49 protein-coding genes (1 of these 49 only partly in view) are annotated in these 57671 nt (G+C 39.6%); 18 read left to right on the top strand and 31 right to left on the bottom strand.

The genetic code is table 11. The features are described 5' to 3' along the window. Window positions 1-46 precede the first annotated feature (46 nt). The 8 genes from NW213_RS06155 to NW213_RS06120 all read right to left on the bottom strand — a co-directional run bounded on the left by NW213_RS06155 (window position 47) and on the right by NW213_RS06120 (window position 8918). The gene (locus NW213_RS06155; protein ID WP_258322180.1) at window positions 47-1096 is read right to left on the bottom strand and encodes a galactofuranosyltransferase; all 1050 of its coding nucleotides are present in this window, start codon (window positions 1094-1096) and stop codon (window positions 47-49) included. A gap of 18 nt (window positions 1097-1114) precedes the next feature. Beyond that, complete coding sequence (locus NW213_RS06150) at window positions 1115-1909, bottom strand: glycosyltransferase (RefSeq protein ID WP_154043761.1); 795 nt, start codon at window positions 1907-1909, stop codon at window positions 1115-1117. A gap of 100 nt (window positions 1910-2009) precedes the next feature. Next, a complete protein-coding gene (locus NW213_RS06145) occupies window positions 2010-3602 on the bottom strand; it encodes a glycosyltransferase family 39 protein (protein WP_258322179.1) in 1593 nt (530 codons plus the stop codon). 2 nt (window positions 3603-3604) lie between these two features. After that, window positions 3605-4243: a lipid-A-disaccharide synthase N-terminal domain-containing protein gene (locus NW213_RS06140; protein ID WP_204391900.1), complete on the bottom strand. Its 639-nt coding sequence runs from the start codon at window positions 4241-4243 to the stop codon at window positions 3605-3607. Between the two features lie 14 nt (window positions 4244-4257). Continuing rightward, window positions 4258-4989, bottom strand: coding sequence for a glycosyltransferase (locus NW213_RS06135; RefSeq protein WP_154043854.1), 732 nt, complete (start codon window positions 4987-4989; stop codon window positions 4258-4260). A gap of 95 nt (window positions 4990-5084) precedes the next feature. Beyond that, window positions 5085-6125: an NAD-dependent epimerase gene (locus tag NW213_RS06130; RefSeq protein WP_258322178.1), complete on the bottom strand. Its 1041-nt coding sequence runs from the start codon at window positions 6123-6125 to the stop codon at window positions 5085-5087. Window positions 6126-6271: 146 nt separating this feature from the next. Continuing rightward, on the bottom strand, window positions 6272-8074 hold the full coding sequence (typA, locus tag NW213_RS06125; protein WP_258322177.1) for a translational GTPase TypA: 1803 nt from the start codon (window positions 8072-8074) through the stop codon (window positions 6272-6274). A gap of 97 nt (window positions 8075-8171) precedes the next feature. Continuing rightward, window positions 8172-8918 carry a hypothetical protein gene (locus tag NW213_RS06120; protein WP_154043766.1) on the bottom strand — a complete coding sequence of 249 codons (747 nt, stop codon included), beginning with the start codon at window positions 8916-8918 and terminating at the stop codon, window positions 8172-8174. Window positions 8919-9083: 165 nt separating this feature from the next. Here NW213_RS06120 and rpsO point away from each other — a divergent pair, with 165 nt between their 5' ends. Further along, the gene (gene rpsO / locus NW213_RS06115) at window positions 9084-9353 is read left to right on the top strand and encodes a 30S ribosomal protein S15 (RefSeq protein WP_154043767.1); all 270 of its coding nucleotides are present in this window, start codon (window positions 9084-9086) and stop codon (window positions 9351-9353) included. Between the two features lie 266 nt (window positions 9354-9619). Here rpsO and NW213_RS06110 read toward each other — a convergent pair whose 3' ends face one another. Next, window positions 9620-10099, bottom strand: a complete 480-nt coding sequence (locus tag NW213_RS06110; RefSeq protein WP_258322176.1) for an S-ribosylhomocysteine lyase — start codon at window positions 10097-10099, stop codon at window positions 9620-9622. A 32-nt stretch (window positions 10100-10131) separates the two neighbouring features. Then, window positions 10132-10830 (bottom strand): 5'-methylthioadenosine/adenosylhomocysteine nucleosidase, encoded by a 699-nt coding sequence (locus NW213_RS06105; protein WP_154043769.1) that lies wholly within the window; start codon window positions 10828-10830, stop codon window positions 10132-10134. 362 nt (window positions 10831-11192) lie between these two features. Here NW213_RS06105 and NW213_RS06100 point away from each other — a divergent pair, with 362 nt between their 5' ends. The 3 genes from NW213_RS06100 to NW213_RS06090 are packed head-to-tail and all read left to right on the top strand — an operon-like array spanning window position 11193 to window position 12927. After that, window positions 11193-11573 carry a helix-turn-helix domain-containing protein gene (locus tag NW213_RS06100; protein ID WP_258322175.1) on the top strand — a complete coding sequence of 127 codons (381 nt, stop codon included), beginning with the start codon at window positions 11193-11195 and terminating at the stop codon, window positions 11571-11573. 27 nt (window positions 11574-11600) lie between these two features. Then, window positions 11601-12179 (top strand): NADP-dependent oxidoreductase, encoded by a 579-nt coding sequence (locus NW213_RS06095; RefSeq protein ID WP_258322174.1) that lies wholly within the window; start codon window positions 11601-11603, stop codon window positions 12177-12179. Then, complete coding sequence (locus NW213_RS06090; protein WP_258322173.1) at window positions 12166-12927, top strand: EFR1 family ferrodoxin; 762 nt, start codon at window positions 12166-12168, stop codon at window positions 12925-12927. The genes NW213_RS06095 and NW213_RS06090 overlap by 14 nt, the downstream gene beginning before the upstream one ends. 138 nt (window positions 12928-13065) lie before the next feature. Here the strand turns inward: NW213_RS06090 and NW213_RS06085 are convergent, their stop codons facing one another. Further along, complete coding sequence (locus tag NW213_RS06085) at window positions 13066-13476, bottom strand: cupin domain-containing protein (RefSeq protein WP_258322172.1); 411 nt, start codon at window positions 13474-13476, stop codon at window positions 13066-13068. Window positions 13477-13619: 143 nt separating this feature from the next. Between NW213_RS06085 and NW213_RS06080 the strand changes: the two genes are divergently transcribed. Continuing rightward, window positions 13620-14006, top strand: coding sequence for a helix-turn-helix domain-containing protein (locus NW213_RS06080; RefSeq protein WP_154043774.1), 387 nt, complete (start codon window positions 13620-13622; stop codon window positions 14004-14006). Between the two features lie 514 nt (window positions 14007-14520). Continuing rightward, the gene (locus NW213_RS06075) at window positions 14521-17010 is read left to right on the top strand and encodes a YfhO family protein (protein ID WP_258322171.1); all 2490 of its coding nucleotides are present in this window, start codon (window positions 14521-14523) and stop codon (window positions 17008-17010) included. A gap of 120 nt (window positions 17011-17130) precedes the next feature. Here NW213_RS06075 and uraH read toward each other — a convergent pair whose 3' ends face one another. The 10 genes from uraH to metG all read right to left on the bottom strand — a co-directional run bounded on the left by uraH (window position 17131) and on the right by metG (window position 28449). After that, window positions 17131-17547 carry a hydroxyisourate hydrolase gene (uraH, locus tag NW213_RS06070; protein WP_154043776.1) on the bottom strand — a complete coding sequence of 139 codons (417 nt, stop codon included), beginning with the start codon at window positions 17545-17547 and terminating at the stop codon, window positions 17131-17133. Between the two features lie 143 nt (window positions 17548-17690). Further along, entirely contained in the window at window positions 17691-18467 is a 777-nt protein-coding gene (locus NW213_RS06065) for a glycosyltransferase family 2 protein (RefSeq protein WP_258322170.1), read from the bottom strand. After that, the gene (locus NW213_RS06060; protein WP_258322169.1) at window positions 18460-19722 is read right to left on the bottom strand and encodes a glycosyltransferase family 4 protein; all 1263 of its coding nucleotides are present in this window, start codon (window positions 19720-19722) and stop codon (window positions 18460-18462) included. The genes NW213_RS06065 and NW213_RS06060 overlap by 8 nt, the downstream gene beginning before the upstream one ends. A gap of 108 nt (window positions 19723-19830) precedes the next feature. After that, window positions 19831-20739 carry a glycosyltransferase gene (locus NW213_RS06055; RefSeq protein WP_258322168.1) on the bottom strand — a complete coding sequence of 303 codons (909 nt, stop codon included), beginning with the start codon at window positions 20737-20739 and terminating at the stop codon, window positions 19831-19833. A gap of 15 nt (window positions 20740-20754) precedes the next feature. Next, window positions 20755-21855 (bottom strand): hypothetical protein, encoded by a 1101-nt coding sequence (locus NW213_RS06050; RefSeq protein WP_258322167.1) that lies wholly within the window; start codon window positions 21853-21855, stop codon window positions 20755-20757. 10 nt (window positions 21856-21865) lie between these two features. Next, on the bottom strand, window positions 21866-22966 hold the full coding sequence (locus NW213_RS06045; RefSeq protein ID WP_204391836.1) for a glycoside hydrolase family 99-like domain-containing protein: 1101 nt from the start codon (window positions 22964-22966) through the stop codon (window positions 21866-21868). Window positions 22967-22976: 10 nt separating this feature from the next. Next, complete coding sequence (locus NW213_RS06040) at window positions 22977-23942, bottom strand: glycosyltransferase family 8 protein (protein WP_258322166.1); 966 nt, start codon at window positions 23940-23942, stop codon at window positions 22977-22979. A 3-nt stretch (window positions 23943-23945) separates the two neighbouring features. Beyond that, complete coding sequence (locus tag NW213_RS06035) at window positions 23946-24890, bottom strand: glycosyltransferase (protein WP_258322165.1); 945 nt, start codon at window positions 24888-24890, stop codon at window positions 23946-23948. Continuing rightward, a complete protein-coding gene (locus NW213_RS06030; protein WP_154043784.1) occupies window positions 24887-26332 on the bottom strand; it encodes a lipopolysaccharide biosynthesis protein in 1446 nt (481 codons plus the stop codon). The genes NW213_RS06035 and NW213_RS06030 overlap by 4 nt, the downstream gene beginning before the upstream one ends. Before the next feature lie 74 nt (window positions 26333-26406). Continuing rightward, entirely contained in the window at window positions 26407-28449 is a 2043-nt protein-coding gene (gene metG / locus NW213_RS06025; protein WP_235340266.1) for a methionine--tRNA ligase, read from the bottom strand. A gap of 212 nt (window positions 28450-28661) precedes the next feature. Here metG and NW213_RS06020 point away from each other — a divergent pair, with 212 nt between their 5' ends. After that, complete coding sequence (locus NW213_RS06020; protein WP_154043786.1) at window positions 28662-29660, top strand: cation diffusion facilitator family transporter; 999 nt, start codon at window positions 28662-28664, stop codon at window positions 29658-29660. Window positions 29661-29679: 19 nt separating this feature from the next. On the opposite strand, the gene NW213_RS06015 is transcribed toward NW213_RS06020, so the two are convergent. From NW213_RS06015 to xerD, 4 genes are all read right to left on the bottom strand, one after another. Further along, window positions 29680-31218: a YifB family Mg chelatase-like AAA ATPase gene (locus tag NW213_RS06015; RefSeq protein ID WP_258322164.1), complete on the bottom strand. Its 1539-nt coding sequence runs from the start codon at window positions 31216-31218 to the stop codon at window positions 29680-29682. 6 nt (window positions 31219-31224) lie between these two features. Next, window positions 31225-32232, bottom strand: coding sequence for a thioredoxin-like domain-containing protein (locus tag NW213_RS06010; protein ID WP_258322163.1), 1008 nt, complete (start codon window positions 32230-32232; stop codon window positions 31225-31227). A gap of 132 nt (window positions 32233-32364) precedes the next feature. Further along, entirely contained in the window at window positions 32365-34038 is a 1674-nt protein-coding gene (locus NW213_RS06005) for a tetratricopeptide repeat protein (RefSeq protein ID WP_154043789.1), read from the bottom strand. A gap of 160 nt (window positions 34039-34198) precedes the next feature. Then, window positions 34199-35116, bottom strand: coding sequence for a site-specific tyrosine recombinase XerD (gene xerD, locus NW213_RS06000; protein WP_258322162.1), 918 nt, complete (start codon window positions 35114-35116; stop codon window positions 34199-34201). Window positions 35117-35179: 63 nt separating this feature from the next. Here xerD and aroQ point away from each other — a divergent pair, with 63 nt between their 5' ends. From aroQ to NW213_RS05975, 5 genes are read left to right on the top strand one after another with little or no spacing between them, the layout of a single operon-like run. Beyond that, the gene (aroQ, locus tag NW213_RS05995; RefSeq protein ID WP_154043791.1) at window positions 35180-35602 is read left to right on the top strand and encodes a type II 3-dehydroquinate dehydratase; all 423 of its coding nucleotides are present in this window, start codon (window positions 35180-35182) and stop codon (window positions 35600-35602) included. Between the two features lie 29 nt (window positions 35603-35631). Then, complete coding sequence (pyk, locus tag NW213_RS05990) at window positions 35632-37092, top strand: pyruvate kinase (RefSeq protein WP_154043792.1); 1461 nt, start codon at window positions 35632-35634, stop codon at window positions 37090-37092. Window positions 37093-37100: 8 nt separating this feature from the next. Beyond that, the gene (locus NW213_RS05985; RefSeq protein WP_154043793.1) at window positions 37101-37742 is read left to right on the top strand and encodes an O-methyltransferase; all 642 of its coding nucleotides are present in this window, start codon (window positions 37101-37103) and stop codon (window positions 37740-37742) included. A 10-nt stretch (window positions 37743-37752) separates the two neighbouring features. After that, the gene (gene rbfA / locus NW213_RS05980; protein WP_154043794.1) at window positions 37753-38085 is read left to right on the top strand and encodes a 30S ribosome-binding factor RbfA; all 333 of its coding nucleotides are present in this window, start codon (window positions 37753-37755) and stop codon (window positions 38083-38085) included. A 37-nt stretch (window positions 38086-38122) separates the two neighbouring features. Then, the gene (locus NW213_RS05975) at window positions 38123-39346 is read left to right on the top strand and encodes an FtsX-like permease family protein (protein ID WP_258322161.1); all 1224 of its coding nucleotides are present in this window, start codon (window positions 38123-38125) and stop codon (window positions 39344-39346) included. An 11-nt stretch (window positions 39347-39357) separates the two neighbouring features. Here NW213_RS05975 and murI read toward each other — a convergent pair whose 3' ends face one another. From murI to NW213_RS05945, 6 genes are all read right to left on the bottom strand, one after another. After that, on the bottom strand, window positions 39358-40200 hold the full coding sequence (gene murI / locus NW213_RS05970) for a glutamate racemase (RefSeq protein WP_235340012.1): 843 nt from the start codon (window positions 40198-40200) through the stop codon (window positions 39358-39360). A 90-nt stretch (window positions 40201-40290) separates the two neighbouring features. Then, entirely contained in the window at window positions 40291-40860 is a 570-nt protein-coding gene (locus NW213_RS05965) for an OmpH family outer membrane protein (RefSeq protein WP_154043797.1), read from the bottom strand. A gap of 76 nt (window positions 40861-40936) precedes the next feature. Continuing rightward, window positions 40937-41452, bottom strand: a complete 516-nt coding sequence (locus tag NW213_RS05960; protein WP_204391806.1) for an OmpH family outer membrane protein — start codon at window positions 41450-41452, stop codon at window positions 40937-40939. Between the two features lie 107 nt (window positions 41453-41559). Beyond that, window positions 41560-44175: an outer membrane protein assembly factor BamA gene (gene bamA / locus NW213_RS05955; protein ID WP_375338118.1), complete on the bottom strand. Its 2616-nt coding sequence runs from the start codon at window positions 44173-44175 to the stop codon at window positions 41560-41562. A gap of 45 nt (window positions 44176-44220) precedes the next feature. Next, window positions 44221-44976, bottom strand: coding sequence for an isoprenyl transferase (locus NW213_RS05950; RefSeq protein ID WP_258322160.1), 756 nt, complete (start codon window positions 44974-44976; stop codon window positions 44221-44223). Then, window positions 44973-46376, bottom strand: a complete 1404-nt coding sequence (locus tag NW213_RS05945; RefSeq protein WP_258322159.1) for a DUF6242 domain-containing protein — start codon at window positions 46374-46376, stop codon at window positions 44973-44975. The genes NW213_RS05950 and NW213_RS05945 overlap by 4 nt, the downstream gene beginning before the upstream one ends. Window positions 46377-46867: 491 nt before the next feature. Here NW213_RS05945 and NW213_RS05940 point away from each other — a divergent pair, with 491 nt between their 5' ends. The 6 genes from NW213_RS05940 to NW213_RS05915 form a co-directional block, all read left to right on the top strand. After that, entirely contained in the window at window positions 46868-48874 is a 2007-nt protein-coding gene (locus tag NW213_RS05940) for a glycoside hydrolase family 97 protein (RefSeq protein WP_258322158.1), read from the top strand. A gap of 97 nt (window positions 48875-48971) precedes the next feature. Beyond that, complete coding sequence (locus NW213_RS05935; RefSeq protein ID WP_258322157.1) at window positions 48972-51209, top strand: GH92 family glycosyl hydrolase; 2238 nt, start codon at window positions 48972-48974, stop codon at window positions 51207-51209. 25 nt (window positions 51210-51234) lie between these two features. Next, entirely contained in the window at window positions 51235-53523 is a 2289-nt protein-coding gene (locus NW213_RS05930) for a GH92 family glycosyl hydrolase (RefSeq protein WP_258322156.1), read from the top strand. A gap of 5 nt (window positions 53524-53528) precedes the next feature. Further along, window positions 53529-54875 (top strand): MFS transporter, encoded by a 1347-nt coding sequence (locus NW213_RS05925; RefSeq protein ID WP_258322155.1) that lies wholly within the window; start codon window positions 53529-53531, stop codon window positions 54873-54875. A 31-nt stretch (window positions 54876-54906) separates the two neighbouring features. After that, window positions 54907-55878, top strand: a complete 972-nt coding sequence (locus NW213_RS05920; RefSeq protein WP_258322154.1) for a glycoside hydrolase family 130 protein — start codon at window positions 54907-54909, stop codon at window positions 55876-55878. 38 nt (window positions 55879-55916) lie between these two features. Further along, window positions 55917-57671, top strand: partial view of a GH92 family glycosyl hydrolase gene (locus tag NW213_RS05915; protein ID WP_258322153.1) — the 5' portion only. It continues 477 nt past the right edge of the window; 1755 of the gene's 2232 nt are visible here — the first part of the coding sequence; it begins with the start codon at window positions 55917-55919; the stop codon falls past the right edge of the window.

The following is a 57671-nucleotide window of genomic DNA, read 5'->3' as shown; positions in this document are numbered from 1 at the left end:
GTATTGAGAGCTTGCATATTTATTATCTATTGCTTTTTGGTGGGGGCTAAAGTTCTTTTAGTCGTGAGCTAGCTTCAGAAATAGCTGTTTTGCAATACCAGCCTTCTGATAATCTATAACTTATTCTTAGTACGTTATCACACATTTTCACATATTCATCCTTTGTTATATTTTTATATATGTTATTGATGTCTTTTAATGAATCTACACATATTCCAATTCCATTTTCTTCGACAAATTGTGCCATTGCAGCTTTTCGCCATATTATAATCGGTAAGCCACAGCGTATATATAATGAAACTTTATGTGGCGTATTTATTTTGAGGTATTCCCCCCAATTACCATCGCAGCTGTTAATATCTCCTCCGTCCCAAACGAGTCCAAAATCACCTTCTGCGCAGCTGATTAATTTGTCTGGTAGCATAAATCCTTTTATGTCAAACTTCTCAGGACATGTCGCTATGGATTTATCAAATCCTTTTCCGTAAACATTCATAGTATAGTTTTCTATATAGCTTCCTATTTCATATAAGAATTTGTTTTTTATAGGTGCAAGTTGTCCGGCGTATGTAATACTGTGTGAAGGCCATCTTTTTTGTTTGTCTGTGCATTGAGAATCTGATAGGAAATCGAATACATTAAGTGTAACTAAAATACCTTTTCCGTTGTATCCTTTGAAACCATTATCGCATAGCCATTTGTTCATTGTCGGATTATGGCATATTATGGCATCAGACATGTTCATTAATTCTATTTCTTTTCTTACAGAATTCCTTTTTTTACGGAAACATTCTAGATCATGTATTATTGTAATTACTTCTGCTTTTCTTAAATGAACTAGAAAACATAGTAAACGATAGTATTTTACTGGATATTGTAAGATCAGTATGTCTCCTTTTTTAATGTACATTGGCATTTGTACAACCGTAATTAATGTTTGTATGAAATGTATTAGACGGTTTTTACTTATAGCTTTATGTTTACCAGTTGGAATATAACCTAATAAATCCATTGTCCTTTCTATATCAATTCTGGCTTTACTGCCTGCGTCATTAATACGTTTGAATTTGTAGTTTTTTGGTAAATAGTATATCATGATATCAAATAATTAATATTATTTTGTCTCAAAACCAATTCTCTTTCCTACGTTAGGAAATTCTTTAAGAATAGCAGCCAAGGCTGCGGCATTTCTATCAATGCCAGATTTAAAATTTGTAGTTTTCAATGATAAATTTCGTGGCTTATTTAGACTTTTGGGCTTGTTATAACCAAATGGTACAGGTATGACTGGCACATTGTTAGCAACTGCTGCAGCCCAAAACCATATATCGTCTGTTGTAGGTGCTATTTTGGTAAATAAATTAACATCAAGCATTTCGGCCTTTAATGAATGTGGGGGATATAATACTCCACCTACTCCGGTTTGTATATTCCTGAAATCGGAGTGTATTTTCTTGAATAAGAAATTATACCATCTGTACTTCTTCCATTTACGATATGGTTTTCCCGGATACATAAGTTTTGCTCTATGAGCGAATATAGCTTTAGGATATTGCATGTGAAATTGCAATAAGTCACGTAGCATATTTTTGTTATATGCCACATCGTCATCCACAGTTACTATAATAGCGTCAGGAAAATCTGCTAATGCAGGAATTAATTTTCTATATGAACGTATGTCTTTGTCATAATTTCGAATCTCAAACTTAGGATTAACCTGCGATAGGTTCAATAACTGTTGAGGTATACCTTTCTCTCCAAATTGAGAGAAAGTTAGATAGAGTATAACTTTATCAGGAAGTACAGAACCATTTAGGATTGATTCAACAGCCTTTTGTGCGTATGGTATTGCTGCGGGAAATGAAGTCATTGAAACTATGACTTGCTGTTTTGATGTATTATGATTCATATTTCAGAACTTATCGTTTGTTTTTCATTTTAAGTATATAGCAAAGATAGGCATGTTTTTAATAATATGTAATAATACAATTATCTTTTATGACACATACTTACTGTATTCTCACCAAAACATATTTGCCATCCAGTATCTCAACCTGTTCTTTGCCGTCGATATATGATTTTATATTTTCCTCTTCCTTATATCTTCCGTCTAGAATAAGAAGGTTGTTATTGACGTTCTTCAGTGAGTCTGCTTCATGACGTGAATAAACGGTCAGTCTGTCCGGGAAATATACATCCATGTTTTGGGCTCTCCATACTCCGAGCGTTGTAACTCCCGAAACATTCCATTCCTTTTCTTTTTCCTGAGCCTTACGGCATAATTCACCATATCCTATTTGCGGATTGAACTTAGGCATGGCAAAACCTGCTAAAAAGGCTGTTATCAGGAATCCTGAGCAGAATGTAACTATGGTCATTCTGATGTTTCTGTCTTTCCATGCCATGACTATTGATATCGCTCCTGTAACTGTAAGCAGTATTGAGCATATCATAAGCAGTGGAGATGTAATTTCAGGTATAAACCTTGTTGCTACTATATAGGCCGGCAGTGCCAACAGAATTACAAAACCGGGGAAACTGGCTGCAAAAGCTTGCCATTTGTTCCATTGTAGCTTTTCCATACACATCAGACTCAGATAAGTCATAAATGGGAAAATAGGAACCAGATATATTGCCAGTTTGCTTCCGAAGCATGAAAGCATTACGAAGGTTGACAATATTTCTATGACAAACAGTTTTTGCAAATCGCTTTTGAACATCCTGTTTTTCATGCCCCATATTATGTTTCCGACATAAAGGAATGTCCATGGCGCTACTCCATAACTCAAATATATGATATAGAAATAGAATGGATGTTTGTGTACTGATACTTTTACGGAACGGCTTACAGTCTGTCCAACAGTAAGATTATAGAGATATTCGCTTCCTGCTTCCACCCATACCATCACGAACCATAAAGCGATACCTCCGATTACTATGCTCCATACCTTCCAGTTCCAATAGCGGAAAAATGTTTTTCCTTCCTTTTTTGTGATAAGGAAAACCAGAGAAGTCATCAGTGGTATCAATACGCCCATGAATGCTTTTGAATAGAATCCCAAAAGAATGTATATGCCGAAAAGTATCTGATGACGTTCGAATTTTCCTTCTCCGGTGTACATACGGTAGAACTCTCTTAGGGCAAGTATGATAAACCATACCATAAGCATGTCCATACGCAGTACCATAGCTGTACCTACAAAATATCCTGTAGTTATAAGCAGGAGAGGTGCTATATTCCTATATCCTTTACCAAGTTCCTTTTCACACCATTTATCCATGGTGTACATACATCCCAAGGCAGGAATTATTGAGAACATCATAAGCAGCCATATATGATATTCGCCTGTTATCATCTTACTTATCATAAGCAGCCAGAAATAAAATGGCGGTTTGTCACTGTATGGCTCACCGTTGTTTGTCAGCATGAACCAGTGTCCGTTTCTTATTGCTTCGTCTGCAATGCTTATGTATCTCAATTCGTTAGCCGGAGTAAAATCGCGTAAAGCACTTATAGGTATCAGACAGATGAAAATAAACAACATCCATTTCAGAAGACTGATGCTGTCTATCTTCTCCGTAATGTTTTTGACATTGTACATCTTTATTTGTTTTCTAAGTTTACAGATTTGTTTTTTCTTACTCCCAAGATTATATTCCTTATATATGCTATAAATCCCACAGACTGTCCTAAAATGAGTACAGGGTCAAGGCGGAAAATACCATAGCTTACTATAATACTGCTGCCAATGAGACTTATAATCCAGAATCCTATCGGCAGTTTCGACTCATGTTTGTGGTATGAGTATATCAGCTGATATATAAATCTCAGGGTGAATATAACCTGTCCTGCCGAGCCGAATACGAGTAGCCATATTGGAATATCCTCGTTTCTGAAGAATTGGCTTATAAACTGTTCAGGTGATTCCAGAAGGAAAGCACAGGCCACTACAGGTGTTATGAAGAGTATTATTCTCAATATGATATTTATGTTTCTCCATATCCCTTTGGCATTCAGATTCCAGATATAAATATAATAGGAAATGATTTGTCCAAGTATTATCGAGAAATCATCCCTGCACCATCCGTATATAAACAAAAGGTATGATCCGGCAATACTAAGTACCCAGAAGATAGATGGGGATACAATTTCTTTTGCTTTTTCTGACAATATCCATTGTACAAGAATTCTTGCCGAAAAAAATATCTGTGCCAAAAAGCCTATTATATATACAATTGTCATTAGGAGCGGTTTAGTTAGATATTGTTTTCTTTAATATGGTAGTTTATGTATCTGTGTTTCATCCATCTGTAGGCGAAGCAGTCCTTAAATGGTGATATAAGTCTGTTCCATAGGTTAAATTTTGATTTTCCTGCAACTCTTGGGAAGTGTCTTACTGGAATTTCCTTAAAGCATCCTCCATCCTGAAGCAATATAAGTGCAGGAAGGAATCTGTGCATTCCTGTGAAGAAAGGAATACGCTTTGCGTAGTCTGTATGGAGAATCTTTAGCGGACAGCCTGTGTCTGTGGCACCGTCGTGTGTCATCATGCGTCGGAAGCTGTTGGCTATTTTGGATTGCAGACGTTTGAAACCAGAATCCTTTCTGTTTGCACGGATACCCATTACCAGTTTGAAGTCATTGATATATTCAAGCAGCAGGTTGAAATCGTCCGGAGCAGTCTGCAAGTCGGCATCAATATATCCTACATATTTTGATTGTGCTGTGTCAAAGCCTGCTTTTATAGCTGCGCTAAGTCCTGCATTTTTTAGAAAACTGATATAGAAGAAGTCATTGTGTCTGCTGCAGATATCCTGTATCCCTGCCAGACTGTTATCTTTTGAACCATCGTTTACGAATAGGATACATGCCGGACACTTGGCAATGGCTGTAAATGCCGAGAGCTTTTCTTCCAGCATTTTCATGTTCTCTTCTTCGTTATATACAGGCACTATGACAGTCAGGTCATAATCAGCTGTTTTGTTGATAGCAAGTAACTCTTGCGCAAATTCTTTCATAATGTTGTTTGATTAGTGGTGATTTTGCAAAGTTATCCAAAACTTTCAGAAAACAATTATCTTTACTATTCTTTTAAAGGGTTGCTCTCTGATTTATACCATTCAATGAACTTTGTGATGCCTTCGTGAAGACTGATTTGCGGCTTGTATCCGGTTTCATTTTCCAGTTTTGTGGTGTCGGCATATGTCTGGAAGACATCTCCCTGCTGCATCGGGAGATATTCCTTGATAGCCTCTTTACCCAAAGCCTGCTCCATCTCTTTTATGAAATCCATGAGTTTGACCGGTTCCGAACAGCCTATGTTGTATATCTTGTATGCTACACCGTTTTCGCATTCTTCTGCTTTCGGGATGCTGTTTATCACTCGTATCGTACCCTCTACTATATCGTCAATGTATGTAAAGTCTCTGCTTAGATTTCCGTTGTTGAATATTTTGATAGGTTCGTTTCTGGATATGGCTTTTGCAAAAAGCATAGGGGCCATGTCAGGGCGTCCCCACGGGCCATAAACAGTGAAGTATCTTAATCCTGTAACAGCAAAACCATATAGTTTGCTGTAGGCGTGTGCCATAAGTTCGTTAGATTTCTTGCTGGCTGCATAAAGACTAACCGGGCTGTCCACCTTGTCGTCTTCAGAATAAGGAGTTTTTGAGTTCAGTCCGTAAACCGAGCTTGATGATGCGAATATAAGATGTTTTACTCCATAGTTTCTGCATGCCTCAAGTATATTAAGGAAACCTACTATATTGCTGTTAAGATAAGAATACGGATTGGTTATCGAATATCTTACACCGGCCTGTGCTGCAAGATTCATAACCTTGTCGAATTTCTCCTTTTCAAACAGTTTGTCTATTGAATCCTTGTCGTCTATTGACATCTTTATGAACGAGCAATTATTGAAAACAGTGCTTTGCACTCTTTCATTATAGATGTAAGAGTTGTCAGGAACAGCTATTCCGCATTCTTTTAACCTTGCAAATTTAAGACGAACGTCGTAGTAATCATTTATTTCGTCAATGCCTACTACTGTATCACCTCTTTTTGCCAGTTGGTACATTAATTTTGATCCAATGAAACCTGCAGCACCTGTAATCAAGATTTTCATAATTGCTTTGTTTTTTTTGATGTGAATCCTTAACTGATAGGATGATGATTGTTTTTCAGATATAAAATTCAAGGATTGTCAATAATAACAATTCCATTGGACTTATGATATGTCCAATGGAATTTGTTTATAGTCTTTATTGTTTATCAGTTCTTGTTTGCACGCTTGCGTTCTGTTTCGTCAAGTATTATCTTACGCATACGCATACTCTTAGGAGTTACTTCTACGTATTCGTCTTCCTTGATATATTCCAACGCTTCTTCAAGTGAGAATATCACAGGAGGGATGATACGTGCCTTGTCGTCCGAACCGGAAGCACGCATGTTTGTAAGCTTCTTCGATTTTGTTACGTTGATTACCAGGTCATTCTCATGTACGTGTTCACCTACTACCTGTCCTGCATAGACTTCATCCTGCGGATAGATAAAGAACTTACCTCTATCCTGAAGCTTATCTATTGCATATGCAAATGCTGTACCAGATTCCATGGCTATCATTGAACCGTTTGTACGGCGGTCTATCTCACCCTTATATGGCTGGTATTCCTTGAAACGGTGTGCCATGATAGCTTCTCCCTGAGATGCAGTAAGCACGTTTGTACGTAAACCGATGATACCGCGTGAAGGCATATTGAACTCAATGTTTACACGGTCGCCCTGAGTCTCCATTGATGTAAGTTCACCTTTACGGCGAGTCACCATATCAATCATCTTGCTTGAGAATTCTTCAGGCACGCTGATTGTAAGTTCTTCGATAGGTTCACATTTCACTCCGTCTATTTCTTTGAAGATAACCTGTGGCTGACCTACCTGAAGCTCATAACCTTCGCGGCGCATTGTTTCGATAAGTACAGACAAGTGGAGCACACCACGTCCTGAAACAATCCACTTACCATCTTCGTTTTCAGTCTTTCTCACGCGGAGGGCAAGGTTCTTGTCAAGTTCCTTCATCAGACGGTCGTGTATGTGACGTGATGTCACAAACTTACCTTCCTTGCCAAAGAAAGGCGAGTCGTTTATTGTGAAAAGCATACTCATTGTAGGCTCGTCGATAGCGATTGGTGGAAGTGGTTCCGGATTTTCGAAATCGCAAATAGTATCACCGATTTCAAAACCTTCTATACCCACTATTGCGCAGATATCACCAGAAGAAACCGATTCTACTTTTTTACGTCCTAGACCTTCGAATGTATGTACTTCTTTTATTTTTGATTTGACCAATGTTCCGTCACGTTTGGCCAATGTTATATTCATTCCTTCTTTGATTGTACCTCTGTGTACACGTCCTACAGCTATACGTCCTGTGTAAGAAGAATAGTCCAATGATGTGATAAGCATCTGTGGGGTACCTTCAAGAATCTGTGGAGCAGGAATATATTTTACGATTGCATCAAGCAGCGGAGTGATACTGTCTGTAGGAGTTTTCCAGTCTTCACCCATCCAGTTGTTTTTTGCCGAACCGTACAGTACTGGGAAATCGAGCTGGTCTTCAGTTGCGTTAAGGCTGAACATCAGATCGAAGACCATTTCATATACTTCTTCAGGACGGCAGTTTGGCTTATCTACCTTGTTTACTACTACTATTGGTTTCAGTCCTATCTGGAGAGCTTTCTGCAGTACGAAACGTGTCTGTGGCATAGGACCTTCGAAAGCGTCCACCAAAAGAATACAACCGTCTGCCATGTTCAGCACACGTTCCACTTCACCACCGAAATCGGCGTGTCCCGGAGTGTCTATGATGTTGATTTTAGTACCCTTGTAATTGATTGATACGTTCTTTGAAAGGATTGTTATACCTCTTTCACGTTCCAAATCGTTGTTATCCAATACCAGCTCACCGTTTGTCTGGTCTCCGCGGAACAGGTGTCCCGCCAGCATCATCTTGTCCACTAACGTTGTTTTACCGTGGTCAACGTGGGCAATGATGGCAATGTTTCTAATGTCTTGCATACTATATACCTATATATTATTGGCTGCAAATTTACTATTTTTCATTGAAAGACAGGTATAATGCTCTATGGTTTTTATATTTTTTAGATATGAGTACTTATGTATTGTTGGTTGCGTCAATACCAATTGAAAATAAACTTCTTATAATGTTATCGGTATCTTTGCGGCTTAATCCGTTGCATTGATGTTTATGGTAGAAATAATCTGAATCAATGATTTCTATGTATTTTATGCTACGTTTGCCGGTATAGAATATATAAATGTTTACTTTCAGGATTGATTTTATTGGGTAGGTATATGTTTTGAATTTGTTTGCGATGACCAAGTCTCCGCCATTGATTGATATTTGGCAGTTTATTGCATACGCCGTATGTACTATTGCATATCCTAAGATAATAAATACTACCCCTGATATGGCTGTAAAAATTGGTTCGTTGTTTTTTGTATTCAATATAAAGAGACCGCCAATAAAAGAATATATGCCTAATATAGATAACACTTCAACTTCAGAGAAGCGTCTTTTATATTTTTTGTCAGATAATTCTTTCAGACAGTTTTCGGTGGTGTACGGCTTGTTGTAGTTGGAAAATTCGATTCCTTTTGAGACAAGATACCTTAATAAAGCGGAAGCCCTCTTGCTGCAATTGTAATAAATACGGATATAGGCAAATGTGCCTGATTTCATTTTAATGCGGAACAGAGATCTGCCCCAAAATTTGTCGTGTGCTTCCGGATATTCATCGTATTTTATGAACTGGAAACTCTCTATATCGTCGATACTGATATTTTTCTTTAACAGAATTTTTTCGGCTGTCATTTTCTCTTTTCCCGTAAGCGGTTTCATACAATATTTTCTATATAATGTGTAAATATACATATAGTTTCCATAATTTATTGTGTAGAAATGGGAAATGGTGAAAAAATATAACAAAATATTTGTAATGTATAAGATTATCAGTATCTTTGCACCCGCAAATCAAATTTATACATTTTAAAAACAGTCAAAATTATGTATTTAGACGCAGCTAAAAAACAAGAAATCTTTGAAAAGTACGGAAAGTCTAACACTGATACTGGATCAGCTGAATCGCAGATAGCATTGTTTTCATACCGTATTTCTCGCCTGACTGAGCACATGAAGCTCAACAGAAAAGATTATAGTACTGAAAGAGCTCTTACAACTTTGGTAGGTAAGCGTCGTGCTTTACTTAACTACCTGAAGGATCGCGACATCGAAAGATATCGTGCTATCGTTAAAGAGCTTGGCTTGCGTAAGTAATTATTACTTGCTGCACGGAAATTTAGAAATGAGTTATCTCCCGAATTAAAATGGGTGATAACTCATTTTTTTTAAACGCCCTGTCGTTTTGATTAAAACGCTTTGTTATTTTAATTAAAACGACGAGGCGTTTTTCTTATTAATATTATCTTTGCTAATAGCATGTTCTCTGTTATTGGGATAATATATGGAAATCTGTAGTATCATTTTAAATTAAAGCCGTTCAGCGAACATTCACTAAACGTTTACTGAACGGCTTTTTCTCATTATGCAGGATAATTCAGATTCTCCTCAGTTGCCTGTTCCAGAACTTCTTCCAGATATTTCTTAGCTTCCCATTTCGCCATAGGAAGATTCATCATCAGATAGTTACCGCAGTCTTTAGCTGTAGCTCCCGGAACATCACCCTCATAATCGGCAATGAAACGGAAAGTTTCTATCATCAGCGGAAGTATATCTGCCGATTTCAAGTCACCTTTTACTACAAGATAGTTGCCTGTGAGGCAGCCCATAGGTCCCCAATATATAATCTTGTCTGCCCATACAGGATGGTTGCGAAGGAATGTTGCAGCCAGATGCTCAATTGTGTGGATAGCCGAAGGACTTAATGCAGGTTCACGGTTAGGCTCTTTCATGCGTACATCGAATGTAGTTACAATTTCTGTTCCTACATGGTCTTTTCTTGATACATATATTCCGCGTAGCAGACGGATATGGTCTATTGTAAAGCTTGGTATCTTTTCCATGAGTGAAGAATTAAAAAATTAATAATTAAAAATTATCCAATTCTGTTAGGCAATGCCTTAAGGAATGTTTCTGTTACCTTGAACGAACGGTTAGCCATTTCTCCCCAGAAGTTCAGATACTGGTCGAAGTGGTTTTCTGCTCCCGGAGTGTCGCTTATTATTCTGAAGCTGATGAACGGAACTTTATACAGATAGCAAATCTGAGCTATTGAAGCAGATTCCATATCTACAGCCAGACCTTCGTGGAAGTTTGATTTTATTTCGTCCAGTTCCTTGCGGTCGGTGATGAATTTGTCGCCCGTACAGATGAGGCCTCCGTGGATAGCTGTTTCAGTATCAAGAGACATTGCTGTATTGTAGAGGGTTTCGTTACCTTCGAAGAAAGTAGGCAGTCCCTGAATCTGTCCGTAGGCATTACCTTCACCGCACCATACATCGTGATATACAATATTGCGGCTTACAACTACGTCCATTATCTTTAGACAAGTGTCTATACCTCCTGCCACACCGGTACTGATGATACAGTCAGGCTGGAAGTTGTTTATCATTTCCACTGTTCCGGCAGCTGCGTTTACTTTTCCTATACCGCACTGCATCAGTACTATTTCGTTGCTGTTGATTTTTCCTTCTATATAGCTGAAAGGACCTTTACTTGATTCTTTTATCTCTGTGAGTTGGTTTGCCAGTTGCTTCTGTTCGGAAGACATGGCTGTGATAATTCCTATTTTCATTCGGTAAATTTGTTCTGATTTTGATTTTAGTCAGCAAAAGTACGAATAAAAAGTGATAAACAGAAAAATGTATCAAAGTTATTGGCAGATAGGCATTTTAGGAGGATGGCTTGAAAAAATAAAAGACTGAAAAAGCAATGAAAAAGCCATTTAGTGTTTTGATAAGAATTAAATAGATATATTAGGTTTTACGAATGAAGTCAGTCTATATTTCTCAGTCATCAAGCAATAAACTAAATCACATAAAAATATTTATCAATCATTCATTATATTGGTATAAAAAATATACTTGGTAATTAAAGTATATTATTTGTCTTTGTACACTGAAATTTATTAAATATAGACAGTATTATTTATAATTCATGAAAAGATCAACAATACAAGATGCTATGTTTCCGGCTTGTCCGGTAAGGAACATACTGGCAAGATTATGTGATAAATGGACATTGCTTGTTATTTATATCCTGGACAGATCAGGCAAGGATAGCATGCGTTTTACAGAATTGAAACAAAAAATGCCGGATATATCACAAAGAATGCTATCAATGACACTCCGTACACTGGAAGAAGACGGATATGTTACAAGAACAATATTCTCGGAGATACCGCCAAGAGTGGAATACGCTCTGACGGAAAGAGCAAAATCACTGAAGCCTATCCTTGATTCACTACTCCAATGGTCTGTTGATAATATGGATGATATTATGAATGACCGCAAAAAAACAGCTTCTGTTAATGATTGATAGTTTTATTTTAATAATAACATAAAAATGAAAGCAGCACAAATCAAGAAATACACAAAGGGAATCAAAGTTTCCGTAAATGAAGTTTTTATTCCAGAACCAAATGAAAATGAAGTTATTATAAAGGTTATGGCTGCCGCTGTAAATCCTTTGGATATTCTTCAACTGACAGGTAGTGTCAGACTGATACAGGATTACAGAATGCCTCTGACATTGGGTAATGAGTGTTCCGGTATGGTGGAAAAGACTGGTAATAACGTAAAAGACTTTCGTGCAGGTGACCGTGTATATACACGATTTCCAATAAACAGGATAGGTGCCTTTGCTGAATATGCTGCAGTTGACCATGAAGATCTGGCTAAAATGCCGTCAGGTTATGACTTTGTTACTGCTGCCGCTATACCATTAGCCGGACTGACAGCCTATCAGGGACTTGTTGAAGAACTTGAAGTCCAGGCAGGAAAGACACTACTGATAACAGGTGCGTCCGGCAGTTTCGGACAAGTTGCCGTATCCATAGCACCAGAATACTTATTATATTACCTCTTGGTATGCAGAGTAAAAATAGAAAATAAAAAAGGAGATAGAATATATGAAGATATATGAAATAATTTTCAGTCCGACTGGCGGAACAAAGAAAGTTGCTGATTTTCTGGCAAACGAATTGGGTCTAGACATAACAGGCATTGACCTGTCAGATAGTAATGAAGATTTACATAAATTCTCATTGAAAAATGAGGATATAGCCATAATCGCCGTTCCATCCTATAGTGGTAGAGTACCTTCTACAGCCGCAGAGCGTATTTCAAGGATTCAAGCTAATGGTGCAAAAGCAATCATAGTTTGCGTATATGGTAACCGGGCCTATGAAGACACATTAGTAGAACTTCAGGATATTGTGCAGCAAGCCGGATTTACAGTCATATCGGCAATAGTAGCTATTGCCGAACATTCCATCGCTCATCGATATGCCACGAACAGGCCGGACAAGGATGATTACGAACATTTAAGAGTGTTTGCAGAACAGATTGGAAATAAGCTGAAGAGAAATGATTTTTCAACTCCTGCAATACCGGGTAACAGGCCTTACCGCAAAGCAGCCAATGCAGGTATAGTGCCTAAAACTACAAAGGCATGTATCCAATGCGGTATCTGTGCTTTCAGATGCCCTGTAGGTGCCATCGACAAGAACAATCCGGCAAAAGTAAACAAGAAAATCTGTATCTTGTGCATGCGATGCGTCACAGTATGTCCACATCATGCAAGAAAGGTGAACGGATTGCTTCTTGCTATCGTAAACATGATGCTCAAGAAGTCATGCAGTACACGAAAGGAATGTGAACTGTATATCTGACACATTCCTTTAGGTATCTCTTTGAGAATAATGGATAGAATACTTAGGATAACAGAAAATCTCTGGCAATGATGCAATATATAATATACCGTCATTGTCAGAGATTTCAGTTTATCTGATAATCATGAATAAAGCTTTTTACAACAGGCTTTCGCGCTCGGTTATTTCAGCATCCGTCATTGTATAGTCTTCCAGACTTTCGTCCTTTGCCTGAATGCAAATATAAATCATAGGCTCGGCAGAAGTACATTTCAAGTTTCGGTCACATCCCGGTGATACCCGAATGATTGACCCTTCACCGATTTCAAAAACTTCATCGTTCACCTGAAACTTTCCAGCTCCTGATAGAATAATGTAGTTTTCTTCATTCGTCTTATGGCTATGAAAAAACGGAACAGATGCTCCAGTCGGTAATGAACCGAAAGAGACCTCGCATGAAGTAGCCTCTGTAGCTTCTTTTACAAACTGCTTACCTTCAAAGCTTTTGATGCAACCTATTGTTGCGTGAGCGTATTTTTCGCCCTTGTTCATTGTTTTAATGTTGCCCATATTTTTTGTTTTTTATAAAGTTGATTAACTTTGCATTCTAAACTTACTATCGTTCAGATAGTGCAAAATTAGTGTTTTTCGTATTGATATACAAGAGGTTACACGAATGTAACTCACTTACTTTAAGGTAATTATTATTGAAAATGAACAGTTTGCAACTACAAGAAAATCTGAAAAAATATACTCGCATAGAAGATTGTCCTATCAGGAATGTTCTGTCGCGGTTTTCCAGTAAATGGGCCATGCTCATATTATGTGTGCTTTCTGAAAATGAAGCAACACGCTTCAATACGATAGGTAAAGCAATTCCGGATATTTCTCCTAAAGTACTTACCGAGACATTAAAGAATCTCGAAACTGACGGATTGGTAAGAAGAAAACTATATGCAGAAATACCACCAAGAGTAGAATATTCTCTGACTGAGCTCGGTCAAAGCCTGATTCCAATACTAAACAATCTTATATCGTGGGCAATGGATAATTCGGCTTACATATCAAAGCGTAAGAAAAAAAAGTCTGATATACATTAGTATATTGTATATATGCGATGCTAATTCAAGTTTTAGAACTATAAACATTATACCTTTTCCAAAAAATAGCCAGGCAATTCCTTCATTTTCCTGTATTGTTATCTTCATCCGAACCGACTGTGTGGGTATTAGCAAGAGTACTGTCGGACTCCTCCCATGATTGGACAGCTTTCATTATCCTTAACAGATGTATCTATTTCGTCTCAAGCAGTACCTGTAACCCATGCAATAACTGATAAGCCAATATAAGACTGTATATAATTCATGTTATCTACTTCACTACTGACATGATAAGTTCCCAAGAAACTTGAAGGTGCGCGCAATGCGCAGAAGAATACAACAGCTTATAACTAATAAATCCGTAACCTAAATTGGTAGCTATGACTCATTTTCAATTATTTAGACATTTATCGTAATTTCCACGGGCAAATTTACAACATTTCAAGCAGTATTATGTTATCTTTGCCGACTGAATACTAATAGTTTATTTAATTTTTCAATTCTTTGATATAGTATGAATTTATTCAAGAAACTTATTCCGGACATTGTGGCTGTGGTATTGTTTGCGGTAATATCGTTCGCATACTTCTTTCCGGCAGTCACCGAAGGACGAATATTGGCCCAGCATGATGCCGTAGCAGGTATCGGCTCTGGTCAGGAACAAAAGGAGTATCTGGAAAAAACAGGTGAGCGTACCCGTTGGACAAACTCTATTTTCGGAGGTATGCCTACCTATCAGATGTCTCCAAGTTATGACTCTACCGAAGCTTTGGGATTCATCCAGAAGGTTTATCATCTGTTCCTGCCTACATACGTGTGGTATGTGTTTGTGATGCTCCTAGGTTTTTATATCCTGCTTCGTGCATTCAACTTCAAGGTATGGCTTTCTGCTCTTGGCGCAATAATATGGGCTTTCTCATCCTATTTCTTTATTATCATTGCGGCTGGACATATATGGAAATTTGTTACTCTGGCTTACATTCCGCCTACAATAGCCGGTATGGTACTGGTTTATCGTGGAAAATATCTTGCCGGAGGTTTGCTTACGGCATTGTTTGTTGCACTGCAGATTGTTGCAAATCATCCGCAGATGAGTTATTACTTCCTGTTCGTGATGCTGTTTATGGCTGTAGCCTACGGTGTGATGGCTTATAAGGAAAATAAGCTGAAAGATTTCTTCAAGGCAACCGGAGTGCTTGTCGTTGCAGGTGTGATAGGTGTCTGTATTAATCTTTCCAATCTTTATCACACATATCAGTACAGCAAGGAGAGTATGCGAGGCAAGAGTGAACTTGTGAAGAAGAACTCTGCCAATCAGACAGGAAGCGGACTTGAACGCGATTATATCACACAATGGAGCTATGGTATAGGAGAAACATTCTCGCTGCTTGTTCCTAATGTGAAGGGTGGAGCGTCTGTACCTTTGGCTGCAAATGAGGATGCGATGAAGAAGGCTAATCCGATGTATCGTGGGCTGTACTCGCAGTTGGGACAGTACTGGGGCGAACAGCCGGGTACCTCAGGTCCGGTTTATGTGGGTGCATTTGTGATGTTCCTTTTCATCCTTGGATGTTTCATAGTGAAAGGCCCAATGAAATGGGCTCTTGTAGTGGGAACAGTCTTCTCTATTGTGTTGTCGTGGGGAAAGAATTTCATGGGAGTGACAGACTTCTTTATCGATTATGTTCCTATGTACAATAAGTTCCGTGCCGTTTCGTCTATTCTTGTAATTGCGGAATTTACTATTCCTCTGCTTGCCATCATGGCATTGAAAGAGATAATGGAACGTCCTTCCGTAATTAAGGAGAATGCGAAAGGATTTTATACCAGTCTGGCACTGACAGGAGGTTTGTCGCTTCTGTTTGCTTTGGCTCCTCAGGTGTTCTTCCCTTCGTATATTTCCACAATGGAGATGTCAGCTCTTCAGAATGCTATCCCTCAGGACCAGCTTGTTCCTATATTGACAAATCTTGAAGAGGTTCGTGTTTCAATATTTACTTCCGATGCATGGCGCAGCCTTGTAATTATTCTGATAGGTGTGGCTTTGGTATATGCTTATTCGATTGGAAAACTGAAACCGAAGGTTACGGTAGCTCTTATAGCTCTGTTGTGTCTTGTGGATATGTGGAGTGTGAACAAACGCTATCTGTACGACGAACAGTTCGTGGCAAAAGGTACTGAGATGAAACCATATCTGGAACCTTCGGAAACAGACAAGGAAATCCTGAAGGACAAATCGTTAGATTACAGAGTATTGAACCTGGCTGTAAATACATTTAATGAGAACAATACAGCTTACTGGCATAAGAGTATCGGAGGATATCACGCAGCTAAACTTCGCCGTTATCAGGAGATAATTGAGGAACATATCCATGGTGAAATGAACGCTATATTCTCTAAACTATCAGAGGCAGGTGGTGATATGGTTAAAGTTGACAGGAATGCTTTCCCTGTTCTGAACATGCTTAACACAAGATATTTCATCCTTCCGCTTCAGGATGGAAAGACTGCTCCGGTGTTTAATCCTTATGCTTGTGGAAACGCTTGGTTTGTAGGCGATGTGAAATATGTTGACAATGCAAATGAGGAGATAGATGCATTGCATGATATTAATCCGCTGCATACGGCAGTTGTTGACAGGAAATTTGCAGAACAGGTTAAGATGACTGCCGCTCCAGACTCCCTCAGCTCAATAGTTCTGAAAGAGTATCAGCCTAACGCATTGAAATATGAGGTTGATTCCAAGAATGGTGGGGTAGTGGTATTTTCGGAAATATATTATCCGGGTTGGATTTCGACTATTGACGGTGAAGAGGTGGAACACGGACGTGCCGACTATATCCTCCGTGCGATGAATGTTCCTGCAGGAAAACATGTGATAGAGTTCAAGTTCGATCCAAAATCGCTTCATACTACTGAAACCATTGCTTATATAGCATTGGCTTTACTCGCCCTTGGGGTAGTGGCGGTGTTGATTTCGGAATATAAAAAGCGCAAAGAATAATCATATTTAGCGGAACACGAACGTGTAACGGTAAATAAACACAGGCGTTTCAAGGATTGTTTTGGTAATAATCCTTGAAACGCCTTCTTTTGTATCATTTATGTGTGTGGACTGTATTTATCAGTTCCCTCTATAGGTTGAATATCCGTAAGGTGAGAGGGTTATAGGTACGTGGTAATGGCTGTCGTCCTTTATTTCGAACACTACCTCAATAAACGGATAGAAGGAGCTCTTGTCCTGCGACTTGAAATAAGGTTCAGTGTGGAATGTCAGTTTGTATATACCTTTGTTTTCCGATTTGCCGTCTTGTGGGAGGAAGTCTTTCACCCTACCGTTCGTATCGGTAATTTTCTCGTCTATTACAGTCCATTGGCCGGCATTGTTCATCTTTGAGAGACTTATCTTTACATCTTTTGCAGGGTAGCCTGTATTGATATCGAGGATATGGCTTGACAGCTGATATTGTTTCTCCTGTGAGAAAACTTGTATGGTTGAAAATAATACGAAAAGTGTGAATAGTGTTAAGATCTTTCTCATAAGTTTTTGGTTTTAAATGGTTAATGAATAGCTTATGAGACAAAAGTATATAAAATTGTAATTATTACAAATTTATATACTCAATCTTATTTGTTTTTCCGATTTATTAAGATGTATTTTCAACTTTCGGCTGAAATGCCAGTCTATTTCTTCAACACGGCTCTGATTACGAACCACATATGATGAGCTATGGTAGATATATATCCGTAATGATGGCACATGATATGGAAACGCTCCATGAGTGAAGCCTTATGGTTTTGTGTGGTCATGCCTTCGCTTAGATAGTCTATAACTGTAAGTCCTGAATTATGTATGCTCTTGCTTTTCTTCATTATGCGTATGCACCAGTCAAAATCGGCGGAGAAACGGTATTTCAGATTATATGGTTCGTTTACAGCCAGTTCGCGGCGTGCGAAGAAAGCCTGATGGCATACAAGCATACCTTTCTTGAAACTTTTCCACGTGAGTACTTCCGGAGCCGATAGACGTCGCATCCTGATGAAATGTCCGTTCTCGTCAACTATCTGTGTCTCGCCATAAATAACATCCGGCAGTGTATCTCCTTTTATACTGTGTACCATATAGAACAAAGTATCATCCTCATGCAATTCGTCACCGGCATTGAGGAAACACAGATAGTCGCCGGTAGCAAGTCTGATTCCCTTGTTCATCGCGTCATACAGTCCTTTGTCAGGTTCGCTTACCAGGTGTGCTATGTGCTGTCTGTATTTTTCTATTATACCTAGTGTTCCGTCTTTCGAGCCGCCGTCAACAATGATGTACTCCACATTCTTGTACGACTGTGTGATGACACTCTGTATAGTGTCCTCCAATACCTTTTCGGCATTATACGTCACTGTGATAATGCTGAACTTAGGATGCTGGTGCTGTATGTGGTAATTTGGAGCGGTGTTATGCATTTTTGCCTGTCAGCTTGTTATAGATTTGCAGATACTGGTGTGCGACAACAGATTCGGAATAAGTGTTTACTGCCTTACGGTGGGCTTCCTCGCTTAGGGTCTGATAGTTACCGTCGGTAAGCACCCATTTTATGCCGTTGGCGAGGTCGGATGCCGACTTATATTCTGCTACATATCCGTTGTGCAGATGGTCTATCATCTGCGGGATACCTCCTGTTTCGAATCCTACACAAGGGATACCGCACGACATGGCTTCCACTATGGTATTGGGCAGATTGTCCTGCAGTGACGGCGTAACGTATATATCAACTGCATTGTATATATCTACCAGATCTTTTTCACTTTTCACATAATTCATTGTATATATAGGGAACGGGAACAGTGAAGAATGTTGTTCCGGATGCGAGCCCAATATCACAACTCCGAGTTCTTTGCTTAGTTCCGGATTGCTTTGTGTCAGTATCTTGCATGCCTCTATCAGATAGTCTATACCTTTGCGCTTGTCAGTAATCTTGACCGATCCGAAAAGCAGAAGTTTTTTGTCCTGAGGTAAGTTAAGTTTCTCTCTTGACTGACGTTTGTTGCGTGGCATGAACAGGTTGGTGTTAATGGCATTAGGAATGCTTGTGATGTTCTGTCTTCCTATAAGTGCACTGCTCTTTGCCATTTCCTCCAGCCAGTGACTGCATGCTACGAAGGTTATTTTAGAATTAGAGAAAATCCTTTGTTTCTTTTTGAATGTTTTATATGAAAGGTCTTTCTTGTGGGGTCTCAGAAGAAGCTCACAGTTGTGGCAAGTCTCTTCATACTTCTTGCATGAGCCTGCATAGTGGCATATTCCGGTGAATGGCCACATGTCGTGCATTGTCCATACCACAGGCTTTCCTGATTTAAGAATTTTTTCGATGTCGTTAAGCGAAAGCATTCCCTGGTTGACCCAGTGCAGATGTATCACGTCGGCCTGTACGAATTCGTGCAGTTTTGTGATGTCTGTACCTGTATTTGCTATATCAACGGCAAAGAGGTTACGGCGTGTAAATCCGTTTGCTATCCATATTACGATACGTTCCCAGGCGAATTGCCATATTCTCCTCCATGAGTTTTTCAGAGGTATGACGGTTAACTGCTCTGTCTGTTTGTGGCGGACAAGCATTTTTGTTTTTATTCCATTATTTTTTAGTGCGTCCATCAGTCGGCTCGCTGCAATAGCCGCACCTCCTATACGTTCTGCCGTGTTTATGATTAGTATTCTCATGGTCGGGAATTTTTTTTTTGCAAAGATAGTGCAAACCGTCCTTTTTTATCCCAATTGATGCATGAATAATTAATGATAATATAGTTAAAAACGACGTCTGGAGCCATTTTATCTGCCAAAATCACCTTTCAGAGTGCGTTTTATCCTTCTGATGGCTTTAGCCATGAATGAATTGGTGCGGGCATAGTATCTCACGTATGCCTGTCTTGCTTCTTTGTTTTCCACTGCCGGAGTGATTCTTTTCACCTCAATCCTGTCCATGAACAGGTTTGAGGAATATAGTCCGCCACCTCCACAGTTTGTGCCGCTACCATCGAAACCTTCGTTTTGTACAAGTGATTTTCCTACATTAAGCGAAAGTATGTCATTAAGGAATAGCGACGCATTCCATCTTATGGCCCAGGAATTGTTCTTCCCCTCAATCTGACGGCGGAGCATACGTGTGTAACCGTATTTACCGTCGAAGTCGAAGGTATATGTCAGCTTTCTGTCTTCAAGTTCTTTCAGAAGAGCCATTCCGTCGGGGTTGAAATACTTCCATGCGCGTTCCCATGTAGCCCATCCCCAGCTTCCTGTCCATTTTATCAGGAAAGTATCGGGCAGGGAAGAATCCTGAGTGAAATCACATCCCTGTATGTGACCCACTCTCTCTTCATCTTTATAAGTCTCCAGAGCATCATTCATGAACTGAAGGAAATACGGTGCGGTGATAAGGTCATCTTCAAGCACTATTACTCTTCCGTACTCTTTCACACGTGTTGTAACGCCGTCGATAATGCTTCTGGCAAGTCCCCAGTTCTCCTCTCTCTCAATGATGTTTATTTCCTTGAATCCTCCGATGGTGTGTATGTATCTTCTCACTTCGCCCACTGCGTCTTGTTGCTCCGGAGTGCGTGCGGCATCGGAATAAATATACAGTATGCTTTCCGCAGCAAGAGTGTTGCGTTGCAGAGCTTCCATAGTCCGTCGTACATGATCCGGACGGTTGAATACGAAGAGGAGTATAGGGGCATTCATTGTTGTCTTGTTATTTTATTTAATGAAACAGAGTCTGTCTGCAATTTTGTTATACCATTTATAAGGTTTTGCCTTTCCGGTTTTTCGTTTTTCTTCCAGGCAGTTGACAAGTGACTGTACGGGGGCTTCGAAGAACAATTCTTTCAACACTTTGCGCTGTTTTGCCAATAGTTCCTGATACAAATCCGGATTGTTTTCCAACTTGTTTATCAGGCTAACCATCTGGTCCATAGTCTTCACGTCACATTCGTCTATAATCAGTTCATGGTGTGTCACTTCGTTCTTGTCCATTATAGCCAGTGTCCCTAAAGAGACTGCTTCTGCCACAGAGTTTCCGCGTATGTGACGTCCTCCCATCTTCACGAAATACTTCGCGTCGTATATGCTCTTCAGATTGTCGAATATACGCTGCTTGTGGAGAATTATTTCGTATCCAGCATCTATGAGAGGCTGGAAATGTGCTGGTGCCTTTGTTACGGGGCGTTCTGTAGTGGAATTTATTTCCATAAAGATTCCTTTATTCTCCGATTCTCTTCCCAGATGATTCTGCATGATTTTCTGCAGAGTGTCCGAACTGAGGAATGTATATGGGAAATCCATAATGCCGCATTTCTTGGGAACTATTCCTCTTGCCATCTGGTTCATGGTGACATCGTATCCGAAGTGTACGCTTCCCGTAGCCATGTTGGCTTCGCCTATCATATATGCGAAGAGTGTCTGCGGGTAGCTTCTTACGACAGACGTCGGTAGGCTGACGTTAATGGAGATTACAACATCGTATTTGCTCCAGTCTATGTCGTGGCAGTCAATTGCGAATTTGCCGTTCGGATATGGACTGCCCGGCTGTTTGAATTCCTGTCCCGGAATCTTGTCGAGTGTCTCAGTCTTGAGCAGATACAGATGTTTGGAGATATGTGGTATTACTTTGCGGTAAATCTGTGTTTCGTACTCCGGTTCTTCCTTCACTATATAGAAGTCGGCATCAAGTTCTGCCATAAGGCCGATAGGGCCCACTCTTCCCATTGACGAAAAGAGAATATTTGCCGCGTTTTTCTCTGTTACCGGGCAAACGTAAAGATCCTGATATACTTCTTGTTTGACTAATGCTATTTTCATAATTGAATGTTTATTCTCCAAAGACTTTGTTCATTGCTTTTTTCAGAGCTTCAAGGTATCCTCTTCCGAATTTTAAATCGGGTTCCATATAATTACCTTCAGCCCATTCGTTCCATGATTTCAGGAAAACGATTCTTTCTTCTTCAGGCTTGTCCTTTACATTATTAAACGTCTGCTCCGCATGCTTCTCAAATTTATCCGGAGTTGAGTTTATCAGTATGTGTCCTGCTCTTCCCGAACGGGGCGAGTGATCCCAGTTTGGTATTAGAGTAGGATAACAGTCTGTATTTTTGTCTTCAGGTCCGCAGAAATATTTTGCGGCTTTTGAATAGTCTATTCTTCGTCCCTGTTTGAAAGCAATACGCTGGAATTTGGCATTTATGCGTTCCAATAGGGAAAAGTCGTGCTTGAAAACATCGAACAGTCTGACCATTATTGTAGCTTTAAATCCCCATTTCTTATACTGTTCCATTTCTTCGGGTTTTGATGTATGTGCCACAAAATGTATCTGAAAACCATGTGGTTTTGCCAATTCCTGCCATAAACTGATGAAATGAGCCGCATCAGGCACATTCATAGGTGAATATATTACGAAAACAGGATTACCGTTCACACGGATGTATCTATGATCCTTAAATGCAGGAAGAACAGCATTGAAGTGTGCTATATAGTCTTCGTCTCCAGGATAAAGCTGTTCCATGAGCATCTTATGGCCTCCGTCCTTACTGAACTGCTTGTCTTCCCAACTGTGATTTGCCCATGCCAGACAGAAAGGAAAATCCGGCTCACCACTGTTCAATACTTCGTTGAAAGGTCTTTCGAGAAGACGTCTTCCGTTGCCGAACCAATAATGCCAGTAGCAGAAACCTTCTATACCATATTCCTTGGCCATATCAGCCTGAGCTTTTCTTGTCTCCGGTACTCTAAGGTCATAATATCCTAGGTCTGCCGGAACCTTAGGCTGATAGTGTCCCTTGAACAAAGGTTTGGCTTTGCCTACATTTGTCCATTCTGTAAAACCTTTACCCCACCATTTGTCGTTTTCCGGTGTAGGATGAAACTGTGGAAGATAAAATGCTATAACTCGTACTTTATTTTGTCTGTTGCTCATGTTCCGCTTGTTAAATATTGAAGTGTTTACGGATAAATCTTCTTAAACTGTATTTTTTTATTTTTTGCGCAAAGAATTTAGGCTGGCTATAGATATATTCCCATAAACATCCGGCCTTGATCATTGCTTTGAACCATTCCATTTGTTTTGTCACCATTATACTGTTCCATGGTTTGTCGGGGCCGGCGTAATGTATTTGTACTGGGTTGTCCAATGCTGATTTGAAATGTTCGGCAGCTTCTCTGTGCGGGCAGTCGAAATCCGGAGTCCCTTCATAGAAATGAAATTTGTCTATGTCTATTTTATAAAATGAGTTTATAACAACAAACTTGGTTGGTATGTATCTCACTAAAGGCCAGCATGTAAGGATCATACAATCCTGTTCGGGCAGTAAAAGTCTTTCGTAGTTGTTGATGTAGAAATCTGTCATCTCTTTCTGCTTGTCATGGCGGCGTATCGCCTCTAGATTCAGCAGAAGAAAACCTGCTCCAATCTCATGTTCCAATATTGCCAGTTCGTCTTTTGAAAATTTATCCATATATTTTGGCATACGTCCCGAATTGTTTGTAGGCCCAACTCCTGCATAGATGAAATCTTCATTGGGGAACATGAAAAAGGCTTCTGATATGTCTCCTGTGAATATAACATCTACATCAGTACATAAAATTCTGTCATATTCCGGAAAAATGTCGGCGGCAATCAGTTTGTAGAATATTTCTTTTGAATAGTGTGCCTTGCCATGCAGTCCTTCTATCTTCTTTTCGTATTCAGAAACATTGATGAAATGAATTCCGGCGTTGAAATCTTCTGTAACGGAGCGGATGTTTCTATAGTCGTTCTCATCAAGAGAGGTATGCAGAATATATAATTCATACTTATAATCTTTTGATGCATGAACCAGCATGGAGTGGATAGCCACTTTTGCCGCCAGAACATAGTTCTTGTCGAAAGTGAAAAATACCGGTATTGTCTTCATTTCCTATTTCCTTAAAATATATTGTCCGTAATCCCGTACAAAAAACAATGGAACAAAGAAAGCCCTTAAACTTTGTTTTATTCCGCTACACTCTGTTATAAGTTCGTATCTATGTTTATAGCAAAGGTAGCATATACCGATAAAATTTACAATGTTTATTCTGCTCATTTTATCAGCCAATTTTCTTGCTGTTTTGTCTGCCACAGGAATTGAACTGTATAACCTGAAGTAGCTTCGCGTAGTATTCATGTTCGACGTCCTGAATAATGCTTTTACAGCATTTATGTATCCATGGATTTTTCCTTCGTCTTTCTTTTCTGAATATGTTGATGCATTCTCGTGTCTTCTCCACCTGACGAGCGGTGTATCAATGTATCTGATTTTTCCAGTAACCCCGCTCAGACTGTATATGAAATAGTCATACGAGAGGTTTAGTGTTGCGAACGGTATGAGTAATCCCTGTATCTCTTTTCTGAACATAATCTGGTGTCCGTAACTACGGGGAATCATCAGGGCGTTTATGCTTGATGGAAATTCGCACAACGGTCTGTTGTGAAGTTTTCCTATAACTGAGTTGGAATTGAAAAGAACGGAGTTGTGGAATATAAGTGATGCGTCTCCTATATTCTTTATCATCATTTCCAGCTTGCAGGCTTCCCATATGTCGTCTTGGTCGCAACATGCTATGTAGTCTCCTTTTGCTTTCAGTATTGCGCTGAAAAAGTTTCTGTTAAACCCCAGATTTATGGAATTCCTGTATAACCTGATATTCAACTCCGGATGACGTTCTTTATATCCGTTTATGATTTCTATTGTTTCATCATTCGAACCGTCATCCTGGATAATCAGCTCCATCACAGGATACGATTGTCCGGCAAGAGAATCAAGCTGCTCGCGCAGATATTTTTCTCCATTATATGTACACATTACTACAGAAACAGTTTTCATCTTTTCTTTTTTATTAGATATTCAAAACTTTCTTTCAGAGTGACAGAGCCGCACAACCACACAGACGAGATGTATAATATACACGCTATGATGATTTTTGATATTAATGCCAGATAAATGTTTGAGATACTGTTTTCAACTATATATGTAGTAACAAACATTGTTATTGCCGCTATTGACAGGTATGGCATAATATCGCGCAATGCTTCCATAATGCTCAGTCTGATTTCTTTCCATACGAAATACTGCCATACGGCAAGCCATGCAATGTTTATGCAGACATAAAGTTTTATCATTACAGGTATTCCGTATGGATGGCTGATTACCATTATTATGGTCTGTGTAATTCCCTGAAATATGGTATTCCACATGAAAATCCTTGATTTGCCTTTACTGATTATCAGATTAGAGTAAAGATAGGATATGCTTGTGAATGCGCTACCTATACATAATATATGTAGGATATATGCACTTTCTGACCATTTGGAAGTGATGGCTATTGTTATAAGCTCATTTGCTGTGATGGACAGTCCGAACATGACAGGAAATGTGACGAGAGATGTGAAACGCAGCATTTTTCTGAAAATCCTTTTTTGTCTTTCTTTCTCGTCGTCAACCCTTGACAGTACCGGCTGCGCTACACCATATATAGTTCCTGTAATTACAGAGTAGCCCATATAGTTCCATTTGTTAGCCTGATTGAAATCGCCGACTTCCTGACCAGAATAGAATTTACCAAGAATAACAGACAGTATATTATAGTTTATATGACCGAATATATTTGTAAGAAGCAGACGCCCGCTGAATGAGATCATATTTTTCAACGGATTGAAATCTATCTTAAGGCTTGGGCGCCATGGAGAAAAATACCAGTAGAAACATGTTACAGATGACACGTAAACCAAATTCTGTGTGGCTATACCCCAATATGCATATCCGTTAAGTGCCATTATCACACCGGTAATGCCTGATATTGCCAGACTTATGTTCAATGCAATGGTACGTTGTCTGATCATCAGATTACGATACATGTATGCGCTTTGTGCCGTGCCAAGACTGGATATGAATATACAGAGGAATGAATATCTTGACAATGATTCCAGTTCGGGCGTATCGTAAAAACGCGAAATAAGTGGGGCGCACATTGACAGTACAAGATAAAGGAACAGTCCCATTAAAGAACTGAACCAGAATACGGCATTATAATCTTTATGCTGTATATCTTTTTTGTTTGTCAGTGCTGCAGTAAATCCGCTCTCTTGTATGGATGATGCAATGAGTGAGAAAATGCTTAACATCCCAATCATTCCATAATCTGTACGAGACAGTATTCGTGATAAGAATATCCCGAAAAAGAGGTTGAGCAGTTGTTGCATACTGTTGCTGAGCCCACCCCATAGAAGTCCTTTCGCTGTTTTTTCCTTTAGAGAATTGTTTGACACGTTTCTGTCTTTTATGAAAAAGGCGGGACATCCATATCCCGCCCTTTTATTGTTGATTTGTGTTGATTAATCTGTTAGCAAACCTGGCTTCCCGGTTTTACTTCTTTAAGCAGTGAAGTAACAGCCAAAGAGCCGTCGAAGTTTTCTGCACTCAGAATCATACCTTCGCTCACCAGACCGTTCTTGAACTGACGTGGAGCAAGGTTGGCTATGAACAATACCTGTTTTCCTACCAGCTCTTCCGGTTTGTAATGCTGTGCTATACCGCTTACGATAGTACGGTTTTCAAGTCCGTCGGCAATCTTGAATTTCAGCAGTTTCTTCATCTTAGGCACTACTTCGCATTCCAGAACTGTACCCACACGGATATCAAGCTTTTCGAAATCTTCGAATGCTATTGTCGGCTTGATAGGGTTAGCCTTGTAAGCTGCAGCTTCGTTGGCTTTCTTTGTGTCAAGAAGTTTCTGTACCTGTGCTTCGATGGCGCTGTCCTCAATCTTTTCGAACAGAAGTTCTGCTTTACCAAGCTGGTGACCTGTAGCAAGAAGGTCTGTACGTCCCAGATTATCCCATTCGAATGAATCCATGTTAAGCATTGTACGCAATTTTGCTGAGCTGAACGGCAGGAACGGTTCGAATGCTATTGCAAGGTTGGCAACAAGCTGAAGAGCTATGTTCAGGATAGTAGCCACACGGTCCATATCTGTCTTGGCAAGTTTCCAAGGTTCTGTATCTGCAAGATACTTATTACCGATACGTGCAAGGTTCATTGCTTCTTTCTGTGCATCGCGGAACTTGAACACGTCAAGAAGTTTTTCCACTTCAGCCTTAACGTCCGCAAATTCTTTCAGAGTTTCACGGTCGTAGTCTGTCAGTTCGCCTGCAGCAGGAACTTTACCGTCGAAATATTTGCCTGTAAGAACGAGTGCGCGGTTTACGAAGTTACCATACACGGCAACAAGTTCGTTGTTATTGCGTGCCTGGAAATCTTTCCAGGTGAAGTCATTATCCTTAGTCTCAGGAGCGTTAGCTGTGAGGACATAACGCAGAACATCCTGCTTGCCAGGGAAGTCTTTCAAGTATTCGTGCAACCATACAGCCCAGTTGCGTGAAGTTGAAATCTTGTCGCCTTCAAGGTTCAGGAACTCGTTTGAAGGAACATTGTCCGGCAGGATATAGCTGCCTTCAGCCTTCAGCATGGCAGGGAAAACGATACAGTGGAACACGATGTTGTCCTTACCGATGAAGTGTACAAGACGTGTTTCCGGATCTTTCCACCATTTTTCCCATGAATCAGGAAGTAGTTCCTTAGTATTTGAAATATATCCGATAGGAGCGTCGAACCATACGTAAAGCACTTTTCCTTCTGCTCCTTCTACAGGAACAGGAATACCCCAGTCAAGGTCACGGCTTACGGCGCGTGGCTGAAGTCCCATATCAAGCCAGCTCTTGCACTGACCATATACGTTAGGACGCCATTCTTTATGGTCTTCAAGAATCCATTTGCGCAACCATCCTTCGTGCTTGTCGAGTGGCAGATACCAGTGTTTTGTTTCCTTCATTACAGGCTGGCTTCCGCTGATGGCACTCTTAGGATTAATAAGCTCAGTTGGAGAGAGTGTACTACCACACTTTTCACACTGGTCGCCGTATGCACCTTCTGCATGGCAGCGAGGGCATTCGCCGGTGATATATCTGTCGGCAAGGAATGTCTTTGCCTCCTCGTCGTAGTACTGTTCAGAAGTTTTTTCTATGAACTCGCCTTTATCATAAAGCTTGCGGAAGAAATCTGAAGCTGTCTGATGATGTATTTCTGATGAAGTACGTCCGTAAACATCGAATGAAATACCGAATTCCTTGAATGAGTCGCGTATAAGTGTATGATAACGATCTACTACATCTTGTGGAGTAACGCCTTCTTTCTTTGCGCGGATAGTGATAGGTACACCATGTTCGTCTGATCCTCCGATGAAGATTACATCTTCCTTCTTGAGGCGAAGATAGCGGACGTAAATATCGGCAGGAACATAAACTCCGGCCAGGTGTCCTATGTGTACAGGACCGTTGGCGTATGGAAGTGCCGATGTTACGGTTGTTCTTTTGAATTTCTTTTCCATTTGCTATATAGTTATATTTTGTTGTAACTGGTTTAAGATGAGTGCAAAGATATACATTATTTATCAGCTGTGCAATTTGAATAGCTCAAAGATGCAGTTCTTTTAAATACTGTTTATGTACCATTTAAACACCATTTGGAAAAGCTAATATAAATTATTATTCCTGTTAAATCTAATATTTATAACTTTGCCGAAGATTAATGTATTGACTTATGAATGAAGAACAGATAAAACTGAAGGTCCAGAAACGTATAGTTATTGTTTCAGGACTAATACTTATAGGTAAATTTATCGCTTATTTCGTTACTAACTCTGTGGGAGTACTGACAGACGCTATGGAGAGTATAGTAAATGTCGTGGCTGGACTTATAAGTCTGTATTGTCTCAGATGGGGAGCCAAGCCTGGCGATAAGGAACATCCTTTCGGACATGGAAAAATAGAGCTTATATCAGCATCGGTAGAAGGAATCTTGATCAGTGTGGCTGGAGCCATGATTATATACGAGGCTATAAAGAGGCTTCTGATCCCTGCAGAAGTTGATAAACTGGACATCGGTATAGTGATAGTTGCTGTATCTGGCGCATTGAACTATCTGATGGGATATTATAGTATTAAGACGGGCAAGAAGTATGGTTCTATGGCATTAGTGGCTGGAGGAAAGCATTTGCAGTCGGATACTTATTCTACTATCGGACTGGTTGCCGGACTGCTGGTGTTGTATTTTACAGGTCTGGCTTGGATAGACAGTGCATTGGCACTTGTATTCGGGTCGATAATTATAATAACCGGTATATCTATCTTGAAAAATACTATTGCCGGATTGCTTGACACGGCAGATGACAAGTTGCTGGAAGAGTTGGCTGAACTGCTGAATGACAACAGACAGCCGGAGTGGGTGGATATACATAATACCAAGGTTATAAAATCCGGTAACTGTATATACATAGACTGTGATCTTACTGTTCCATGGTATTATACAGTATCTGAAGGACATAAGGCAGGCGAAAAACTCAAGAGTGTACTGACGAGTAGATATAATGAGAAAGTACAGCTGACATTACATCTTGATCCGTGCGATATTTTTGAGAGACCTAAATGCAGTACATGTATATTTGAATCATGCAAACATAGAAAAGCTCCTATGGTTAAACCGGAGAAAATAACATTGTCTAGTTTTATTCTCAATGAAGACGAGATGAAGGCTGAGTGAAAAATACTGGCATGATATATCATCCAGCCCAGTTTTCTCTATCCAGATTTCTGTAGCTGATGGCTTCTGCTATATGCGATGACAGTATGTTCGGACTGCCTTCAAGGTCTGCGATTGTTCTTGATACCTTGAGAATACGGTCGTAGGCACGTGCTGACAGATTCAATCTTGTCATTGCATTTTTCAACAGATTCAGACCTTGTACGTCAGGTTGTGCGTGTATGTGCAGGAGTGATGAGGTCATCTGTGCATTGCAGTGTATGCCTTTTTCCTTTTCAAATCTTTTTTCCTGGATTTTACGTGCCTTAATAACTCTTTCTCTTATGGCGGCGCTGCTTTCACCCTTTTCACGTTCGGAGATCTTTTCGAATGGTACGGGAACTATTTCTACCTGTATGTCTATCCTGTCAAGAAGAGGGCCGGATATCTTGTTCAGATATCTCTGTACCTGTCCTGGCGAGCACACGCAGTTGCGTGTAGGATGATTATAGTAGCCGCACGGGCATGGATTCATTGAGGCAACTAGCATGAAACTTGCAGGATAGTCCAACACGTATTTGGCCCTTGATATTGTGATATGTCTGTCCTCCAACGGTTGTCTTAGAACTTCCAATACGCTTCTGTTGAATTCAGGCAGTTCGTCCAGAAAAAGAACTCCGTTATGTGCAAGGCTTATTTCTCCCGGATGAGGGTTAGTGCCTCCACCTACCATTGCCACCTGCGATATGGTGTGATGTGGACTTCTGAAAGGTCTTGTAGCAATCAGTGATATGTCTTTGCCTAATTTCCCTGCAACGGAATGTATTTTAGTGGTTTCAAGACTTTCTGATAAAGTTAGTGGCGGTAATATACTTGGGAGCCTTTTTGCCATCATTGACTTTCCGCTACCGGGAGCACCTATCATTATGATGTTGTGTCCTCCGGCGGCTGCTACTTCTAGGGCACGTTTTACGTTCTCCTGTCCTTTGACATCTGCAAAATCGAATGGAAAATCTGTCTGGTTCTGATAAAACTCTTCTCTGGTATGTACTATAGTCGGTTCTAGAACACGTGTACCATTGAAAAACTCAACGACTTCCTTTATATTATCTACGCCGTAAACATCCAGATTGTTCACTACAGCGGCTTCGCGTGCATTCTGTTTTGGAAGTATGAAGCCTTTGAATCCTTGGGCTCTTGCCGCTATAGCTACAGGCAAGGCTCCTTTTATAGGTTGAAGGCTTCCGTCCAGACTGAGTTCTCCTATAATTAGATACTGTCCAAGCTTTTCAGATGATACGATACCGGTTGCGGCCATTATTCCAATGGCTAATGGAAGATCGTATGATGAACCTTCTTTACGGATGTCTGCAGGTGCCATGTTGACAACTATCTGGCATCCGGGAATCTTATATCCGTTTACATTCAATGCCGACATGATTCTTTCGTGACTCTCTTTTACGGCAGAGTCAGGAAGTCCTACAAGAAAGAATTTTATTCCCCTTGAACTGTTGACTTCTATTGTTACTATAGTTGCGTCAATGCCTTGAACTGCGGCTCCGTATAGCTTTACAAGCATAATTGATTATTTCTTTTTCTTGTTTTCCTGTATCAGATCCTTAACTTTTTGAACAAGTTCGTCACCATATATACATGAAGTGATAATCTTCCTGTTCTTCGTTACCAGTATATTGTATGGCAATTTTGATATGTTCATTTGTTTCACTATAACATTCTGCCATCCTTCAAAATCGCATGTCTCAATCCATTGCTCGTTTTCCTTTTTGCAATGTTTTTCCCATTCAGATTTATCGAAGTCAATAGATATGTTCAACACTCTGAATCCATCTTTAGGCAGTGATTTTGTTTTTATGTATAGAGAGTCTCTTATTGTCTTGCTTTGTTCATCCCAAGAAGCCCATATATTTACCAGTGTGTAAAGTTCTTCTTTGCTGCTCCATGATACATATTTGCCGCTCCTGTCTTTGCAGGAAAAGTAATTCAAGTATTCTGATTTTTTATCCCTGTTCTCGGACAATGTCTTTTGGATTATATCTACTATTCTGCAGTCTTTTATATGTCCGTCCATCTGAGATATAATTTCATCAAGCTTCTGCAGGTCAGGGTTAGGATTTTGTATGAAATACTGATTGAATATATATGCCGAAGCATATGATTCCCTGTTTGATAAGATGAAATCTTGAGCTTTGGATATTATGTCAGTCGTATCTTTGCTGATGAGATTTCTGAAGTTCTGAAGTTTGTTGTTCGGACCGTTGCCTGTGATTTGTGGATTGGAAAAATTTCCTTTAAAGTTTACCTTCCATTTTTTATCTGCAAAAACTGGCACTGACAGTCCTGAGTCGTTTACAAGCCTGATTAGTGTTATTGTATCTGGCAAAAATGTATATTCGTATTTTCCTTCCTTTAATTTTATTGTATCTATTTTAGCTATAGGATCATCGTATATGGCATATATGTTTTTTTCTTTTTTATTGTTTAATTCAATATTTAATGTAAACATGTCGCTACCCCCGCATGATGTTAATACGATAGAAGTGTATAGTAATATAGCTTTGTAGAGTATTTTCATAAAATTATAGTTTGTTTTCTGCGAAAATACATAAAAATGATGTAAAGTCGGAATTATACAGTATTTAATTTGCAAAAAAAGGCTGGAACAGTTCGTTCCAGCCTTAATATAGTAGATTTTATAATTATCTAATTATTTGATTTCGTTTGCATATTTAGCAAATTCGCGGTCGTTTGCAGCTTTAGCAGCAAGAGCAGGATCTTTCTGAGCAACCTTAGCCATGCTAGTCTTAACCAAGTCAGCATTGTTAGTTCTAGCACCAACGATAGCCATCAAATAGTCAGTGTAAGCATCAGGGTTCTTAACTGCAGTCAAAGTATTCTTAGCTTTGTTGTAGTCTTTAGCCAAGATCTGAGCCAAAGCAGCTGAGTTAGTTTTAGTATCACCGAATGCAGCTACAGCCTTGTCATACTGACCCTGTTTGATATACAAGTTACCAAGAGCTTCGTTAGCTGTGTTGGCACCTGTAGCCTTAGCAAGATAAGTTTCAGCGTTAGCAACATTACCCTTAGACAATTCGATCAAACCGAGGTTAGTGTTAACTTCAGGAGCGTTAGCGTTTTTGCTAGCAGCCTGTTTGAAGTATTTTTCAGCAGTAGCCTTGTCAGATACATATGCCATTTCACCAAGGTTGTTGTATGCACGATAGTCGTTAGGATACAATTCGATAGTCTTCTTGTAGATAGCTTCTTTGCGAGCGTTGTCGTTAGTCAAAGTAGCAGCATACAAAAGTTCTTCTACGCTCAATACAGATGCATCTGAATCGAATGCAGCATTGATTTCTTCGTCGCTACGTCCGATAACATCATAGTTAGCAGTCAAGCGAGCACGACGCAACTGAGGAAGGATTTCGTCAGCCAATGTCTTGTAAACTGAAGAAATGTTCTTGATTTCAGTTTCACGCTGTTCTGGATCCTGATACATTGAAAGAACACGCAAGATAAGATCTTTGTCCTGGATATCTGATTTAGAAACCAATTCCTGGAAACCTTCCCAGTCCTGAGCTGTGTATTCAGTATCAACTGTAGTTTCAATCTTACCTTTCTTCAACTGCTGTTTCATGTATTTTTCAGTGTTGTCCTGACGTTTTTCAGCCAATCCTGTGTTCAGTTTAACACCACCATCAGGTGAAGCGTAAGCAGAAATTTCGATATTGTTAAGTTTGTAGTTCTTAGTGTCGCCAGCGACGATTGCAACCTGTTTGTGGAAATCTTTAATACCTTCTGCTTTCAATTCGCTAGAGCGAAGGTTAGCCTGCTGGATCAAGAACATAATCTGAGCTTCTTTAGCTTCTTTGATTATACGCTGGAATGCATCTGTAGAGTTTGCAGCGTTAGCAGAAGCTACAGTTGGTAGTTCTGAAGTAGCTATTACACCATCAGCAATTTTAACTGAAGGAATTGTGTATTCTTTGCTTCCTTTCTTTATCTTGAAATCAAGATAAAGTTCAGATTTAGCCATTTCTGGAACATAGTCGAAAGAAGCTTTCATAGTGTAAGTACCACCAGCTTTGTAAGAGATAGTCTGGTTGTTGCCTTGTACTTTTTCTCCCTGGAACATAGCTGGCTGGCCTTTAGCTTCGCCGCCTTCCCATCTTAAAACTGGAGTAACTTCAACAGTTGCACTTTTCTTGAAATACTTTTCAGGGAACTTACCTGTGATAGTTACAGGAACTTTACCTCCAACAGCTTCCAAAACTTCAGGGTTTGTAGTGAAGTAGTCAGAAGACAATTCTCCCATCTTGCTACATGAAGAGAAAGCAAGAACTAATAATGCCACGATAGGCAAATACAACTTCTTAATCATGATCTTTAAAAATTAGGTTTGTATAATTATATAAATTTGTCTTTTTAATATGTTCAGTCGCCACAAAGATACGAAAAAAGATATAGTGTCGTCCATATTTGTCCTTTTTTTTACTCTATCATGACTGAAAAATGCTTAAAAATGATAGTTTCTCCCCCATTTATAGTGATTTTTTGTTATTCCTGGGATGATGGTTTATTATTTCATCCCTAAGTTTTCGTCTGTCAATATGGGTGTAAATTTCGGTTGTGCCGATACTTTCATGTCCTAACATACTCTGAATAGCTCTTAAATTTGCCCCACCTTCCAGCAGGTGTGTAGCGAAAGAATGTCTGAAAGTATGCGGACTTATGCTTTTCTTTAATCCGATTTTATCAGCCAGTTCTTTTATTATATGAAACACCATTATTCTTGATATGTTTTTGCCGAATTTGCTGATAAACAGAAAATCCTCATATCCCGGTTTTATCAGTCCCTCGTTTCTTGTGATAAAATAATTCTTTATTTCTTCGATGGCTCTTGGGGATATAGGGACAAGCCTTTGCTTGCTTCCTTTTCCTTCCACTTTTATAAATCCGTCGTTAAGATACAAATCGGAAATCTTCAGGTTGCATAATTCTGAAACACGAAGTCCGCAACTGTATAGTGTTTCAAGTATTGCACAGTTCCTCTGTCCTTCTCTTGTACTTCTGTCGATGGCGCTTATAAGGTTGTCGATTTCTTCTACACTCAGAATGTCGGGCAGATGTTTCCCGATTTGAGGTGATTCTAACAGCTCCGACGGATCTTGACGGATATAGTCTTCAATCAGTAGAAAATGAAAGAATGTACGAATACCTGACAGTATCCTTGCTTGTGAACGCGGACTGATGCCTATGTCTCTCAGACCGGCGCTGAAGTATTCTAGGTCTTCAAGAGAAACGTCAAGGATGTTTATTTTTTCTTCTTCAAGATAATATAAAAGTTTGTCCAGGTCGTTGGTGTAGGCCATGACCGTATTGTCTGACAGTGACTTTTCCAGTCTTAGATATTGTCTATACTTTATTATAATTTGTCCGTTAACTTCCTGTTTATTCATTCTTTTTTATTATCTTTGCACCATATTATTACAAAGGTACAAAAAGTTTATATCAAATAAACGATGCGAATACAAATTATCAATGGCCCGAATATAAATTTATTGGGAAAACGTGAGCCTTCCATTTATGGGGCTGTTTCTTTTGAAGAGTACTATAAGAAACTGTCTCAGCTGTATCCGAATGTTGAGTTTGACTATTTCCAGTCGAATGTGGAAGGTGAGATGATCAATAAAATCCATGAAGTGGGATTTTCTTATGATGGCATAATCTTGAATGCCGGAGCTTATACGCACACATCAATAGCGCTTCAGGATGCTTTGCGGGCTGTCACTACTCCTGCCATTGAGGTACATATTTCCAATGTCCATACCAGGGAAGAATTCAGACATAAGTCTATGATATCATGTGCTTGCCGTGGAGTAATATGTGGTTTCGGGCTTGACTCATACAGGTTGGCTGTCGAAGCTTTTTTAAATTCGAAATAATGTAAAACAGGTATAATAGTTTTTTTATTATGATGCTTAAACAAACAAAAATCGTTGCTTCCATTTCAGATTTGCGCTGTGAAGTGGATTTTATCAGAGATCTTTTTAATGCAGGTATGAATGTTGTTCGTATGAACACAGCGCATGCCAGCCGTGAAGGTTTCGAAAAATTGATATCCAATGTGCGCCAAGTTTCTAACCGTATAGCTATTCTGATGGATACAAAAGGTCCTGAAGTGCGTACAACTGCAAGCGCAGAAGGTCCTATCGATTTTAAAATAGGTGATAAAGTACAGATTGTAGGAAATCCGGATCAGGAAACTACAAGAGAATGTATTTCTGTTACATATAAGAATTTTGTTCACGATTTGTCAGTGGGCGCTTCTGTTCTTATTGATGATGGTGATTTGGCATTGACAGTTGTCGATAAGAATGAAACTACCCTGTTCTGTGAAGTTCAGAACGATGCTACATTGGGAAGCCGTAAGAGTGTGAACGTTCCGGGTGTACGTATCAACCTTCCTTCATTGACAGAAAAAGACCGTAACAATATTCTTTATGCAATAGAAAAAGATATCGACTTTATAGCCCATTCATTCGTACGTAATCGTCAGGATGTTCTTGACATTCGTGAAATTCTAGATGCTCATAACAGCGATATAAAGATTATTGCAAAAATCGAAAATCAGGAAGGTGTTGACAATATTGATGAAATCCTTGAAGTGGCAGACGGTGTGATGGTTGCCCGTGGTGACCTTGGTATTGAAGTGGCACAGGAACGCATTCCTGGTATTCAGCGTCAGTTGATCAAGAAGTGTATTCTTGCACGTAAACCGGTAATCGTTGCAACTCAGATGCTTCACACTATGATTAATAATCCACGTCCTACACGTGCTGAAGTTACCGATATTGCAAATGCCATTTATTATCGTACAGATGCTTTGATGTTAAGTGGTGAAACTGCATATGGTAAGTATCCTGTTGAAGCAGTTAAGACTATGGCTAAGATTGCTGCTCAGGCAGAAAAGGATAAAATGGAAGAAAACGATATTCAGATTCGTCTTACTCCTGAAAATGCAGATGTAACAGGATTCCTTGCAAAATCGGCAGTACGTGCTACTAACCTAATGCCTATACACGCTATCATTACAGACAGTTTCAGCGGTTTGACAGCTCGCAGCCTTGCTGCATATCGTGGAAAGCATCCTGTATTGGCTATCTGTTATAAGGAAAAGACAATGCGTCATCTTGCTCTCTCATATGGTGTAGAAGCTATCTACATGCCAGAGAAGGCCAACGGACAGGAATATTATTTCACTGCTCTTCGTAAGCTGATAAACGATGGGGTATTATCCGGCAATGATATGGTGGCATATTTGAGTAGTGGTAAGGCAGGTACAAAGACTTCATTCCTTGAAATCAATCAGGTGAACGATGTTCTTGAACATGCAGAAGATTATGTTCTTCCTAACAAGAACCGTTATTTATAATCAATATAATGAAAGAAACGGACGCTCTGGACGATTATATACTTCAGCATATTGATGAAGAAGGAGATTATCTGAAAGCATTATATCGGGCGACGCATGTAAAACTACTGCGTCCCCGTATGGCTTCAGGGCATCTTCAGGGTAGAATGTTGAAGATGTTTGTCCAAATGATTCGCCCAAGACAGGTTCTTGAGATAGGAACATACAGTGGATATTCCGCCCTTTGTCTGGCTGAAGGACTGGAGGATGGAGCTATGCTTCACACTTTCGAGATTAATGACGAACAAGAGGACTTTACACGTCCATGGTTGGAAAATTCGCCATATTCCGACAAGATAAAGTTCTACATAGGTGATGCAATGCAGATAGTACCTACACTGGATATAACATTCGATCTGGCATTTATGGATGGCAACAAACGTTTCTATGTGGAATACTACGAAATGATATTGAAACAGCTTCGAAGTGGTGGGTATATTCTGGCAGATAATACTTTATGGGATGGTCATGTTCTTGAGGAAAATCCGCATCACACCGATTTGCAGACTATAGGAATAAAGAAATTTAATGACTTGGTTGCGGCAGACGACAGGGTGGAAAAGGTGATATTGCCAATGCGTGACGGTCTTACAATAATAAGAAAAAAATAGAAATAATTTTATGGAAACAACCAGACAAAATAAAATTGCCAGACTGATTCAGAAAGAATTGAGCGAAATATTTTTGGCACAGACAAAATCAATGCCTGGCGTATTGGTATCTGTAAGCGTAGTGAGAATCAGTCCAGATATGAGTTATGCTCGTGCTTATCTAAGTATTTTCCCGTCGGAAAGGGCAGAAGAGATAGTAAAGAATATTAATGCAAATGCCAAAGCAATACGATTTGAACTCGGAGGACGCGTGCGTCATCAGCTGCGTATAATTCCGGAGCTGAAGTTCTTTATCGACGATTCTTTGGATTATGCTGAAAAGATAGATCAGCTTCTTAAATAATAGAGGCTTGTCGTATTACTGATAAAATTTAATTGCCGTGAATTTCCCTTTTTACATCGCTAAAAGGTATTTGTTTTCGAAGAAATCGCATAATGCAATAAATGTAATTTCAGGTATTTCTGTGTGCGGAGTTGCTTTGGCTACATTAGCAATGGTCTGCACACTTTCTGTTTTTAATGGCTTCCAGGATATGGTGGCAACATTCTTCACTGCGTTTGATCCTCAGGTGAAGATAACTTCAGTCAAAGGAAAAGTGTTTGACGGTAGCCTGCCTGTTCTGTCGCAGATTAAAAATATGCCTGAGGTAGCCGTCTATTCAGAGTCTGTTGAAGATAATGCAATGGTGCAATATAAAGGGAGACAGGTAATGGCAGTTATAAAAGGAGTAGAGGACAACTTTGATAAGCTTACTCCAATAGACAGTATATTGTTTGGTCGTGGCGAACTTATTCTTCACGACGAAGTTGCTGATTATGCCATTCCTGGCTTGCAGCTGCTTTCCACATTAGGTACGGGTATCCGTTTCCTTGATCCTCTTGAAGTTTATGCTCCAAAGCGTGGAGCAAAAATAAACATGGCTAATCCAATGAGCAGTTTTGTGAGTGATGACCTTTTCTCTTCAGGACTGACTTTTACTGTAAATCAGGAGAAATATGATGGCTCATATATTCTGACATCAATTGACTTTGCACGCAATTTGTTTCAGTATGATAAAGAGGTTTCGGCAGTCAACTTACGTCTTTATCCAACAGCTAACGAGAAGGATGTAATCTCAAAGATAAAAAGAATTCTGGGCGAAGACTTCTATGTTCAGGATAGATACGAGCAGCAGGCCGATACATTCAGAATAATGGAGATAGAAAAGCTTATTTCGTATATTTTCCTGACCTTTATACTTATGATAGCATGTTTCAATGTTATAGGTTCATTGTCCATGCTTATAATTGACAAGAAAAACGATGTTCAGACACTCAGAAACCTAGGAGCTTCCGACAATCAGATAGTAAGAATATTTCTATTTGAAGGAAGGATGATATCATTTATTGGTGCTGTTGCAGGAGTAATCTTGGGATTGATTCTCTGTCTTGTGCAGCAGGAGTATGGAATAATATCATTGGGAAATTCCGGCAGTTTTGTTGTCGATTCTTATCCTGTAAGTGTTCATGCTTGGGATGTAGTACTTATATTTATAACAGTACTTGTGATTGGATTTATCTCAGTGTGGTATCCGGTAAGATATCTTAGCAAGAGGTTATTGTAAAACCAATCTGTTTACCCCAGTGTAATACTCCTCACTGAAACATCCTCATGTAGGAAGATTGATGCTGATTCTTTGAATTTCTCTACAGATTCTGTAGTGAGAAACTGACAGTCTCCTCCTTTTGTGCATCTGGAGTTTATTTCCTTATGTCTTTTCAGGTAGTCTTTTAAACTGTCTGCCACGTATTCTCCTTGAGTAATTATTCTTATTCCGTCAGGAGTAAATTCCCTTATTTTGTCTATAAGCAACGGATAGTGGGTACATCCCAGTACTATTGTATCTATTTGATTGTCTTTTTCCAAAAGTTCGTTTATGTACTTCTTTACGAAAAAGTCTGCTCCATCTGAGTCGAATTCGTTGTTCTCTACCAGTGGTACCCACATAGGGCATGCTACACCCGTAACCTTTATATCCGGATACAGTTTCTTTATTTCCATCGGATAAGATTCAGATTTTATTGTCCCTGATGTAGCCAATATACCTACATGTCTGCTTACGGTTGCTTCACCGATACTTTCGGCTGTAGGCCTTATTACTCCAAGCACTCTTCTGGAATTATCAAGATAAGGTAGGTCGTTTTGCTGTATGCTTCTAAGAGCTTTTGCTGATGCGGTGTTGCATGCCAGAATAACTAACGGACACCCTAGTTCAAAAAGTCTTATGACAGCTTGTAGAGTAAACTCATACACTACTTCGAAAGAACGTGTCCCATAAGGAGTGCGTGCATTGTCACCCAAGTACATAAAGTCATATTCGGGCAACAGCTTTCTTATTTCTTTCAGTATGGTTAGTCCGCCGTATCCGGAATCAAAAACTCCTATTGGTCCTTTTATCTGATTAATTAAATATGGCATGCAAATAAAATTAAAAGGTGAAGAACCTGTAAACACGGCATTTGTGTGAACAGGTTCCTCACCGGTATGTTTAATTTATAAATTCTTTAATTATTTGTTTGTATTGGGAGCTGCTGGAAGTGTAGCAGGAGCCTGTGGCACATATGGAGTAGCTGTCAAGCTTATTCCAAGGTTAGTCTTGATATCGTTTGTGATATCCTTAGCCTGAGTTTCGTCAACGTAAGGAATATCTGTACGGTTCAAGTCGAATACGAATACATAACCACCTGCCTTACCTACAGCCTGAACAGCTTTTTCCATCTTTTCGTAGATAGGGTTCATCATGTCAGCGTAAGCTTTCTGCAGCTGCTGCTGAGCATCCTGCTGGAACTGCATTCCTTTTTCAGAAAGTTCCTGAAGCTCTTTCTGGCGGCGTTCAAGGATGTTCTGAGGAAGGTTCTTCTGTTCCTGCTGGAATTCTGCGAATTTCTTGTTGAACTCGTCAGAAGCACGTTTGATTTCATCTTCGTATTGTTTCTGCAAGGCCTGGATATCAGTCTGAGCTTTTGCGTATTCAGGCATTACCAAGATAATTGATTCTGATTTGAAGTATCCGAACTTCTGTGCAAATATGCTCATTGGTGCAACGAGCATAAGCAATAATGCTAATTTTTTCAACATAATCTTTGTTTTCTATTTTATTGTTATATTCTTAGTTTATTACGTGTGTTTTTCTTTCGGTTGCAAATGTATAAAATTATTTTGAATATCCTAATTTCAAAAGAACTTCATTACTAATATCAATGCGCGGAGATGCAAAAATCATACTTTGTGCCGAAGCTCTGTCGATTACAGCATCATATCCTTTCTGTGTAGCTATTTCTTTTACAGCATTGTAGATTGCATCCTGTATTGGAGAAATTAGCTCCTGTCTTTTCTTCATTGCTTCGCCTTGAGGACCGAAGTATGTCTGTCTCAATTCAGCAGCTTCCTTTTCCTTGGCAATTATTTCCTCTTCTTTGGCTGTCCTTTGTTCAGTGCTTAAGCCTGATGCTGATTTCTGATATGCTTCGTACAGTGCTTTTGCTTCTTTTGACTTGGCTTCAACTTCTGCTTGCCATTGTTTTGACAGGGTTTCCATTTGCTTGTTGGCCTGTTCGTATGAAGGGATTTGCTTCAGAATGAATTCCATGTCTATGAGTGCAAATTTCTGTGCATGTGCTGCTACTATGCCTGACATAATTATCAGTAGTGATAGAAACAATTTCTTCATAATATTTGAGTTTTTGAGTTTGTTAGTTCTTAAGTTAGTTGACAAGGTTGCCATCCGGATGGAGAACCTTTCTATCAACTTGTAACTGAGACCTTGTTCTCTTAATATTAGAACTCCTGTCCGATTATAAAATGGAACTGGCTGCCGCTATACTGCATTGAGCCGTTTATCTTGTCGAAACCATATGCCCAGTCAATACCCATCATACCGATCATTGGAAGGAAGATACGAACACCGACACCGGCTGAACGTTTCAACTGGAATGGGTTGAAGTCAGCCACATCTGTCCAGGCGTTACCTGCCTCCACAAATCCCAAAGCATAGATACTTGTTGAATTTTCAAGCATAAGCGGGTATCTCAACTCAGCACCAAGTCTGATGTATGCATAACCTTCGCTACCGTATGGAGTTAATGAACCGTTTTCATAACCGCGTAGTGCGATAGTTTCAGATGCGTAGTTGTAGCTATATCCTGTCATACCGTCACCACCCACATAGAATGTTTCGAACGGAGAACGTTTGTATTTGTTGTAATGACCTAAGATACCGAACTCAGTACGTGTCATCAATACAGGACATTTCTGTATAGGCAGCAATGCTGTATAAGTTTTTGCTTTGAATTTCCATTTGTGGTATTCAATCCACTTGTACATGCTTGCAGCTTCTTCGTAGTTATCTTTTCCGTAAGTAGAATAATCCTTTTTACTGAACAGTGAGTATGGCGGAGTGAACGATACCGATGCCGAGAATTCAGAACCGTATCTTGGGAAGATAGGGTTGTCTGTAGAGTTTCTGGCAAGTGTCAGGTTCAGGTTGATGTTGTTACAGTTACCTGTGTTCATATACTGTCCGTTGTTCAGCTTGATGTACAGGTAGCTCCAGTCTTTCAACATGAATCTCTGGTAAGACAACTCAGCCGAGATAGTGAAATAGTCGTCAGGCCATCTCAGACGCTTACCCCAACCGATTGACGCACCGAACATCTTGATTGACTTGTCAGGGTCGTAGTAAGATTCGTAGTTATTATAGTAGTTGCCATAATAGTTGTTGTAATAGCTACCGTAACCGTAAAGCATGTTATAGTAGTTGTTCATGTATGCCGAGTTATAGTAGTTACTGCTTACGTCAGTCTGAACAGAGTAGAATGCCGATACTGAGAAAGATGTAGGACGTTTTCCTCCGAACCATGGGTCGAAGAATGAAACGCTGTACGACTGATAGTATCTACCGTTTGTCTGACCGCTGATGGTAAGTGTCTGGCCGTCTCCCTGAGGAAGAATACCGCGGTAGTTGTCATTCTTTCTGAACAGGTTGGCAAACGAGAAGTTTGTGAACTTCAAACTCAGTTTACCGATAACACCTGTCTGTCCCCAACCTGCAGAGAATTCCACCTGGTCGTTGGCCTTTGATTCCAGACCCCAGTTGATGTCAACCGTACCGTCCTGTGGATTAGGCTGTACGTCAGGCTGGATGTTTTCAGGGTTGAAGTGTCCCATCTGCGCGATTTCACGATATGAACGTTCCAGAGCTTCTTTACTGAAAAGGTCACCCGGACGGGTTCTCAACTCACGACGGACAATGTTCTCATACAGACGGTCGTTACCGTTTATGCGTACGTGGCTGATAGTAGCCTGCGGACCTTCGGTGATACGCATTTCCAGGTCGATAGAGTCACCGTCTATGTTTACTTCCACTGGATCAAGGTTATAGAATACATATCCTCTGTTATAGTAATTGTTACCGATGGCGTCTTCGTCTCCACTGATACGTTCGTTAAGCAGTTTCTGGTTATATACGTCACCTTTCTTCATTCTAAGCTGTTCGCTCAACAAATCCGAAGGATAAACTGTATTACCCACCCATGTAATGTCTCTCAGGTAATATTTATCACCTTCGTATATCTTCATGTAGATGTTTACAGTTTTGTCGTCATATTGGCTTACGCTGTCCATTTCGATAAGGGCATCACGGTAACCGAGTTCGTTATACTTGTCTATGATGAGCTGCTTGTCAGCCTCGAAGTTGCTTTCGATGAATTTCTTTGTACGGAAAAGGTTTACTAGTTTACCTTTTTCGTTTGTCTTCTTCATTACCCTTTTAAGCTTCTTGTCTGTCAGGACAGTGTTACCGTCTATTGTAATCTGGTGAACTTTGATTTTTTCCTTCTTGTCAATGTTCACATCTACATATACCTGTTCTACATTGGCTGTGTCTTCTCTTTCTACGATGTTTACCTCAGCATTTTTGAAACCTTTCTCGTCGAAGTGCTTCTTGATCAGAATTTTTGCACGGTCTATAAGGTTTGGTGTAATCTGACTACCTTTTACCAATCCAAGTTTTGCCTGCAAATCTTCACGCTCGCTCTTCTTTACCCCATAGAAACGTATGTCAGTTATACGCGGGCGTTGTTTCAGCTCGATATGCAGATATATTTTGTTGTCTTCAATCTTGTCTGCCGAGATTTTTACGTCCGAAAACAATCCGTGCCTCCAGTATTTCTTTACGGCTCCCGTGATGTCGTCGCCAGGCACAGTGATGGTCTGCCCTACAGCAAGACCTGAAATTCCTATAAGTACATAATCTTCATAGTTTTTCACGCCTGTAACCTTTATATCCGCAATCTCGTATTTCTTTGGCGAACCGTTGTATAGAATTACAGGTTTATCGTTTTCGGTAGTATTATCCTGGGCATATCCTTTGTCATATACGAAAGACAGGCCCATGGTCATCATAGATATGAGTAAAAGACGGTATCTCATTGCTTAATATTATAATTGTTCACTAGTTTTTCCAAATCGGCGTTCTCTGCTTTGATAATCGCAGATGGCTTTGCATAACTCTTCTTCCTTGAAATCCGGCCAGTAGGTGTTGCTGAAATAAAGCTCAGAGTAGGCACATTGCCACAAAAGGTAGTTGCTCAGTCTTATTTCTCCTCCTGTTCTGATCAGCAGTTCAGGGTCAGGCATATAATTAGTTGCCAGATGGCTGTCGATGGTCTTGTCTGTTATTTCATCTACAGACAATTCTCCTCGTTTTACCTTTTCTGCAATCTGTTTCATAGCATCTGTTATTTCCCATTTTGAAGAATAGCTTAAAGCCAGAGTCAGACACATGCCGGTATTGCGTGATGTATTTTCAATACATTTTTTCAGACGGTCGAGTACATCTTTCGGAAGTCTTGATGTATCACCTATAATTCTGAAGCTAATATTGTTCTTCATGAAAGTCTCTTCCTCTATCGAATCCATGAGCAGACTCATAAGGGCAGCTACTTCGTCAACAGGTCTGTTCCAGTTCTCTGTCGAGAAAGTATATAGGGTAAGAAATTTCACACCAAGTCTGGCTGATTCTTCTGCTATTATATGTACAGTCTCCGCACCAGCTTGATGACCGAACGTACGGGCATGACCTCTTTCCTTAGCCCATCTGCCGTTACCGTCCATTATTATTGCTATGTGTGCGGGTATTCTGGTTTTATCTATTTTTTCTCTATATAGCATCTTGTTCTTTGTTTTAATAATCATTCCTTAGGCGTAAGTCTGTTCAGAAGTGCTCTGGTAGCGCTTCCGTCCTCCCATATAAACCAGATAAACGAGCCTTTGTTACCATTTTCCTCTACTACAGCAGAGTAGCTTCCGTTTCCGCGGTAAGTTGTAAGCTTGTCTATTCCGTTTTTGTTTTCAGATGGGAACACCATGTATCCGGTTTCCTGATTCCAGTTCAGTCCGTTGTCGTTTGAAGTATAGAAATAATCGAAATCTTCGCCGAATGCATATATTTTGCCGTCGTAAGTAATCATAGAGATATTTCCCTGATTAGGACATGTAGTCGGGTTGTTTGGCTGATATTTCACCCATTCTGTATCATTTGAAATGTAGCTGAATACTGTAGCAGTAGAATCTGCTTCGGATGTCCCGATATTGTTTGTCATTACGATGGTTCTCCATAAATCCTTATTGTGAGATGAAGGCATTGATATGGCAGACATACGTCCGTTCAGGTCATTGCCGCTCACAAAATTACTTTCTTCTCCTGTCAGTTCATTTCCTTCAGAATCGATAGTAACGACTTTATTCTCATTACCTTTGTATGCTAAAAGCTTACCGTTGCTGACAGAAATCAGATTAGTCAATCCGGTAGAATTGCCGATTTTAGTGAATTGATTTTCCAGAAAGTATAATTCTCTGTTTGCTACGAAATAGACATTATTGTTGAAAGCTGTAGCTGAATAAATGTTTGTACCGGCAGGAAGTGTAATTTCTGCCCAGCTGGATATATTACCTCTTTCTACTGATGCCTTATTTGCCAGTACGTTTCCATCTGCAGTTTCACCGAATACATATAAAGTTTCGTTAGTGTAAACGGCCTTTTGTCTGGCATAAGTAGTACCGTTTGCAAATTTATTGTTTTCGAAATGTTTCCAAACCAGAGAATCCGGATTCAGTTTATGTACATTAACGCTTACTACGTATGGAGCTCCAAAATCAAACTGGTTAAGTGTAGGATTGAAAGTCATTACCTTGAATGTCACCGGTTTGCTGAAATCCAGTGAGTCGGCGGTTGTCCATATTGTGTCTTTATCATTCTTTACGTAATATACAGCCGCATAATCTGCAGAAATACTTGCCACAACTCTCGTTATGTCAACATCTTTAGGCAAAGAATCCTTATTATATATTTTTCTGTTGATTTGGTCTATGGTAAAAGGGACATCAGCATAGCTCACTGTATCTGTATATACACTGTCTTCTCCTTCTGAACTTTTCACATAGAATGTCTGGTGTAGTGTACCGATAGAAAATGATGTGATACTAGATGTAGAAGGATACTCTATTTCTTCGTAATCATTTCCCAGACACGAAGATAAAAAAAATGTAGCCGTCATTATGCCGGCAACTAAAGATGGTAATATTCTTATTTTCATTTGCAAATGATTTCTATGTTACAAGTTGCAAAAGTAGAAAGTTTTTTTGTCTAAACAGAACATTTCCGTCAGTTTTATATAAAATTATGGATAAACTCTCCGTTTTTATCGCCCAACAGTGGAATGTATAGTATTTTAAAATGTATTTAAACGCTGTTTAATAGGTTTTTAAATCTGTATATGAACATTTCGGAGGATATATGCTTTTATTATGCTGTCTTTGTTTTTAATAGTTCTCTAGGATTATTATTGTAAATAATAAATTAAAATAGTATATTTGCATATATGAGTTTTTTTAAAACGTTGCTGATATTGGAAATGAATTGAAAAGCACAGAGCCCTGAAAATAATAGTCACTGAAATACTTATTATTTTGTCTTTTTTATGTACAATGGTTTTTTGCTATTATTTTTTATGTAAAAATAACAAGAACAATAATATCTTAAAACCATTTGATTAGTTAACCCTTTATAAATCAAAATCTTTATATTATGAATAAAATAACATTACTTGCCGTTTTGTCTTTTTTTATTTATGCCTGTTCCGGAGGAAAAACAGAAGTGTCTTCACCGGATAAAACAATTAATGTGATTTTTACTGTAAATAATGAAAATAAGCCTACATATCAGATAAAAGTGAAAGACAGTGTTCTGATTCTTCCTTCAGTAATGGGGTTTAGGGACTTGAATGGTGCTTCTTTATCATCTCATCTTAAGATAAACGGTGTAGAACATACTTCTGTTGATGAAACATGGACGCAACCGTGGGGAGAAAATAAAACTATACGGAATAAATATAATGAGATGGCAGTCAGACTTTCAGATTGTAAACAAGTAGATCTGACCATACGTTTCAGGGCTTTTGATGATGGTGTTGGATTCAGATACGAATACGATGTCCGTGATGTTGACAGCCTGTTTATTATTGATGAACTTACAGAATTCAATATTGCAAAAGATGGCAAATCCTGGTCAATACCTGCCAATTTTGAAACTTATGAATTATTATATAGAAACAAATCGTTAAGCGAGATAAAGAACGCCAATACTCCGATTACCTTTAAGTCCGGAAGTGTTTATACAAGTATTCATGAAGCAGCTCTTACGGATTTTCCTGAGATGACATTGAAACGTATTGAAGGTACAACTTTCAAATCGGAACTTGCACCATGGCCTGATGGGATAAAGGTTAAGATTGCAGGAGGAAAATTTGTAAGTCCGTGGAGGACTGTTCAGGTTGGTTCGAAAGCCGTGGATTTGATAAACTCTTCATTGATTTTGAATCTTAACGAGCCTTGTAAATTGGAAAGCACGGATTGGATTCGGCCAATGAAATATATCGGTATCTGGTGGGGTATGCATTTAGGGGTGGAAACGTGGTATGAAGGTAAAAGACATGGTGCAACAACTGCCAACGCAAAGCGTTATATAGATTTTGCAGCTGAGAATAACATTGATGCTGTTATGTATGAGGGGTGGAACAAAGGTTGGGAAAACTGGGGAGGTACACAACATTTTGATTATACAGCTCCATATGATGATTTCAATATAAAAGAACTTGTGGATTATGCTAATAAAAAAGGAGTTAGGATAATAGGACATCATGAAACAGGTGGAAACATATTGAATTATGAGCGCCAGCTTGACAATGCCTATAAATGGTATTCTGACATGGGTATAAACGCTGTAAAGACAGGCTATGCCGGCGGACTTCCTAATGGTCATAATCATCATGGACAGTTTAATGTACGTCATTACCGTAAAGTTGTGGAAACAGCAGCCAAGTTTCATACCACACTTGACGTGCATGAACCGATAAAAGATACCGGTATTCGCAGGACATATCCTAATATGATGACTCGTGAAGGTGCCAGAGGTATGGAATGGAACGCATGGAGTGATGGCAATCCTCCTTCACATCATGTTATATTGCCATTTACCAGATTGCTTGCAGGACCTATGGACTATACTCCGGGAATATTTGATATTACTTATGAGCGTATAAAAAACTCTCCTGACAGGAAAAAGTGGAATATGAAAGACAGTAAAGACTGTCGTGTAAATACTACATTGGCAAAACAGATAGCCAATTGGGTTATATTGTATTCGCCACTTCAGATGGCTTCGGATATGATAGAGAATTATGAAGGTCATCCAGCATTCCAGTTTTTCCGTGATTTTGACCCGGACTGTGAATGGTCTAAGGCTTTAGACGGTGAGCCTGGCGAATATGTAGTAATTGTAAGGAAAGCTAAGGATAAGTTTTTCCTTGGTGCTTCCACAAATGAACAGGCACGTGATATAGATATAAAACTAGACTTTCTGGAAGATGGATATTATTATGATGCTGTGATATATGCAGACGGTGATGATGCCGATTGGGAAACAAATCCGTCTTCCTACAAAATAACTCATTGTAAAGTGAGTAATAAAGACTCCTTGCATATAAAGATGGCGCGTGGAGGTGGACAGGCTGTTTATTTTAAATTGCTAGACTAGATTATGTTTTATAATGGCATTTGACTTCTTTTCAATGACCGTTTAAAACGTAATTATATGTAATTGTTATTAATGTGATAACTGTAACTTTATTTATATGAAATATTTGACTATTATATGTGTGGGTCTGGCTTTGACGGCTGTAACAGTTTCGTCATGTAATGAAAAAGAGAGTAATCAGATTTTAGATTATACTCAGTTTGTGAATCCTTTTATAGGGACGGATTTTACAGGTAATACTTATCCGGGGGCACAGGTACCCTTCGGAATGGTACAGCTTAGTCCCGATAACGGTTTACCTGGATGGGACAGAATAGCCGGATATTTCTATCCGGACAGTACTATTGCAGGTTTCAGTCATACGCATCTTTCTGGCACGGGAGCCGGAGATCTTTATGATATATCGTTTATGCCTGTAACTCTGCCATACAATGAAGCCGAACAGCCTTTAGGAATTCATTCCAAATTCTCACATGAAAAGGAAAGTGCATATGCAGGATATTATCAAGTGTTCTTACAAGATTACAAAATAAATGTGGAATTGACTGCAACAGAGAGGTGTGGCATACAGAGATATACATTCCCTAAGGCAGAATCAGCTATATTCCTTAACCTGAAAAAAGCTATGAATTGGGATGAGACCAAAGATTCATATATAGAACAGGTCGATTCGGTAACACTTAAAGGTTACAGATATTCCAATGGCTGGGCAAGAAACCAGAAAATATATTTCTATACCAAGTTCTCAAGACCGTTTGACAGTTTGCAACTCGATAAGTCTCCGATAATTAAAGATGGCAAGGAGAACGGTCATGGGTATATCGCCAGAATAAATTATAATACTTCCGAAAATGAGCAGATTGTGATAAGAACAGCTATTTCCGGTGTAAGTATGGAAGGTGCTGAAAGAAACTTTATGGCCGAAGCACAGGAAAGTGATTTTGACTCATATTTGTATAAAGCCAAAAAGCTGTGGAATGATGCTTTGGGTAAAATAGAAGTTGAAAACAGCGATATGGATGAAACTGTAACATTCTATACAGCTCTTTATCATAGCATGCTGGCACCTACAATTTATGGGGATGTGGATGGTAGCTATTACGGGCCTGATAAAAAGATACATAAGGCAGACGGATGGACCAATTATAGCACATTCTCTCTTTGGGACACTTACAGAGCGGCACATCCGTTATTTACTATCATACAGCCTGAAAGGGTAAATGATATGGTAAAATCCCTTATTGCATTTTCTGAACAGAATGGAAGGTTGCCGGTGTGGAACATGTTTGGAAGTGAGACTGATATGATGATAGGTTACCATTCTGTTCCGGTAATAGTTGATGCATACCTTAAAGGTATAGGTGATTTTGATGCTGAATCGGCATTGAAAGAGTGTGTGAAAACTGCAAATCTTGATGATTACAGACAGATAGGTCTTTATAAAAATATGGGATATATACCTTATGATGTTGTAGATAAATACAATAGCGAAAATTGGTCGTTGTCAAAGACTTTAGAGTATGCATTCGATGATTATTGTATAGCCATAATGGCAGAAAAGATGGGCAAGGAAGATCTTGCAGATAATTTCTATAAAAGAGCCTCGAACTATAGAAATGTATTCAATGAAAATTCTTCGTTCATGCAACCAAAGGACAGTAAGGGTAATTTTATAGCAAGATTCAAACCGGAGGAATATACACCGCACATTACGGAAAGCAACGGATGGCAGTATTTGTGGTCAGTGCAGCATGATGTAGATGGACTGATAGAGTTGATAGGTGGTAAAAAACGTTTTGAGGAGAAATTGGATAGTATGTTTACACTTATTCCTAAAGAAAATGAACAGCTTCCTATATTCAGTACAGGTATGATAGGTCAGTATGTTCACGGAAATGAGCCTAGTCATCATGTGGCTTATCTATATAATTATACTGACAGCCCGTGGAAAACGCAGAAGTATGTTTCTGAAATAATGCATGAATTATATAAGAATTCGCCTGACGGATTATGTGGAAATGAGGACTGCGGACAGATGTCGGCTTGGTATGTAATGAGTGCAATGGGAATTTATCCTGTCAATCCAGTATCAGGGGAATATCAGATAGGTACTCCTATGTTCTCGGAAATGCAAATAAGGTTTGCTGAAAATAAGGTTTTTAAGATATTAGCAAAGAATGTAAGTCGTGAAAACTGCTATGTGAAATCTGTAAAATTGAATGGTGTCGCTTTAGAGAAACCGTTCATCAACCATAAAGATATAATGAAAGGTGGTGTCATAGAGTTTACTATGACCGACAAACCTACAAAATGGGGCGTGATTGCAGAAAAATAATTATAAACTTAATATATCAATAACCATGAAAAAACTTTTGCTGCCTATATTTCTATTATGCATAGCATTTGCAGCATATGCAAGTAATTATGCGGACTATGTAAATCCATTGGTAGGAACCCAGTCGTCTTTCGAATTGTCAACAGGTAATACTTATCCGGCTATAGCCAGACCTTGGGGTATGAATTTCTGGACACCTCAGACAGGAAAAATGGGTGACGGATGGCAATATACCTATAATGCGTATAAAATCAAGGGCTTTAAACAGACACATCAGCCAAGTCCTTGGATAAATGACTATGGACAATTCTCTATAATGCCGGTTGTAGGCAAACCTGAGTTTGATGAGGAAAAACGTTCCAGCTGGTTCTCTCATAAGGGTGAAGTGGCTAAAGCTTATTATTATAAAGTGTATTTGGCGGAACATGATGTAGTGACGGAGTTGACTCCTACTGAGAGAGCTGCAATGTTCAGATTTACATACCCAGAGAATGAAAAATCATACATCGTGGTTGATGCATTCCATAAAGGCGAATTTAAGGAATGCCCATATATAAAAGTTGATGCCGATAAGAACAGGATTATAGGATACACTACAAGAAACAGCGGTGGAGTGCCTGATAATTTCAAGAACTATTTTGTTATAGAGTTCGACAAACCTTTTACCTATACTGCTACAGTGGCAGATGGAAAGCTGGACGAAAAGGCTAAAGAACAACATGCTGACCATGTGTATGCCGTTATTGGATTCAGTACTAAAAAAGGCGAAAAAGTTCATGCCCGTGTGGCTTCATCGTTTATAAGCCACGAACAGGCAGAAATAAATCTGAAGGAATTGGGTAATGACAGTTTCGATACTATCGTAGCCAAGGGAAAAGACGCATGGAATGATGTTCTAGGGAGGATAGAGGTAGAAGGTGGAAACCTTGACCAGTACAGGACTTTCTATTCATGCCTTTACAGATCATTGCTTTTCCCTAGAAAGTTCTATGAGATAGATAAAGACGGACAAGTGGTTCATTATAGTCCTTATAACGGTAAGGTTCTTGCAGGATATATGTACACAGATACGGGCTTTTGGGATACATTCAGATGTCTGTTCCCTTTGCTTAACATGATGTATCCGTCTGTCAATAAAGAAATTCAGGAAGGATTGATCAATACTTATAAGGAAAGCGGATTCTTCCCTGAATGGGCAAGTCCGGGACATAGAGGATGTATGATAGGAAACAACTCGGCTTCTGTATTGGTAGATGCATATATGAAAGGTGTGAAAGTGGAAGATCTGGAAACACTCTATAAAGGATTAATTCATGGTACAAATAATGTACATCCTGAAATCTCTTCTACAGGACGTCTGGGATATGAATATTACAACAAACTGGGATATGTACCTTACGATGTAAAAATAAATGAGAACGCTGCACGTACTTTGGAATATGCTTATAATGACTGGTGTATCTATAAACTGGCAAAAGAATTGAAACGTCCTAAGAAAGAGGTAAATCTTTATGCCAAACGTGCAATGAACTACAAAAACCTTTTTGATAAGGAGTCTTGCCTGATGAGAGGACGTAATGAGAATGGAGAATTCATGAAACCTTTCTCTCCGCTGAAATGGGGTGATGCCTTCACTGAAGGTAACAGCTGGCACTATTCATGGTCGGTATTCCACGATCCTCAAGGATTGATTGATCTGATGGGAGGTAAGGAACAGTTTGTCGTTATGCTTGACTCTGTTTTCTCTGTACCGCCATTGTTCGACGAAAGCTATTACGGTCAGGTGATACACGAAATTCGTGAGATGACTGTAATGAATATGGGTAACTATGCACATGGAAACCAGCCGATACAACACATGATATACCTGTATAACTATGCAGGTCAGCCATGGAAGGCACAATACTGGTTGAGGGAAGTAATGAACAGAATGTATTCTGCCACTCCTGACGGTTATTGTGGGGATGAAGACAACGGACAGACTTCTGCATGGTATGTGTTTACTGCACTTGGATTCTATCCTGTATGCCCTGGAATAGATGAGTACGTATTGGGAGCTCCATTGTTTAAGAAAGCAGTGCTGCATCTTGAAAACGGTAATGAAGTTGTTATCAATGCGAACGGAAATAACGATGATAATAAGTATATCCTGAATATGAAGTGGAACGGCACTGATTATTCGAAGAACTATATTAATCATTCGGAACTTATGAAGGGCTGTACCATTGATATTCAGATGGATAGTAAACCTAATCTGAAACGTGGTATAGAATTGACAGATGCTCCATATTCATTCTCAAACGAAAAGAAATGATTGTTATGGATAATAGTAACACTAAACGTAGAAGTCCTATAACGTGGGTTCCATCGGCTTATTTTGCTATGGGACTGCCTTTTGTAGTCCTGAATATGGTGACGGTACTCATGTTCAAGGGATTGGAAGTAGATGATAAGCTTATAACATTCTGGACATCATTGATACTTCTCCCGTGGACATTGAAACCTTTGTGGAGTCCTTTCCTGGAACTTTTCAAGACCAAGAAGTTTTTTGTAGTGGCAACCCAGCTGACAACGGGTATCGCATTCGGTCTTGTAGCCTTGTCGCTGAATTTGAGCAGCTTCTTTGCTATATCCATAGCATTGCTTGCTGTGATAGCTTTCAGTGGGGCTACACATGATATTGCGTGCGATGGCGTTTATATGAGCGAACTATCCAACTCAGAACAGGCTAAATATATAGGATGGCAGGGCGCGTTCTATAATATCGCTAAGATTGTGGCTACAGGAGGACTGGTCTATCTTGCCGGATATTTTATAGAGAGTTATTCGGAAGCAGGTTCGGTGCTTGAGGCAAACAAGAAATCATGGATGACAATCATGCTTATACTGTCTGCCGTTATGATATTGCTGGCCTTGTATCATATATTTGCATTGCCATCGACAAAGGTGGTAAAGAATGAAGGTAAGAGAAGCGGAAAAGAAATCTTATCAGAGTTGTATAATGTATTGTCGGATTTTTTCCGTAAGACTCATATAATATATTATATTTGTTTCATTATTCTATACCGATTTGCGGAAGGCTTTGTGATGAAGATTGTACCATTGTTCCTGAAAGCTGCCAGAGAAGCCGGAGGATTAGGACTGTCTGAAAAAGAGATAGGCCTTTATTATGGTACATATGGTGCTGCAGCCTTTGTATTAGGGTCATTGCTTGCCGGATATTACATTTCTGCAAAAGGGTTGAAAAATACTTTATTCACTTTATGCTGTATATTTAACTTACCGTTTGTGGTATATGCCTTTCTGGCTTTCTTCCAGCCGGAAAGCGGTTTGATAATATGTAGTGGAATAGTATTCGAGTATTTCGGATATGGCTTCGGTTTCGTAGGCCTGACATTGTTTATGATGCAGCAGGTAGCTCCGGGCAAACACCAGATGGCGCATTATGCTTTTGCCTCAGGAATAATGAATCTTGGAGTGATGATACCGGGAATGATGAGCGGATGGGTTTGTGAGACATTGGGTGAATGGTTCAACAGACCTGGAGGTTACGAACCATTCTTCATATTCGTTCTGATTGCCACTATACCGGCATTTTTGATAACTTACTTTATACCGTTCAAATATAATCAGGATGGTACACTTATTGAAGGACAGAGAGAGTAAACTTATTATATGACATTTAAATCTAATAATTATGACAGAAAAATTTATTATGCCTTGGGAAGAACGCCCGGCAGGTTGCAACGATGTAATGTGGAGATATTCAAAGAATCCTGTTATCGGAAGATATCATATTCCGACTTCTAACAGTATATTCAATAGTGCTGTTGTTCCTTTTGGGGATGGATTTGCCGGAGTTTTCCGTTGTGATAACAAAGCTGTCCAGATGAATATTTTTGCAGGTTTCAGTAAGGATGGTATAAACTGGGAAATTAATCATGAACTTATTAAGTTCAAGGCGGGAAATACTGATATGATAGAGTCGGAATACAAGTACGACCCTCGTGTCACTTGGATTGAAGACCGCTACTGGATTACATGGTGTAACGGTTATCACGGACCAACTATCGGCATAGCCTATACTTTCGATTTCAAGGAATTCTTCCAGTGTGAGAATGCTTTCCTTCCGTTCAACAGAAACGGTGTGCTGTTCCCACAGAAGATTAACGGCAAGTATGCCATGCTGAGTCGTCCTAGTGATAATGGACATACTCCATTTGGCGATATATATATCAGCTACAGTCCTGATATGAAATACTGGGGAGAACACAGATGTGTGATGAAAGTGACTCCTTTCCCTGAAAGTGCATGGCAGTGCACAAAGATAGGTGCAGGTTCTGTTCCGTTCCTTACAGATGAAGGCTGGCTTATGTTCTATCACGGAGTTATTACTACGTGCAACGGTTTCAGATATTCAATGGGGGCTGTGATACTCGACAAGGATAATCCGGAAAAGGTATTGTATCGTACTCGCCCTTATCTGCTCGCTCCTGCCGCTCCTTATGAACTCCAGGGAGATGTGCCTAACGTAGTGTTCCCATGTGCCGCACTCCAGGATGGCGAAAGGGTAGCCGTTTATTACGGTGCTGCCGATACAGTGGTAGGTATGGCATTCGGGTATATCTCAGAGATAATAGATTTTGTAAAAAACAATTCTATAGTATAAGGAAATACTGACTTGTACTGTAGTAGTTATATATGATTATGAAAAAACTACTATTATACACCTTATTCTTTTTCTCTGCCGGAACTGCAATGTCGCAGCAGCCGGCAGATTATGTTGATCCGTTTATAGGTACTACCAATTTCGGAACATGTAATCCCGGTGCCGTTTGTCCCAACGGGATGATGTCCGTAGTTCCGTTTAATGTTATGGGTTCCGCCGATAATGTGTATGACAAGGATGCGCGTTGGTGGTCAACTCCGTATGATTATACGAACAGTTACTTTACCGGATTTTCTCATGTAAACCTCAGTGGAGTGGGATGTCCGGAGTTGGGATCTTTGCTTTTGATGCCTACAACCGGCGAACTGGATGTCGATTATAAGAACTACGGCAGTAAATATGAAAAGGAAACGGCCAATCCGGGATATTACAGCATCTATCTGAAAAAGTACAATATACTGGCAGAGGCGACTGCTACCATGAGAAGCGGACTGACACGTTTCACTTTCCCTAAAGGGAAAAGCAATATACTGCTTAATCTTGGTGAAGGTCTGACCAATGAAACAGGTGCTTTCGTAAGAAAAGTCAGTGAAACCGAGATTGAGGGCATGAAGCTTCTTGGTACTTTTTGCTATAATCCACAGGCTGTCTTTCCGATATATTTCGTGATGAGAGTCAGCAAGGCTCCCGCCGAGTCCGGATATTGGAAAAAACAGAGAAAAATGTATGGCGTTGAGGCAGAATGGGACAAAGACAACGGGAAATACAAGATTTACGATAAATATGGAAAAGACATTGCAGGCGACGATATAGGAGTGTGGTACACATTCAATACCTCCGAAGGTGAAGAAATAGAAGTATCCATAGGCGTATCGTTTGTAAGTATTGCAAATGCCAGAGAAAATCTTGACAAGGAACAAGCCGGAAGACATTTTGCCGAAATACATCAGGAAGCAAGAAACAGGTGGAATGACGACCTGGGCAGAATAATGGTGGAAGGAGGAACAAAAGAACAGAAGACAGTGTTCTATACAGCCCTTTATCATACACTTATTCATCCGAACATCCTGCAGGACGTAAACGGACAGTATCCTTCGATGGAAGGTGATGAGATACTTTCTACTAAGGGCGACAGATATACGGTATTCTCTTTATGGGATACATACAGAAATCTTCATCAGCTGATGACACTCGTTTATCCTGAACGTCAGATTGAGATGGTGAAAACTATGTTGGATATGTACAGAGAACATGGCTGGCTTCCAAAATGGGAACTTTATGGAAGGGAAACGCTCACTATGGAGGGCGACCCTAGTTTGCCGGTCATAGTCGATACATGGATGAAAGGACTCAGAGATTTCGACATCAATCTGGCATACGAGGCAATGTATAAGTCAGCCACCATGCCGGGAAAAGATAATCTGATGCGTCCTGATAATGACGATTATATCTCAAAAGGTTATGTTCCGTTGATGGAACAGTTTGATAATTCCGTGTCTCATGCACTGGAATATTACATTGCTGATTATGCTTTGTCAACTCTAGCTAAAGAACTGGGAAAGAATGATGACGCAAAGATGTTCTATAAGCGTTCTATGGGATATAAGAATTACTACTGCAAGGAGTTCGGCACCTTACGTCCTATCTTGCCAAACGGAGAGTTCTACAGCCCTTTCGATCCTAAACAGGGCGAAAACTTCGAGCCTAGTCCTGGATTCCACGAAGGAAACGCATGGAACTATACATACTATGTGCCTCACGACGTAAAGGGACTGGCAAAACTTATGGGAGGA

This window comes from Bacteroides sp. ET336 (assembly GCF_024733815.1).
GTDB lineage: Bacteria > Bacteroidota > Bacteroidia > Bacteroidales > Bacteroidaceae > Phocaeicola > Phocaeicola cellulolyticus.
The sequence above is the reverse complement of the archived record's forward strand: the minus strand, read 5'-3'. Positions and strand labels throughout refer to the sequence as shown.

Excerpts from the sequence above, each read along its gene's own strand:
- NW213_RS06155 (WP_258322180.1), bottom strand. The coding sequence starts at position 1,096 with ATGATATACTATTTACCAAAAAACTACAAATTCAAACGTATTAATGAC.
- NW213_RS06150 (WP_154043761.1), bottom strand. The coding sequence starts at position 1,909 with ATGAATCATAATACATCAAAACAGCAAGTCATAGTTTCAATGACTTCA.
- NW213_RS06145 (WP_258322179.1), bottom strand. The coding sequence starts at position 3,602 with ATGTACAATGTCAAAAACATTACGGAGAAGATAGACAGCATCAGTCTT.
- NW213_RS06140 (WP_204391900.1), bottom strand. The coding sequence starts at position 4,243 with ATGACAATTGTATATATAATAGGCTTTTTGGCACAGATATTTTTTTCG.
- NW213_RS06130 (WP_258322178.1), bottom strand. The coding sequence starts at position 6,125 with ATGAAAATCTTGATTACAGGTGCTGCAGGTTTCATTGGATCAAAATTA.
- typA (WP_258322177.1), bottom strand. The coding sequence starts at position 8,074 with ATGCAAGACATTAGAAACATTGCCATCATTGCCCACGTTGACCACGGT.
- NW213_RS06120 (WP_154043766.1), bottom strand. The coding sequence starts at position 8,918 with ATGAAACCGCTTACGGGAAAAGAGAAAATGACAGCCGAAAAAATTCTG.
- rpsO (WP_154043767.1), top strand. The coding sequence starts at position 9,084 with ATGTATTTAGACGCAGCTAAAAAACAAGAAATCTTTGAAAAGTACGGA.
- NW213_RS06110 (WP_258322176.1), bottom strand. The coding sequence starts at position 10,099 with ATGGAAAAGATACCAAGCTTTACAATAGACCATATCCGTCTGCTACGC.
- NW213_RS06105 (WP_154043769.1), bottom strand. The coding sequence starts at position 10,830 with ATGAAAATAGGAATTATCACAGCCATGTCTTCCGAACAGAAGCAACTG.
- NW213_RS06100 (WP_258322175.1), top strand. The coding sequence starts at position 11,193 with ATGAAAAGATCAACAATACAAGATGCTATGTTTCCGGCTTGTCCGGTA.
- NW213_RS06095 (WP_258322174.1), top strand. The coding sequence starts at position 11,601 with ATGAAAGCAGCACAAATCAAGAAATACACAAAGGGAATCAAAGTTTCC.
- NW213_RS06090 (WP_258322173.1), top strand. The coding sequence starts at position 12,166 with ATGAAGATATATGAAATAATTTTCAGTCCGACTGGCGGAACAAAGAAA.
- NW213_RS06085 (WP_258322172.1), bottom strand. The coding sequence starts at position 13,476 with ATGGGCAACATTAAAACAATGAACAAGGGCGAAAAATACGCTCACGCA.
- NW213_RS06080 (WP_154043774.1), top strand. The coding sequence starts at position 13,620 with ATGAACAGTTTGCAACTACAAGAAAATCTGAAAAAATATACTCGCATA.
- NW213_RS06075 (WP_258322171.1), top strand. The coding sequence starts at position 14,521 with ATGAATTTATTCAAGAAACTTATTCCGGACATTGTGGCTGTGGTATTG.
- uraH (WP_154043776.1), bottom strand. The coding sequence starts at position 17,547 with ATGAGAAAGATCTTAACACTATTCACACTTTTCGTATTATTTTCAACC.
- NW213_RS06065 (WP_258322170.1), bottom strand. The coding sequence starts at position 18,467 with ATGCATAACACCGCTCCAAATTACCACATACAGCACCAGCATCCTAAG.
- NW213_RS06060 (WP_258322169.1), bottom strand. The coding sequence starts at position 19,722 with ATGAGAATACTAATCATAAACACGGCAGAACGTATAGGAGGTGCGGCT.
- NW213_RS06055 (WP_258322168.1), bottom strand. The coding sequence starts at position 20,739 with ATGAATGCCCCTATACTCCTCTTCGTATTCAACCGTCCGGATCATGTA.
- NW213_RS06050 (WP_258322167.1), bottom strand. The coding sequence starts at position 21,855 with ATGAAAATAGCATTAGTCAAACAAGAAGTATATCAGGATCTTTACGTT.
- NW213_RS06045 (WP_204391836.1), bottom strand. The coding sequence starts at position 22,966 with ATGAGCAACAGACAAAATAAAGTACGAGTTATAGCATTTTATCTTCCA.
- NW213_RS06040 (WP_258322166.1), bottom strand. The coding sequence starts at position 23,942 with ATGAAGACAATACCGGTATTTTTCACTTTCGACAAGAACTATGTTCTG.
- NW213_RS06035 (WP_258322165.1), bottom strand. The coding sequence starts at position 24,890 with ATGAAAACTGTTTCTGTAGTAATGTGTACATATAATGGAGAAAAATAT.
- metG (WP_235340266.1), bottom strand. The coding sequence starts at position 28,449 with ATGGAAAAGAAATTCAAAAGAACAACCGTAACATCGGCACTTCCATAC.
- NW213_RS06020 (WP_154043786.1), top strand. The coding sequence starts at position 28,662 with ATGAATGAAGAACAGATAAAACTGAAGGTCCAGAAACGTATAGTTATT.
- NW213_RS06015 (WP_258322164.1), bottom strand. The coding sequence starts at position 31,218 with ATGCTTGTAAAGCTATACGGAGCCGCAGTTCAAGGCATTGACGCAACT.
- NW213_RS06010 (WP_258322163.1), bottom strand. The coding sequence starts at position 32,232 with ATGAAAATACTCTACAAAGCTATATTACTATACACTTCTATCGTATTA.
- NW213_RS06005 (WP_154043789.1), bottom strand. The coding sequence starts at position 34,038 with ATGATTAAGAAGTTGTATTTGCCTATCGTGGCATTATTAGTTCTTGCT.
- xerD (WP_258322162.1), bottom strand. The coding sequence starts at position 35,116 with ATGAATAAACAGGAAGTTAACGGACAAATTATAATAAAGTATAGACAA.
- aroQ (WP_154043791.1), top strand. The coding sequence starts at position 35,180 with ATGCGAATACAAATTATCAATGGCCCGAATATAAATTTATTGGGAAAA.
- pyk (WP_154043792.1), top strand. The coding sequence starts at position 35,632 with ATGATGCTTAAACAAACAAAAATCGTTGCTTCCATTTCAGATTTGCGC.
- NW213_RS05985 (WP_154043793.1), top strand. The coding sequence starts at position 37,101 with ATGAAAGAAACGGACGCTCTGGACGATTATATACTTCAGCATATTGAT.
- rbfA (WP_154043794.1), top strand. The coding sequence starts at position 37,753 with ATGGAAACAACCAGACAAAATAAAATTGCCAGACTGATTCAGAAAGAA.
- murI (WP_235340012.1), bottom strand. The coding sequence starts at position 40,200 with ATGCCATATTTAATTAATCAGATAAAAGGACCAATAGGAGTTTTTGAT.
- NW213_RS05965 (WP_154043797.1), bottom strand. The coding sequence starts at position 40,860 with ATGTTGAAAAAATTAGCATTATTGCTTATGCTCGTTGCACCAATGAGC.
- NW213_RS05960 (WP_204391806.1), bottom strand. The coding sequence starts at position 41,452 with ATGAAGAAATTGTTTCTATCACTACTGATAATTATGTCAGGCATAGTA.
- bamA (WP_375338118.1), bottom strand. The coding sequence starts at position 44,175 with ATGGGCCTGTCTTTCGTATATGACAAAGGATATGCCCAGGATAATACT.
- NW213_RS05950 (WP_258322160.1), bottom strand. The coding sequence starts at position 44,976 with ATGATTATTAAAACAAAGAACAAGATGCTATATAGAGAAAAAATAGAT.
- NW213_RS05945 (WP_258322159.1), bottom strand. The coding sequence starts at position 46,376 with ATGAAAATAAGAATATTACCATCTTTAGTTGCCGGCATAATGACGGCT.
- NW213_RS05940 (WP_258322158.1), top strand. The coding sequence starts at position 46,868 with ATGAATAAAATAACATTACTTGCCGTTTTGTCTTTTTTTATTTATGCC.
- NW213_RS05935 (WP_258322157.1), top strand. The coding sequence starts at position 48,972 with ATGAAATATTTGACTATTATATGTGTGGGTCTGGCTTTGACGGCTGTA.
- NW213_RS05930 (WP_258322156.1), top strand. The coding sequence starts at position 51,235 with ATGAAAAAACTTTTGCTGCCTATATTTCTATTATGCATAGCATTTGCA.
- NW213_RS05925 (WP_258322155.1), top strand. The coding sequence starts at position 53,529 with ATGGATAATAGTAACACTAAACGTAGAAGTCCTATAACGTGGGTTCCA.
- NW213_RS05920 (WP_258322154.1), top strand. The coding sequence starts at position 54,907 with ATGACAGAAAAATTTATTATGCCTTGGGAAGAACGCCCGGCAGGTTGC.